The following is a 43,884-nucleotide window of genomic DNA, read 5'->3' as shown; positions in this document are numbered from 1 at the left end:
TCGTCGCCACCGTCGCAACCATGCGCAAGCTGCTCACCATCCTCAACGCCATCATAAGGGACGGACGACCATGGCAAAACGCTTGACAAACAAGACAGTCGCTCTCCCCGAGGGGAGAAGAGGACATGCCGCGACCTCTCCGTGCCCCGCCTCGTCAAGCAGCCTTGAAGACCTTCCTGCCTTCGCCGTCGAGGGCAGAGAATTCCTCGTTCGAGAGGGTGATGTCGACGGCTGCGACATTTTCCTCGAGATGCTTGACCTTGGAGGTGCCGGGGATCGGCAGCATGACCGGGCTGCGCTTCAGCACCCAGGCGAGCGCGATCTGGCTGGGTGCGGCATTGTGCTTTTTGGCGATCGTATCGAGCAGCGAGCCGGGCTTGGCGAGATCGCCGGCGGCGAGCGGGTACCAGGGGATGAAGCCGATATTGTGCTTGGTGCAATAATCGAGCACGTCCTCGCTGGTGCGATCGACGAGATTGTAGCGGTTCTGGACGGTCGCGACCTTGAAGTGCTTCGAGGCGGCCTCGATGTCGGCAACGGACACTTCGCTCAGACCCGCATGGCGGATGAGGCCGGTATCGAGCAGCGATTTGATCGCATCGAACTGTTCCTTGGCCGGCACCTTCTGATCGATCCTGTGCAGCTGCCAGAGATCGATCTGCTCGACGCCGAGATTGCGCAGGCTCTTATGCGCCTGCTGGATCAGGTATTCCGGACGTCCCACAGGCAGCCAGATATCGGGTCCGTGGCGGGTCAGGCCGCCCTTGGTGGCGATGACCGACTTGCCGCCATAGGGATGCAGCGCTTCCTTGATCAGCCATTCAGAGACATCGGGGCCGTAGGAATCGGCCGTATCGATAAAGTTCACGCCGAGTTCCGGCAGGCGCTTCAGCGTACGGATGGATTCGGCATGATCGGAAGGCTCGCCCCAGATGCCCTTGCCGGTGACGCGCATGGCGCCGAAACCGAGACGATTGATCTCGATATTGCCGCCGATCTTGAAGGTGCCTGACTTCGCTGCGTTGTATTGGGCTGCGTTGTAACTGGACATGGTCTTTCCTCTCTTATCAATCAATCATTGAAATCGGTGAAGCGGTCGGAGGCGGTTGAACAGCGGCGGCACGGATGCCGAGGCTTTCGGAGATGCCTTCGAGCGCGAATGTCTGCCCTGATCGAAAGCGATGCCCGCCATGGTGATGATCCGCCCATCGTGGGGATCAGCAGAATGCGGCCGCTGCGACGCTTGCAGATATAGGACGGCCCAGTCCCGATGAAAGGGCCCTGATGACAGGGATGAGCGGAAACATCGACATCGAACCGACGCTTGGGGAGAGTGCACTGATCCTCAGGCGGCCTGCGTCACAGCCTGGTCTTTGCCTCGTCGCCGAATTCCGCCAGCATCTTCCAGAGGTCGGCGAAAATCTCCCGGGCGAAATCCTCAAGCGAGGCGCCCGGCGGGCGCTGCTGCCAGAGTTCGCCGCCGACGCGCAGCGCGCCGATGACGATCGCCGCAAGGAGGCGCATGCGCGAGCGCTGCTCTGGATCATTTCCCTTGCGCAGAAGCAGCGCCTCGGCGAGCTTCTGTTCGAGCCTGGCGTATTTCAGCTGATCGCGGGCCTTCAGCGCCGGCGTGCGATGGATGAGTTCACCAAGCGCCAGGCCAGGCTCCTCGACGGAGGCGATGGCGGTTGCGGTGATCGCCACCTCGACCGCCGCGACCGAGGATTCTGCCGCCGGCCTTGCCGCGACCGCCGCCATCAGGCGATCGGCGAAGGCATCCTGCCAGGCGAAAACCACCTCTTCCTTGGAGGGGAAATAATCGAAGAAACTGCGCTTGGAGACATCGGCCGCCTCGGTAATGTCCTCGATCGTCGTGGCATCGAAGCCGCGTTGCAGAAAGAGGGTCATGGCCGCCTGCTCGATGCGCTCGCGCGTCTGCCGCCGCTTGCGTTCCCGCCTGCCTTCGGTCGTCTCCGTCCGCTTGTTTTCAGCCATTCCGGCCCGGCATCATCGTTCAGCCGCCGGTTTCGTTGGAAAAGGCGGCGACGTCGTCGATGTCAGTCTCGCTCTCGCGATAGCCGATGCGCTCGCGCGACAGTTCCAGCGGTTTGCTGCGCGAAATCCGGTAGACAGACGCCGGCGGCAGGTTGCGCACCGTCCCGCCGATGCGCACCGCCTTCAGGTCGAGACGGTCGAGGATCGGCCGCGGCACCGGGCAGCGGGGACCATAGGTAAACTGATAGACGGCCCCGCCCGGCCGCATATAGGCGAAGGCGCCGGCCATGATCGAGGCGATCTTGCGGGGCGGCATGGAGAGCAGCGGCAGGCCGCTGACAACAGCGCCGACCGGCTCGCCTTCGAAAATATCGGCATGGGCGAGATGGGCGGCATCCATCTGCAATACACGCGCCGTGGGGAAACGCGCCTGCAGCGAGGTGATGAACTCCGGGCCATACTCGATCAGGGTCAGATCGGCTTCGCTCACCCCGCGCGCCAGCAGCGCCCGGGTAAAGACGCCGGTTCCCGGGCCGAGCTCGATGATCGGACCGTCGAGTGCGGCAATTTCACTGGTCATGATCCTGGCAAGCGAATCCCCCGACGGCGCGATGGCCGCCACCCGAAGCGGATTGCTGATCCAGGAGCGGAAAAAATGCAGGAAATCGGCGCGTGCGGACTTTGCAGTCATGATTATCCCACCTGTCTGAAATTCGATTGATTACGAAATGCGACCATCGCGGCGAGCATGGCAATTCCAAGGCAGAGGCGTCAATCGCTCTTGGCTGCGGCTTTTCGCAACACCACTGTCAACAATTTGCCTGATTCTGTACTTATTGCATTTTTGCATTCGATGCAACATCGTACGAACGACAGTTGGGAAAGGACATGTCGTATCCGGCTGGCAAGGCCGAGGATGGCGCCGAGGGAAGAGCGAGGTTTGCCAACACACTGAGGGCGGCTCGGAGGCCGCCCTTCAGCTCAGACGGGGTCGCTCGCGATGGGAACGGCCGAGCGCCTCGTCAGTAATTGCAGCTGGAGCTGCTGGTCGGGTTGAAGCCGAGCTTGCAATCCATGTTGAGCGGCTTCTTCGGGTTCATCATATAATGTGTCGAACCCGTGGTTTCCGAGGCGCGCTCGCCGATCGAACCGGTCGTGCGCCGGTCGTGCTGCACCGTGGTTTCTTGGCTCGCAACCGGACGCGTGGCTGCACCCTGCTCCGTTGCACTCGACTGGAGGGGAGCTGCCGTGGCCGAGAAGGCCGAGAGGCCGAGGATTGCGCCGAAGGCAGCGGCCACCAGGCCGTTCTTGAAAGTCGTGGTCATCATCGTCTCCTTGGGAAGATTCAGGGAATTTACGTCCCGGAGTTAGGAAGGCGATCTGTCACATACTACGGTGTCAAATAAGAGGTCACGGATATGTGAGCGGCGGCCCGATCGAGAAAAAGGCGGCTCCTCGCCGCCTCCTTCATTTGCCGGCTCAATAGCCGTTATCACACGGCATGCTGCCAGGACCGATCGATCCGGAAAACGTAGGGTTGCACATTTCCGGAGCTGCCGGCCTGTTGACCGGCGGGCGGACGATGGAGCCCGTGGTGCCGGCCTCGACGCCGAAAGCGGCAAGCGGATACCAGTAGCCATCGGAGTGGCGGCGGGTGCCGGGGCGCTCGGTGCGGAAGCCCTGATAGCCATGCCGGGACCCGGCATGTGGTTTATATTGCACCATTTTCACGTCCGAGACAGTTGGCGGGGAAACCGTCTGGACGGGTGCGGCTCGCGCGGGGACAATCGACGCGAGGGCGAGAAGGGCGCCGAGGGCGGCGGTGGAAGGGGTGAGACTGAGCATCTTCATGATAAACCCTCCTTACTGGATTTATCTCCGGGGAATGCGCTTCCCAACTGCGGAGTTCCGCCGCAGCACGCAACTTCCAAAACTCGTGATTGCAGGCGATCCGGCGTGACCAAATAGCCAAAAAACGTGAAAAGTCGCGATCAGAAAGAGGGCTCAAACGGCGTTTGTGAGGAAACGCGAATTCTCTGTTCTCAATTCGCGTATAATGTCCGGTAGCCCTGGCCGGAGAGGCAGGCGACATATTGGCGATGGGCGGCCGCGCGCGCTATCGTTTCGGCCTCAAGCTCATCGGCTTGAGCATATCCGGTCAGTTGGGCGCGCAGCTGATACTGCTTCCTCGCCTCGTCATACATGGCGTTGCCGTCGGTCATGCAAAGGCCGTGCGCGACAGCGGGCGGATTGACCGGAACACCCACCGCCAGGAGCACGGGATCATTGGCATGGTCGATGCAGCCGGCAAGGCCCGTCACCATCGCCAGGGCAGCCAGAGCCCGAAAAATTCCCACCGACATGCATTCCTCCGGCTGAAGCGCCTCAAAGATCATCAGACCTGCGGATACATCAGGAAGGTTGCGCGAAACTAGGCTGACGGTTTGCCTGCCAATTCCGACCGGACGGCGCCGCGCCCTGGTGGACCCACGCCTTGTTCTATCGCTACGTTCTCAGACAGAAAAACGCCGGAAAGCCGGGTTATGCCCCATTTCGCGTCGAGCACGCCGCAGAGGCATCCCATTCGGAGATTGCCGGGACATTGAAGGAACTCGGCATGGATGTCGTCTTCGTCGGCGAGTATGTGTCGACACAGGTGCACGCGCTCAAGGACCGAATTCCCCCACTTTATTGGCTCTATGAAGCTTTCGGCCTTCTGCTTCGCACGGTTTCGGCCGGAAAGATCGGGGGGCGGGAGACGGAGTTCCTGATCGTGGCAAAGTGCCTTCGTTAGGGACACCCCACCAAGATCTATATAGCACTTCGGAATCCCGAAATTGGTTGGGGCATTGAATTCATTCAACGTTTCTTCAGCTGCACAGCTCACGAAGCGCGGCGGATTTCGGAATCCCGAAGCGGGGGGATTTCGGGATTCCGAAGTGGGATTTTTTTCTTCCGGCCGACGCGCCCGCGTTTGTCGGCAGCAATCTTGCGGTCGGTCTCGGACCATTTCCGGCACCTTTCCGCCGTGCATCGCTTCCACTCGTCGGTGGGTGGCGTGCCTTCATGGTCACCGACAAAAGTCAGCGTGAACCGGTTGGGATGCGCGACACCGCTGCCTGCCCGGCCGCGGCGAACTTTTATCAGCCCCTTATATTCGAGCTCGTCGATCGCATCGGCCACATATTCGCCGGTCACGCCGTAGGACACGAACTGAGGATGGGTCACGATCAGCTTGCCGTTTTCCAGGGCGGCGTGCGACGTGTGCTCGATGACGATGCGGAAGAAGGCGCGGCAGGCGTTCGCACTCAATGTCGTGAAGGCCGCAGATTCCAGCAACTGAATGGTGAACCATTGCCAGCGAAGGCTACCGTCATCCGCCGCGCCCGGCGGAGCAGTATGCTTGCGCACCATCGCCCGCGTCTTTCCCTGACTGGTTCGGCTTTTGTCGCGAGGGTTGAATTCCGCCATCAGCCCCTCGCCCGTGTTGTCGATCGGTATCCGCCCGCCCTCCGGAGCCTGTTGCGGGAACTCCGTTCATGCAGCGCGTGACGGCCAAAGCTCGTCCACACCATCACCTCATCTCTGAGAAAAAATTTGCTCAACATCTAACAGTCCGTGGTTGCAATGGCGGCAAACCTAGCGCAAGAACGATCCATGAACTAGGAAAATATTCTTAGTTATGATCTTCTATTATCCAGTCCCTTCTGCTAGGATCGGTGCAATGAATCTCGGGGTAGAAGTCCGATGCGAATAAGCGGTATGGGGGAGAAGAGCGTGGTCGTTTGCATCCGGCGATTGCCGGCATTGGTTTCGATCTTGCTGGCAAGCGCCGTCCAAGCCTTTCCCTGCGATCAGCCGATCATGATATCCAATTGGTCGCTCTGTGCGATCGCCAATGAGGGCGGCGCCGCTGATTGGAAAGCTGTGCCTGCGTGGACTCGTCAGAAAGCCATAAGCACGTATTTCGGAAACGAGCCGCGGCTCTTAGCAAACCACGGACTTTGCAACGCCAAGTTCCAACGCGTCGTGCTCTGCCTGCCAGGATGGGAAATGGGCGACCCGGATGAGTGCTCATATCTGATTTGCAGTGGCTATTACTCATCTTCGTTCGGGAAGAAAGAAAGGGAAGACGATTTGAGAGACCACCCGACCGCTCAATAGTTTTTCGCTTCGCTGTCTTGGGGCAGAGATTGGAGCAGCCGACGAGAAGTGCTTATCCTTGATCTCCCGATCTCGATCTTGAAAACCTGAAGCAGTTTCGCGCAAAACGATTATCGCAGCGTCGGCACTACCCATGCTCGCGGCCGGCGGCCGGACGGCGCGCCACAACCTTCAATGTTCGGAGGCCCTGCCCGCATGACATCACCGCACTGGAAGAGATTTGCCTGGTTTTGCCTGTGCCTCACACTCTCCCATCCGGCATGGTCCGCCGGCGGCATCGATATCCCGGGCTACGCGCCGGCGCCGGGCGTCGAGCGCAGCTACCGCGTTCAAAAAGCGACCGAGACCGATATGTCGTTCTGGTTCGACAAGCCAGGCGCCTCGGCCATGACGATGCGCGGCGCGTTTCGCCAGCGTATGACGGTTCTGTCGCTGGATGAAGACGGCATGCGGGTCCGCTGGTCCCTCAGCGCCGACTTGCCGGAAGACATTGCGGGCCTTGCCGATAGCTATCAGATGAACCTGCTCTATCGGAATTCCCTCACGGCCTATGGCACCGCTGCGCTCGAACTCGAAACCGACCTGAACGGCAACCCGCGCGATCTCTCCGGTGTCGATCAGATCGTGGCACACATGTGGGAGGTGGCGGCCAATGGACCGGGTGGAGTTCCCGCGGCTGGCGCCTCCGCGGCGCGACAAAGCGGGGTCTATGACATCATCGCCAAGCTGGAGGCAAACCCTCTTCAAATCGTTGCCGCCTTGGTGCCGGAGGCGCAACTGCTCGCCACGGGACAATCCTACCAGGATGAGACCATGGACATCGGACCGGCCTCGACGACCTCCCGGGACGAAGATTACGGCGGCGTCAGTGTTCCGGTGACATCGACCTGGACTCTGAAATCCACCGACGCAACCGCACGCACGGCAACCCTTTCGCTGTCGGAGGAAGCCGACGCCGCAGCGTTCAGCCAGTCGCAGCAGCCGGCGATCGCAAATTTGATGACGGGCTTTGCCGAGCGGGCAAAGAGCCTCACCGCCGATCAGCTGGCCTCCGTCAAACGCGCCAGCAAGAGCCGAAGCGTCGAACTCGTGGTGTCCCTGAACGATGGTTCGACGCTCGAAGCGTCGGAGATCGTGACGGTCGCGGCAGGAGGGACGACGTTGCGCACATACACCCATATCCAACGTGAAGACATGCCGGCCAGCTTGCCGCTTCCCGCCGTGCTGACGGCAAAAGACTTGCAGACGCCCGTTTTGCATATCGAGCCGCTGCCATCGGCCAAGGCCGGGCCGGGCATCCTGGATGAGCTTTCGACACCGCCTGCCCCACCGAAGGCATCGCAGACCGTGGCTCCAGACAATGACGGACCGAAGGCGATCGCGCCTGTCTCGCTCGAAGTGAAGAGCGCGAAGGTGGTTTCGGCCCCCACTTCTTTTGGATCTGAGTTGGATATCATGCTCACACCCGCAAGCGCTGCAAAATTTCAGGATTTTACGCAGGCGGCGCTGGGAGAAATAACGCAGGTACTGATCAACGACAAGATTGTCATCGAACCCCGGATCCTGACGCCGATCACGGGCGGCCATATTGTGATAAGCGAACCGGACTCGAAGCTATTGCAAGACATGGCGGAACAGTTGACCTTCCCCGAAGCCAAGATTCTCGTCCGGTTACGCCCATGAGGGCGCCCCTCCCAGCTGCCGGCTCGATCGCAACCGCAAAGTGAAACGGCTAAGTCAACGCTAAGGAGGACTTCAATCTCTCACTTCGGAGATCAGACGTATCAGAGTTCCGTCACTCGCCGCAGCGCTGATTGCCGTTGCGATCTGCCGGAGCGGTCCACGCGCGACGAGCGTCTCTGGCGATGGGTGTTTTCCGGGACCTGGATCGATGAAGGCCGAACACAGGTGACCCGAGTCGAGCATCGCCATGAATGATGTCGCGACAATCGTTTCGCCGCAGGCGGCGCATCGAAGAATGTAGGAACCGCCATGGACGATCGATTCTGTTTTGTCCAATCGGCACGAGGGACAGGCCAACATATTGGTCATTGCTTCACTCGAGCATGAGCACGCACGCGGCTCTAGGAGGCAGCGGCCAGAACGATGGCGATCGCGAGCAGCAAGGGACCCATCCACTTGAAATGGCGAACCACCGGCGGCCGGCTGGCTGGCTTGCCGGGATATGGCAGATAACCAAAGCCGACGGATGTCATCCACAGGCCGGCGCAAAACATGATGATTTCATCGATATAGGCTGCGATCATTGGCTCTCCTGCCTGCAAAAGGCGCCGCGGCAATCTCTATCTTTGGTTTTGCGCATGTCATGGTCGCTAAACCGCTGCACAGTTTTGCGCGACATGCTTTAGCGAAGCCGCTCATCATATACATCGGCAAGGCCCAGACGGAACAGATCGGGATAGATACCCAACCATAGAAACAAACCCTGGCGTCGTGTCCCGAAGCGCTTGTGCCCTTTCATCATTCGAAAAGCCATATCGCGTTTCGCGAACAGGTGGCCGCTATCGGCTGCTGCCAACAGAATGTCGGCGGCTTCGTCGGCATGCCGCGCCAAATGGGGGTGCGCCTCGATCGTCCTGTATTGCCAATAGAGCGACGATATCGGGCGCTTGCGGTCTTTCCGGAAGCATTCCAGCGCGAGTTCGGCGCGTCCCGCGTCGAAATGGCTGAGCCCGAGAGGATGTGCAGCGGACTCGTCTCCGCCGTCATAGGCCAGCTGGTAGTGGTGAAGCGATCGATCTCTATCCTTTCGAACAGCGTGCCCATACCAATACATCCAACCAAGCACTCCATGAGCCCAGGCAGATCCGGCATTTGCGCCCTCCTCCAGCAGAGGCAAGGCTTCCTTATAACGCTTCTGTTTGTACAATTGCTGGGCCATCTCCTCATTGGACGCGGTCATGCCAGCATTGCTCCGATCAGTTGGACAGCCTCTCTGACGTCCGGGCCGTGACGCATGTCGAGCCGATCCACCAGCCTCCGCCCCAATTTCTGCCACCGGTCGACATGGGTGTCATAGCCAGTTCCCGAAACCAGCCACGATCCAGTTGCGCCCAAGCCGATGGATTTGCGGCGCTTGGCTGCCTCCTCAGTGACCATGATCCACTCGCAGAGCCCGAGAAGTGCTGCGTCGTTCCATTGGTTCGGGCGGCCGAGCGCGAACCACAGCATGGCCAGTCCGAAGAAGGGGATTTCTCCCGCTTCATGTTCGGGCAGGCGCGGAATAAGCCAGGATAACAGCGACAGAACCTCATCCTCGACGTCCAACCCGAGCGCTTCCAGGCTGCCGACCAAGCTTATGAGTGTCTGGTTGCTGCCATAAGAAGCACCCGCGTTGCGCGGATCGCCATAGGAGACGAGGAGAACCGTGCACGCAAACGCGCATTGCCTGGATAGTCTCGCCGCCATGCCCGGAGCCTGCTGCTGAGGTTCAGACCACCGGGTCAGTTCCAGAACGTCGCGGGGATGCCATTTCAATGGCGAGGGCAATTCGCACAGCCGGACGATGTCAACGAGCCGAGCGAGATGTTCATCGGTGTCGTTGCCGTAATCAGCACGCGCGATGCTCTGCAGATCGTCTTCATCCAGCAGGTTAGCCGTGGCCTTGAGAAGAGAGTGTCGATCGCTTGATGAAATCGATGGAGCGTAGCTTGCGATGCCCTGAAATTCGGCGATTTGCGCCTGGGTGAGTGACGTCATTTAAATTTCCGTCTCCACGAAAACTGTCCAGACTCTGATCCGGACGCGTCGGATTGGTCCCATTCGCCATCGACCGCCACCTTGAAGCTAAACATTTGGCAGCCCTCCCGAAAATGTCGAGAGGTAAACTTAAGGTAGCACAATTGCTTCGAATCCCCTAAGCATCCAGATGCATTGCAACGGATACCAACCCGCTACAGCATTCTCAGGACTATTCCATGCACAACCCTCAATTCATTCGCCACGCCGCCTTCTCCGCGTGCGTCGCTTTTGCGGCATTTCAGGCCGGACAGGTTCTGGCCGATTCGGCCAATGACAAGTTCTTTGACGCAGCCCTTTGCAAGCCACCCTATACGATGACATCGGCAATGAAGATCTATGATGTCGTGGAAGCTTTGGCCAAGCCGGACACGTCGTCCTTGGGTGCGGCGATCTACAAACTCCCGAACCAGATAGACCGCGACGGCTTTAAGTCGACCGAGGTTTTCTTTGCAAGCAACGCGGTTGGAATTTTGGTCGAAGGCGAACGCGCCGACGATCTGGCCGCAAAATACGGTTTGAAGCCGGAGACCTCGGACCTGCTCGGCACCTCCACCAAGGGCTATTCGCGCGCGCTGCCGGCAGATCTGCAGCCCGAACCCGGAATGGCCGGCCCCGGAAAGGTCTCCATCGTTGCCCGCCAAGGTAATGCCTTGCCCGGCAAGACATTGCTGGCATGCGAATTCGTTCAGGAGTTCTAAGAGGCGTCGCATAAGCGCGCAAAACGGCGGCACGAAACCCTTTTCGAAATGCACATCCCAGCAGTTCGCTGATCGAGAAAAGCATCTCGTTCATACCGCACTCGCCACACTGGATGAACCGCGTTATGTGAGCAGCCTACAGAAAGCACGCAGCGGAGATCCTGAGATCATGCAAACCATTTGGAAGAAGCCGGTAACGCTCGCTCTTGAAGGCCCGGATCAGTGGGTGGTGATCCAGACGACCCAGGCCGCAACATGGGCGCTGGTCGAGGACTGGCCGACCGAAGAGGGTCCCGCCTTGGATAGGGCTTGTGCGGTTTGCGCGGATGTCATGTCGGGAAAACGGAACCGGGAAGAAGCGCGACAGGCGTTCATCGACGCTGCGATCGAAGCCGGAATACCGATCAAGGAATGAGGCCGGGGGCTCTGGCACATGATGCCGCCCGTGCGCGCCCGGTCATACTGTGAGCCTGCGGCTCAGGGCTAAGTAATTGGGAAGAATGGCGCACCCGAAGAGATTCGAACTCCTGACCCCCAGATTCGTAGTCTGGTGCTCTATCCAGCTGAGCTACGGGTGCGTGCAAAATGCGGCGGTGCCGCTTGCGTGGCGATCCTCTAAAACGTCCTTCGGGACAATGCAAGAGCATTTCTGAAAAAATCGCGTCTTTGTCTGCCAGCAGCCGCGCCTTGCCAAACCCTGTCACTTTTCGATGTGCGTCCGGCTGCGGTAATCCTCCAGCGAAACCGGGCGATCGGGGATCTCGATGCGGAACTGCGTGCCGACCGTCGGTTTTTCCACCAGCGCGATCGTGCCGCCATGGGCGAGCACCAACTCGCGGGCGATGGTGAGGCCGAGGCCGGTGCCGCCGGAGCGGGCGGAGCCGCGGAAGGCGGCAAAAAGGTTTTGGCGGGCTTTCAGCGGCATGCCGGGGCCGGTATCATCGACCGTGATGCTGACGACGCTGCCGACGCGCTGGGCGGCGACGGTGATGCGCCTCAAGGCGCCAGGCGCGCCCTCGCCCGGCGCGGTCAGTGCCTGCAGCGCGTTGCGGCAGAGATTGTGAATGACCCGGAAAAGCTGTTCGCCATCGGCATCGACCTTGAGATCGGCGCCGATCTGCTCGACGAATTCGATGCCGCTCTGCGGCTCGATCGCCAGTATGTCCTTGACCTCCTGGGTGAGTTCCAGAAGGAGGATATGGCGGCGGCGCGGCGCGGATTCGCTCGCCTTGCCGTAGGACAGCACCTCGGTGGTATAACCGACGGCGCGGTCGATGGTGCGCAGCAGCTTCGGCGCGAAGCTCTTGACCATCGGATCATCGACGTCGACCAGCCGGTCCGACAGCAGCTGCGCGGACGCCAGGATATTGCGCATGTCGTGATTGATCTTGGAAACGGCGAGGCCGAGAGCAGCAAGGTTCTTCTGCTGCTTCAGCGTCTTTTGCAGCTCCATCTGCATCGAGGTGAGGTTGCGGCCGGCGACCGCCAGTTCGTCGCGGCCGCCATCACCGATATAGATATGGGCCGGGTTGTCGGGATCGGAGGAGAATTGCTGCATGCTGCCGGTCAGCCGGCGGATCGGGCCGATGAGGATGCGGTTGATCGCAAAGAAGATCAGCGTCGCCGTGAACAGCGAGATCAGCACCGACAGCAAGAGGACATTGCGGGAATAGACGAACATCGCCCTGCGCAACTGCCGGTCCTTCATCACCACCTCGACGCCGGTGTTGGTGTCGCCGACGGGACCATAGACGCGGATCATCCTGCCGCCGCCGAAGACCAGCGTGTCGAGCGCATCGCGGATCGCCGTTACCGGCGGCACGTCGGTCAGATCGTAGGATTCGTCGACGGAGGTCGGCATATCGGTCGTCGCCAGCAGCCGCGAGGTGCCGTCCTTGCGCAGCACGATCGCCTTGGTGCCGGTCGCCTCCAGCGTCTCCTTCTGCAGCGCGCGCGGCAGCTCGACCGGCTGCAGCCCATCGATAACGATGGCGGCGGCGGCGGCCGTATTCAGCCGATCCTCCAGCCACCGTATGCGCATGCTGGCGACCGAGGGAAAGAAGATCAGGATTTCGGCGAGCATGATAAAGAAGACGGTGAGCCAGAGCAGCTTGCCGGAAATGCCGCCGAACAGGCCGGCAGACGGGCACGGCGCCCTTGCGGCCTCGCCGGCCGCCGGGTCTTCCGCCGAAGGATTATCGCCCTGGTCTCTTGTCGGCATTGTCGTCTCGCCCGATCGGCAGCACGTCAGCCGCCCTTACCGTTGAGCTCTATATTAGACCAATACGCTCCGCTTTCAAATCTTTGCGAGCAGCGTCATGTCGCCACAAGAAAACGCCGCCCGGAGGCGGCGTTAAAATGGCGCGTGGTCAGTAAAGCTTAGAACTCTTCCCAGCTCTGCTCGGCTGCGGCCGCATTACCGCCGAAGGCGCGGGCGACCTTGGCGATCGCACGGCGGGCGGGCGAGGCAACCGGTCTTTGCGGCTCGTTGCGGACGAGCGCCACGGGTGCCGGCGCATCATCCGACAATTTGAAGCGGGCGATGAGGCGCACCAGTCCACCGGCTTCGGCCGAGAGCCTGTGCGTGGCGGCAGAGGTCTCTTCCACCATCGCAGCGTTCTGCTGTGTCACCTGGTCCATCTGGTTGACGGCGGTATTGACTTCCTTGAGGCCGGTCGACTGTTCGGTCGCAGCCGTCGCGATCGAATGGATATGGTCGTTGATGGCAATGACGCGGGTGCCGATTTCGGCCAGTGCCTCGCCGGTCGCCTGGACGAGCTTGACACCAACCTGCACCTCGTTGCCCGACTTGGTGATCAGCGCCTTGATGTCCTTGGCAGCCGTTGCCGAACGCTGGGCGAGTTCGCGCACCTCCTGCGCCACCACCGCGAAGCCCTTTCCGGCATCGCCGGCGCGTGCCGCCTCGACGCCGGCATTCAGCGCCAGCAGGTTGGTCTGGAAGGCGATCTCGTCGATGACGTTGATGATCTGGCTGATTTCGCGCGACGCCTGCTCGATGCGGCCCATGGCCTCGACGGCATTGCGCACGACGACGCCGGAGCGGCCGGCATTCTCCTTGGCTTCGGACACCATGATGGTGGCTTCATGCGCCCGCTCGGTGGAATTCTGAACGACGGCGGTGATCTCGTCGAGCGCTGCCGAGGTCTGTTCGAGGGCGGCTGCCTGCTGCTCGGTGCGCTTCGACAGGTCGTCGCTGGCATTGCGCAGTTCGGCGGTGTTGCCGTTCATCGCTTCCGTCGTTTCGCGCACTTCGCGCATCGTCGCCTGCAGGGTGACGAAGGTATTGTTGACGTTCTGCTGCAGCTCGGCGAAGGCGCCCTGGAAGTTGCCGCTCATCGTCTGAGTGAGGTCGCCTTCGGCAAGGCTTGCGACGACGCGGCGGGTCTCGCCGATGCCGGCATCGACGCTCGACAGCAGCGTGTTGATGTTGCCGGCGAACTGGTTGAGGTTGTCGTCCTCGTAGTCCTTGCTGATGCGGTGGCCGAAATCGCCGGCCGCAGCCGCAGCCACGACGACGGACATGCTCGACTGCAGGTCGTCGCTCTTGGCACGCATCGCCGCTTCCTGGGCGTTCAGGCGCTTGACGGCCAGGCCGTTCGCCTTGAACACCGCAACCGCTGCGGCCATCTCGCCGATTTCGTCCGGACGGCCGGCGAAAGGAACCTCGGCATCGAAATTGCCGTCGGCGACTTCCTTGATCGCATGGGTGACGCGCTTGATCGGGCGGCTGAGATGGCTGGTGCCGATATAGAAGCCCATGCCGATGCCGACGGCGATGCCGATGCCGGTGATGCTGAGCACGAGCATCAGCACCCAGGAGCGGAAGCTCTCGATCTCGGCATTGACGGTTTCCAGTGCTGCCTTGTCGGTGGCGACGACGGCATCGATTTCCGCCTGGAACGCCTTGCGGTTGGCGCGGTTGGCGTCATTGTTGCCTTGTTGGCCGGCGGCTTCGGGGCCGACTTCCGTGCCGAGGCGGGCCGTTTCCGTGCGGAAGGTGCGGAATTCCGCGGCGCGGGCGACAAGCTTGGCAAAATCGGCCTTCTCGCTCTCGGGAACGAGCGGCGCCCAACCCGAGATGACCTTGTCGATCTCGTCGAGGTCGGCCATCAGGCCCTTGGCGAAGTTCGGCGTGTCCTTGATCGTTTTGGCGGCATAGATGCCGCGCGCCTCCATGACCACAGCCGTGACGAAACGGTTGAGGCGTTCGCCGGCATAGGCGCGGGCGGCGGCCTGCTCGTAAGCCGTCAGGTTGCGACTGTATTCGTGCATCGCCGACAATGCCGTTGCGCCGATCAGAAGTGCGACCGCGCCCATCACGCAAACCAGCAGATTAATTTTGCCCCGGATCTTCAATGCAATGCTCCTAGCTACGCCACTGCCTGGAAAGCAAATTCCCAGTCGATACGTTGAATATCGGCGAAATTTATTAAAGTTAGATTTCTAATATTTACGATTATGGCTTCGGAATTGATCCATGCCGAATGCGGCCGGAAGGCGTAAACGCCTGAAAACCTGGGCGATCGATCTGCCACGACGCAAAACTACAACCACTCAGGGCAGGCCTCATTTCTTAACACCAGAGTGCGAAATTACTTTCGAGGCCGGCAGTGCAGAGTGAAATGATCCGGCATAATTGACTTTTACGGGCTTCATCCTTATAAGCCCGCGCACGTTCGGTCACTCAAGCCTTTCATGGCCCGCCCGTTCGAAAAACAACGCTCCTTGCATTATGCAAATTCAAGAAGGGCCGCACTCCGCGGTGTTTAAAATAAATGAAGCGTACCTACCAACCATCCAAGCTTGTTCGCAAGCGTCGCCACGGTTTCCGTGCGCGCATGTCCACGAAGGGTGGCCGCAAGGTCATCGCAGCCCGCCGCGCGCAGGGCCGCAATCGTCTGTCGGCGTAAGGCCGGGTTGCCCGGTAAGAGATGGCGGGCGAATTGACGACCAGTGAGAAGAAACACACTGTCGGGCGGCTGAAGAGCCGCCCGCAGTTTCTTGCCGCGCGCGAGGGCGAAAAACGCCGGGGCGGCCTCTTCCTTCTCGAAGTCCTCGACCGGAAGGAACCCGACAGCCAGGCACGCGTCGGTTTTACAGTCACCAAAAAACATGGCAACGCGGTCGAACGGAACCGCATGCGCCGCCGCCTGAAAGAGGCGGTGCGGCTTCATGCGGGGTTTGCAATGCAGCCCGGACACGACTATGTGGTTGTCGCGCGCAGGGACGTGCTTGACGCGTCCTTCCAGGAATTGGCCGCGGAACTGAAATCCCGCGTGGAAACCAGGCCGAAACACCGGCGCTCCGGAGACGGACGCCCCAGGAACGTATGATGGAAAACAACCGCAATTACTTCATTGCGATCGCTCTCTCGGTGCTGATCGTCCTCGGCTGGCAGTTTCTCTATATGAATCCGCGCATCGAGGCCCAGCGCAAGACGCAGGAAGCCCAGAAGGCGCAGCAGCAGACCGAGCAGGTTCAGCAGCCGGCAGCCGGCGGCGAGACGCCGGCCCAGCCGAGCGGTACGGCACCTTCCGGTCAGGCGGTCGCGACGGCGACGCTCGAGCAGGCGCTGGCAAAGACCCCGCGCGTCGTCATCGACACACCGGCACTTTCCGGCTCGATCAACCTTGCCGGCGCCCGCCTCGACGATCTGAAGCTCAAGGGCTATCACGAGACCGTCGACGACTCGAGCCCGACCATCACGCTGTTCAGCCCGGCCGAGACCAAGGACGGCTATTTCACCGAGCTCGGCTATATCGGCAGCGACGCGACTGGCAACGTTCCCGGCGCCTCGACGCTCTGGACCGCGCCTGAAGGCGCCAAGCTCACCGAAAAGACGCCGGTGACGCTGACCTATACCAACGACAAGGGCCTGACGTTCACCCGCACGATTTCCGTCGACGAACGCTACATGTTCACCGTCGCCGACAAGATCAGCAATGCCGGCCAGGCGCCCGCTTCGCTGTCTTCCTACGGCCGCGTGACGCGCTACAACAAGCCGACGACGCCCTCCGTCTACGTGCTGCATGAAGGCTTCATCGGCGTCATCGGCGATGACGGCCTGATCGAAACCAAATATAGCGCCGCCGAAAAGGAAGCCGTGATGCCGGCGAAATCCACCGGCGGTTGGCTTGGCATTACCGACAAATACTGGGCGGCGACGATCGTTCCGCCGCAAAGTGCCGCCTATGAGGCGCGCTTCTCCCACTTTGCCGATGGCCAGCCGCGCTATCAGGCCGATTACAAGGACGATGCCTTCACCGTGGCGCCGGGCCAATCGATCGAGCTGAAGAACCTCGTCTTCGCCGGCGCCAAGGAAGTGCCTGTTATCGACGGCTATGAGGCCAGCTACTCGATCCCGAAGTTCGACCGGCTGATCGACTGGGGCTGGTTCTATTTCATCACCAAGCCGATGTTCAAGCTGATGGACTTCTTCTATCGCTTCTTCGGCAATTTCGGCGTGGCGATCCTGTGCACCACCATCGTCGTCAAGCTCCTGTTCTTCCCGCTCGCCAGCAAGCAGTACGCTTCGATGGCGAACATGAAGCGCATGCAGCCGAAGATGGAGGAGCTGAAGGCGAAATTCGCCGATGACCGCATGGGGCTGCAGCAGGCAACGATGCAGCTCTACAAGGAAGAAAAGATCAATCCGATCGCCGGCTGCTGGCCGGTGGCGCTGCAGATCCCGATCTTCTTCTCGCTCTACAAGGTGATCTACATCACCATCGAAATGCGTCACGCGCCGTTCTTCGGCTGGATCAAGGACCTTTCGGCGCCCGATCCGACGACAATCGTCAATCTGTTCGGCCTTTTGCCCTTCGAGGCGCCGACCATTCTGCATCTCGGCGTCTGGCCGCTGATCATGGGCGTCACCATGTTCCTGCAGATGCGCATGAACCCGACGCCGCCCGATCCGACGCAGGCGATGATCTTCACCTGGATGCCGCTGGTGTTCATGTTCATGCTGGCAAGCTTCCCGGCCGGCCTGGTCATCTACTGGGCCTGGAACAACACGCTTTCGGTAGCACAGCAGTCGGTGATCATGAAGCGCCACGGCGTCAAGGTCGAACTCTTCGACAATCTGAAGGGTCTGTTCCGACGAAAAACGGCCCCGTCGAAATGATGCCAAGCCCCGCTCCGGCGGGGCTTTTTCATTTCCAGGCGGCGGACGAAGACGCCTGCAAACGGCGTCGAAGCTTGACATCCGCCCGTAAAACCATGAAGCCCGGTAAAAGACCGAACCCAGAGATTGCCGAGCCCGCATGTCCGACATCGAAAAGCCGCTCTTCGGCCACCCGTGGATCTTCATCCGCGGCGTACCGTCCCTGAATTTCCTGCCGCCGGAAGGGCCGTTGGAAGTGGCCTTTGCCGGTCGCTCGAATGTCGGCAAATCCTCGCTGATCAATGCGCTGGTCGGCCAGAAGGGTCTGGCGCGCACCTCGAACACGCCGGGACGCACGCAGGAACTCAATTATTTCGTTCCGGACGGCTATTCCGGCGAAGGCAGCGACCTGCCACCAACGGCGATCGTCGACATGCCGGGCTATGGTTATGCGCAGGCACCGAAGGAGCAGGTCGACAAGTGGACCAAGCTCGTCTTCGATTATCTGCGTGGCCGCGCAACGCTGAAGCGCGTCTATGTGTTGATCGACAGCCGCCACGGCATCAAGAAGAACGACGATGACGTGCTTGATCTGCTCGACAAGGCAGCGGTCTCCTACCAGATCGTGCTGACCAAGACCGACAAGATCAAGGCGGCTGGTGTGCCGAAACTGCTTGCCGAAACGGCGGAAAAGATCCGCAAGCGCCCGGCCGCCTATCCCGGCGTGCTGTCCACCTCGTCCGAAAAGGGCGACGGGCTGGACGAGCTGCGCCAGGCGATCGCCGAAACCGTCGGCATCGCCCGCTGGAAGTAGAGGGCGTGCGCGCCCCCGGGCGCGGCGCCCGGTTTGGTGTAAACGCGTCATAGACATCCAAAAGTTGAACAATGCACCACCAGAAAACCAATGGTTGACAACGCGGGGGCGTTGAGCTAGATAGCGACCATCGAATTTTGCTTGCTGGCTTGGTTATCGCGCGATTGGCACCGCGCTCTGAACGAACTTCCTTTCAAAAATCGCTATCACCATCCGCATCGCCTTGGCGTTGCGGTTCTTCAATATTGCTATGAAAGGGTTCATCATCATGGCCACTGGCACAGTTAAATGGTTCAATTCCACCAAAGGCTTCGGCTTCATTCAGCCTGACAATGGCGGCGACGACGCCTTCGTTCACATCTCCGCCGTCGAGCGCGCCGGAATGCGCGAACTTGTCGAAGGCCAGAAGATCGGCTTCGACCTGGAGCGTGACAACAAGTCGGGCAAGATGTCCGCTTGCAATCTCCAGAACGCTTAAATCGGTATCTGCTTTCCTTTGACCACGGATGTACTGGCACTGCCGGAAGCACGTTATCCATTCAAGGCCAGGCGATTTGCCTGGCCTTTTTGTTTTCGCTCGCGCGTCGAGCCCACGAGTATCGGAGCCAACATGACAGAAACATACAGCAAATCTCGCCAGCGGGCGGAGATCGCCTTCGGCAACGTCCAGACCCAGTTCTTCGCGAAGAACCAGGCGGCCGAGGAGCTCGAATCCGACGCCCAGTCGCAACAGGCAAAGACGTTGCGGCTTCGGGAGGCCCGGCTTGCGAGGGAACAGAGTAACCGGGTGTCGGCCACCTCTGCCCTCATTGCGAAACGCGCCAGGGCCCGCTGAGATAACAACCCGATCGAAGGCTCGAAGTTTAAACCGCACCTGAAATGACGGGCTTGCAGATCGCGCGCTGCAGCATGGCCGAAGGCGTCCCGCGCATTCACCCGCACCAAGGAAGCGTCAATGGCAGAGACTGCGAACGCATGAACTGGCCGGTGCTGATTGCGCTTGCGTCCCCGCAGCTTTTAAAGCAACGCTAGTTCTCCTGCTGTGCGGGAGCAGCCGCGTCCACGAGTAATATTTGATGACCGATAGCAAAGACCAGCCGATTTCGCCGGAAGGCGTCGGCAACTTGCCCCATCTTGCCGAAGCCCTTGATGATGACCGGTTTCGACACTTTCTCGATCATGTGCCATTCGCGGTGGCTGTCTCCGAACTCGGTGGGAACGAGCCGCTGATTTACGTCAACCTCGAATTCGAACGGCTGACGGCGCTTGGGGCAACCGAGGTCCAGGGGAAACCCTGGCCGGACATTGAATTGAATTCCACCGCCGTCTCCGGAGAGGTGCCGCTCACGGCAGCTGTGACCTCTGCTGAGGAATATATTGGTGCCTTCTCGCTGGTGGCCGAGGCCGAGAGCAGCGTCATCATCGATGTCTGGTCGAATACGATCGTCGACGATGATGACACGCCGCTTTTCCGATTGGTGGCCTTTGCTGCCCGCAATGAGGCGACGGCCGCCGAGAGCTTCAGCGAACTGCTGACGGAGAAAGATGTCCTTCTGCGGGAACTACAGCATCGCGTGAAGAACAATCTCCAGATGATCACGGCGCTCATCCGAATGGAGGCGCGCAATGCTCAACAGAATGAGGAAAGCGAAAGATTTGCACGGCTTGCGGGGCGGATCGAAGCCTTGGCCCTGCTCTATCGCTCGCTGTCGGACGAAGAGAAAGGCGCCACTGTCGATCTTGGCACCTATGTGAGCCAGATTGCCGCTTCTGTGATGGCGGCCCATGCCGTGGAAGGGATCCGGCTGGACATGAAGGTCGATACCTGGCCGGTTTCCGTCGATGTCGCCATGCCGGCCGGCCTCGTCATCAACGAACTCCTCACCAATACGCTGAAGCATGCTTTCGTGGGGCGCGATGGCGGCGAAATCACGTTTCGCTGTGTCGTCAGCGATACCGGGTGCAGAATTACCGTTGCTGATAACGGGGTCGGTCTTCCCCAAGACGTGACCTGGCCGCAGCCCGGGAAGCTCAGCGCGATGATCGTACAGTCGCTGAAACAGAACGCCCGCGCCGAGGTTGAAGTCACCTCGTCCCCCGATACCGGCATGAGTGTCACCCTCGTCTTCCCGAGAGCTGAAGCGGCCCGATAGAGCGCCGCGCGTCTTTTCAGACGCGCTAAGGACGCTCTATCACTTTGAATCTGCGCATAATCCTTTCCGAAAATCGATTCCGATTTTCGGGGTTATGCGCTAGCCACCTCATCAATCTGTGTTTGGGGCGCCCCAAAGAGCGCCCCAATGCGTCTGCCGATACGAGCGGGCTTACATCTTCGGCAGCAGCACCTTGTCGACAACGTGGATGACGCCGTTCGATTGTTTGACGTCGGCGATCGTCACATGGGAGACACCGCCGTTTTCATCGGTCAGCGTGATCTTACCCATGCTTTCCTTGGCTTTCAGCACACAGCCGCCGACGGTCTTGATGTCGTGCTCGCCGCCGTCATCCTTGATCATCTTGGCAACGGTCTTGGCCATGGCATCGGCGGCGACGACGTGGCAGGTCAGAACCTTGGTCAGCGTCGCCTTGTTTTCCGGCTTCAGCAGCGTATCGACGGTGCCTTTCGGCAGCGCGGCGAAAGCTTCGTTGGTCGGCGCGAAGACGGTGAAAGGACCCTTGCCCTCGAGCGTGCCGACCAGGCCGGCGGCCTTGACGGCTGCGACCAACGTCGTGTGATCCTTTGAATTCACGGCGTTCTCGATGATGTTCTTGCTATCGAACATCGCAGCACCGCCAACCACCGGGTTTTTCGCGGCGGCAAAGGCGACAGCGGACATGAGAGCGGCGAGCGCGAAGCCGCGCAATACGGACTTGATCATGATTTTCTCCTCACCGGACACCATCCGCGGGCTTTATGCCTGAGCGTCGTCCGGACATTTCGAACTACGGAGGGCCGCGCGGAAGAGTTTCAGGCAGGAGAAAATGATTTATGGCCGACCCAGATTATGGTCGGCGCAGGGGGCCGCTTGCGATCACCGGGCCGGTCGCCTGGCCGGTCGGCGAGCCGCCGAAGGGTTCGAGGCTGACGGCAAGTGTTGCGCCATCGGCGACCTGGCTGCGCAGATCGGCGGGAATGACGAGTTCGCCGCTTTCGCCCGGCTGGAAGACGCCGAGCGATTTCGGCAGGCCGCTGCCCGGCACCAGCCAGAGTTCCAGCGATTTCTCCTCCGGCTTGCCGGCCGCGACCGGCACGATCTTCAGCCGGCCGCTCTGCAGCTCGTAGGAGGCGAGAAGATTGATGGTGCTGTTCTGGCCTGAAAGCGAAGCCACCAGCGGTGCCGGCCCCTGCGGCTGCGGCACCACGCCGGAGGCGAAGATGACGGCGCTGACGGCGACGACGACGCAGGCGAAGCTCAGCGAGCGCCAGAAAACGGCGGAATTCCAAAGCCCTTGCGAAAAGGATGCAGGCTTTTGGCCATCGCCGAAAAGCCGCGCCTCGATCTGCTTGAAGGTTTCCCGGTTCGGAGCGACACCTTCATACTCGTCGTTGAAGGCGGAGAGGTTGGTTTCCCAGCGGCTGACGATCGCAGCGAAGGGCCGGTCGTGGCGCATCCGCTCTTCGACCACCCGACGGTCCTGCATCGATAGGACGCCAAGCACATATTCGCCGGCGAGAACCTCGTCGCGGGAGCGGTCTCCCTTGCTTTTGTCGGGCGATGTCATCGTTCCATGCACTCTCTCAGTTTCAAGAGGCTGCGCCTGAGCCAGGTCCGCATCGTGTTCAGCGGGACACCAAACTGATCGGCCAGCTCCTGATAGCTCAGCCCTTCGACATAAGCCCGTTTCACCGCGACCGCGCGATCAGCTTCCAACTCTTCCATGCAGGTGTCAATCCGCCTTCCTTCATCCTTTGTCATCGTCTGTCTTTCCGGGTCTGGTCCGGCATCGGCAAGATCATAGACCGTATCCAATTCGTCGGCGACGGGCTTGCGCGCCCGCAGCGCGTCGATCGACCGGTTGCGGGCAATCGACGCGAGCCAGGCCGCGGACGAACCCGAAGCGACGGAGAAGCTGCGAGCGCGCTGCCAGATGCTGATATAGACTTCCTGCAGGACCTCTTCGGCTTCCGAGCGATCCTTCAAGATACGCAGGCAGATCGCAAAAAGTTTCGGCCCAGTCTGGTTGTAAAGGGCAACGAAGGCCCTGCGATCGCTCAATGCGACGCGGCCGATCAGGTCTGCAATCTCATCGCCTTGCATGCCGTTCCTCATCTCAAGCTTGCGTGCGCCGGACGGTAGCGGCCGCCGGCTTCGCGCCAGATACGAAAAACTATTGCCCTCTGGATTATTCCCTCTGTCAGAAACTTACGATAAAAGGCCGCGAACAATTCTGCGGGGTTCCCATGAACGAAACCGAAAGCGAAATGCAGGCACGGCTTCTGGCCAAGGCACTGCCCTTCATGCAGCGTTACGAGAACAAGACGATTGTCGTGAAATATGGTGGCCACGCCATGGGCAATCCCGAGCTCGGCAAGGCCTTCGCCAGCGACATCGCACTCTTGAAGCAATCCGGCGTCAACCCGATCGTCGTTCACGGCGGCGGCCCGCAGATCGGCGCCATGCTGAGCAAGATGGGCATCGAATCGAAATTCGAGGGCGGGCTTCGCGTCACCGACCAGAAGACGGTCGAGATCGTCGAAATGGTGCTCGCCGGCTCGATCAACAAGGAAATCGTCGCCCTCATCAACCAGACCGGCGAATGGGCGATCGGCCTTTGCGGCAAGGACGGCAACATGGTCTTCGCCGAAAAGGCGCGCAAGACCGTGAAGGATCCGGATTCGAACATCGAGCGCGTGCTCGATCTCGGTTTCGTCGGCGAAGTGGTCGAGGTCGACCGCACGCTGCTCGATCTGCTCGCCCGCTCCGAGATGATCCCGGTCATCGCGCCCGTGGCGCCTGGCCGCGACGGCGCCACCTACAATATCAACGCCGATACCTTCGCCGGCGCCATTGCCGGCGCGCTGAACGCCACCCGGCTGCTGTTCCTCACCGATGTGCCGGGCGTGCTCGACAAGAACGGCCAGCTCCTCAAGGAGCTTTCCGTCGCCGAAGCGCATGCGCTGATCGCCAACGGTACGATTTCGGGCGGCATGATCCCGAAGGTCGAGACCTGCATCGATGCGATCAAGGCCGGCGTGCAGGGTGTCGTCATCCTGAACGGCAAGACCGCCCATTCCGTCCTGCTCGAGATCTTCACCGAGCACGGCGTCGGAACGCTGATCGTCCCCTGAGCGAGGCTGCGCCCTTCACCACGAAGGGCGGATCTTCCTCACACGGGAACAGGGTATCGAGGAAACAAATGCGCCTGACAGACTGCTATAATTTTCACGATTTCCGGCGCATGGCCAAACGGCGTCTTCCCGGGCCGATATTCGACTATATCGACGGCGGTGCCGATGACGAGGTGACGTACCGGCGCAATACAGCGGCCTTCGAGGCTTGCGATCTGGTGCCTGACGTTTTGCGCGGTGTGGCCGAGGTCGACATGTCGGTGACCGTCATGGGGCAGAAGCTCGCAATGCCGGTCTATTGCTCACCGACGGCGTTGCAGCGCCTTTTTCACCACCAGGGGGAGCGGGCGGTCGCGGCGGCGGCAGCAAAACACGGCACGATGTTCGGCGTCTCCTCGCTCGGCACGATCAGCCTGGAGGAAGCGAGACAGATCAGCAACGGGCCGCAGGTCTATCAGTTCTATTTCCACAAGGACCGCGGCCTCAACCGCGAGATGATGGCGCGAGCGAAAAATGCCGGCGTGCAGGCGATGATGCTGACGGTCGACAGCATCACCGGCGGCAACCGCGAGCGCGACAAGCGCACCGGCTTTGCCATTCCCTTCAAGCTCAATCTTGCCGGCATGACCCAGTTCGCGATCAAGCCTTCCTGGGCAATCGACTGGCTAACGCATGAGCGCTTCCGACTGCCGCAGCTCGAAAACCACGTCAAGATGGACGGCGGCGCGCTGTCGATCAGCCGATACTTCACCGAGATGCTGGACCCCTCGATGTCGTGGGACGACGTGGCGGAGATGGTGCGCGAATGGGGCGGGCCATTCTGCCTGAAGGGCATCATGTCGGTCGAAGACGCTAAGCGCGCGGCCGAGATCGGCTGCAGCGGTATCGTGCTTTCCAATCATGGCGGGCGCCAGCTCGACGGCTCGCGCAGCGCATTCGACCAGCTGGCCGAGATCGTCGACGCCGTGGGCGACCGGATCGACGTGATGATGGATGGCGGTGTGCAGCGGGGAACGCATGTTCTCAAGGCATTGTCGCTGGGGGCGAAGGCCGTCGGGCTCGGGCGCTACTATCTCTTCCCGCTTGCCGCTGCCGGACAGCCCGGCGTCGAACGGGCGCTGGAGACGATGCGCACCGAGATCGAGCGCGGCATGAAGCTGATGGGCTGCACCTCGGTCAGCCAGCTGACGCGACGGAATCTGCGCTTCCGTTCCTGAGCGGAACGGGATTTCATTCCGGGGCCGCAGCCTTTCGCACGAGATCTGCGGCCCTCGGACTTTCGACGTCAGAGCAGGCTATAAATCGCCGCCGCCTCCTGTTTCAGCTTTTCCATCATCGACCGGTAAGGCCCCGGACCATAACTGACGCGGCCGACGCCGAGCTTTGCCAGAGTTTTCACATCCGGGGCGCCTGTCCGCATCATGATGTTGACCGGCAGCGGCGATGCGGCGCAGATCTTCTCGATCAAGGCGGGATCGATCAAGCCAGGCACGAAGAAGCCGCTGCCGCCGGCCGCCGCATAGGCCCGGCCGCGCTCGATCGCCTCGTCCACCAGACCGGCATGTTTGGAAAGATCGCTCTCGGCCAGGAAGAGATCGGTGCGGGCATTGATGAAGAAGGGGATATTCTTGCCTTCGGCCATGGCGCGAATGGCGCGTATGCGGGCCGCCTGCCTCTCGGCCGGATAAAGCCCGCCGCCGCCGACCACCTGATCCTCGAAATTGATGCCGACGGCGCCAACCTCCACCAGCTTGGCGACGTTGGCCGCCGCACCCTCAGGCTCAGCCGAATAGGCGCCTTCGAAATCGACCGAAAGCGGCAGGTCGATGACAGCGGTGATGGATTTCGCCGTCTCGACCAGCACCGACATCGACAGCTTCTCGCCGTCGGCATAACCATGGGCAGCGGCGACCGACCAGCTTCCCGTGGCAAGCGCCTTGGCGCCGGCATCGGCGACCGCCCTCGCCGTGCCGGCATCCCAGATATTGTAGAGAACAACGGGGTTGCCCTTCTGGTGCAGCGTGCCGAACAGCTCGGCCTTTTCAGTCTGGTTCATGCCGTCTCCTCCATGTTAGGTGCTTGGTTAGGTGCTTGTGCTCTGATCTTCTCTTCATGCCGCAGCAGCCATTGCTTGCGCCAGAGCCCGCCGCCATAGCCGGTCAGCGAACCATCCACGCCGAGGATGCGATGGCAGGGCACGATGATGGCGAGCTGGTTGGCGCCGTTGGCGCGGCCGACGGCACGCACGACCTCCGGCCTTTCCATTTCCCTGGCGAGATCGCCATAGGCGCGCGTCTGGCCGGCAGGAATCTCCATGAGTTTTGCCCAGACATGTTTTTCGAAGGGTGTGCCACCAAGGGCCAACGGCGTCCTGAAGACGGTCAGCCGCCCTTCGAAATAATCCCGGATTTCTGCCTCGATCTGGTCGATCGCCGGCGTGCGGCCGATCGCGACCGAGGAGCGGACGCGCTTCTGCAGCGCCTCGAGCTCGGTCGGCAGTGCCTTACGGTCGTGGAATTCGAGAAGGTGGAGATGCGTCTTGTCGGCAACCGCTACCATCGGCCCGAGCGGGGTGTCGAACCAGTCGGCAGAGAGCAGTTCGCGGTTCTGCGACAGCGCCGGCGCTTTGCCGACGAGCCGCTGAAAAGCCGTCCGGAAACCACTTGGGGAGTCATATCCCGCCTCGAGCTGCGCATCGATGACGCGCGCGCCATCGGCCAGTTGCCGGGCCGCCTCGCCCAGCCGGCGATAACGGACGATATCGTGGAAGGTCACGCCGAGCCCGCGTTTGAAGGCGCGGCGCACGGTCGAGGGGTCATGGCCCCTGCGCATGAGCTCATCCTCGGTCCAGCGCAGCTGCGGCTCGCGGTCCAGTGCGGCAAGCAGTTCGTCGACGATCGACTCCCTGCCCGGCTGCTCCAGCGGCCTGCAGCGCTGGCAGGGGCGGAAACCGGAATGCATGCAGGCGGCGATCGTGTCGAAAAAGATGGTATTTTCCCGCCTCGGCTTGCGCGCCGGGCAGGTCAGACGGCAGAAGATACCTGTCGTCTTGACGCAGACATAGGCCTGACCCTCATAATCGGCACTGCGCGCGATCAGGGCGTCATAGAGCGTATCATCATCGGGGCGTTCGAAAAGCATGACCGCTTTCTAGCATTCCGTGCCTGCGCCGTCCGCCGAAAATCGGGCGTCTATTTTATTCCGCCGCGTCGAGGCTTTTCACATGCCGTTGCGGGCGCAGCATCGATTCCTCCTCTGCATCCTGCGGCGCGCCCCAGAAATTCTCGAGCGTCGGGCCATCCTTGAGATGGCGGCGGCGGAAGAGAAATTCGAGGATCTCGTGAAACCAGACGCGGCGACCCATCTGGGTATACCAGCGCATGGAGTGGCGCTGCTGGCGATCGCGATGGAAGAGTATGCGCAGCAGTGCCTTCGGCCGCGCCTGGACCGCCACCTCGATGAGCTTAACGCAGGCGACCAGCACGATCGGGTTGAGGTGCCGCATCTTCAGTACCTGATGCTTGTAGTCCCATTTACGGACGTCGGTTTCGATGACCTGTCGATCGCGGGCGATACGGAAGAAGGGCGTCCAGCGATGTGGCGTCACATAGAGCGCCTGGATCTGGTCGGGATCATAGGAAAGCAATTGCCGGAAGCCGCGCCAGAGATGGCTCAGCTTCTCCTCCTCGAAACCGACGACCCAGGTCGCCATGGAGAGGATGTCGTGTTGGCGCAGAAGGCGGATCGCCTCCCTGTCGGTTGTCTTGGCTCCGCCCTTCTTGATCAGCGTCAAGGTTGCCTCGTCGGTGTTTTCCATACCGATCAACCAGCGCACGACACCCGCTTTGCGGTAGAGATGCAGGATATCGGCATCGCGGACGATATCATCGGCCCGTGTCGATCCGACGATCTGCACCGGCACGTTCTCGGTGATCATCGCTTCGAGAAAAGCGAGCCACGCCTTTCGCGAGGAGGTCGGATTCTCGTCGGCGAGATTGATAAGTTCCACACCCTCTTCGCGATAAAGCCTGGCGATCTCGCGGGCAAACAGTTCCGGCGAGCGGTGACGCCAGCGGGTCCAGAAACCGCGCTGGCCACAGTAGTTGCAAAGATGCGGACAGCCGCGCGAAAACTGCATGACGACAGCGCGCTTGCCGCCCCAATAACTGTAGTGGCGATGATCGATCAGCTCCCAGCCGACGCGATAGGCATCGAGATCGGCGATCGCCTGCGCCGGCTGTGTTGCCAGGATTTCGCCATCGCCATCGCGAAAGGCGATGCCGGGAACGGTTGCGAGCGGGCGGCCCGTCGCCAGGGTGCAGGCAAGCCGCCGCATCGTTTCCTCGCCTTCGCCGCGCACGAGGATATCGAATGCCTCGGTCTCGGCCATCGCCTCCCGCCAGTGATAGGTTGGGAAGACACCGCCATACACAATGCGGATAGCAGCATCGCTGTGCTTGACCGCCTCTGCGATCGCGCGGGCGGTGGGATGGGCCGAGGTCGAGCCGGAATGGCCGATCAGCACCAAATCGGGGCCACTGGCCACCACACGGCTGACAATCTCCGCTATCGTCATCGGTCCGAACTCGGCATCGATGAGACTGACGATATGACCGTCGTCGATCAGCGGGCCGCCGACCGAAAGAAGGCCGAGCGGTGGAAGGTGATCATCGGGAATGCGACTGCCGATCGCCGTATGCGGCGGATTGATCAGAACGATCTTCATGCGACTTTACCCATTGCGGGTCCCCCTGTCTGACGCAGGCAGAAAGTCACCAGCGATCAATGGCAATATTCAGACAAAATCCTCTTAAAGTTGTGAAAATCTGACGGCATTTTTGCGGAAGCCGATGTCAGGCTGAGCTGGGAGCCAAAAGCCTTTGGTTTCCCACAGCAGCCATGCCATAAGACCGCCATGACCAAGATCGACCGCACGCCTGATAAAACCGATTTCGAGCACGTCACCGACTGGGTCTTCGACCTCGACAACACGCTCTATCCGCATCATGTCAATCTCTTCGCGCAGATCGACAAGAACATGACCGCCTATGTCGCGGCGCTCTTGCAGATGGAGCGGGAAGAGGCGCGCAAGCTGCAGAAGCAATATTACCTCGACCATGGCACGACGCTGCAGGGCCTGATGATCCATCATGGCATCGACCCGAACGATTTCCTCGAAAAGGCGCATGCAATCGACTACACGGCGCTGACGCCGCAGCCGGAACTTGGCGAGGCGATCAAGGCGCTGCCGGGGCGCAAATTCATCTTCACCAATGGCAGCGTCAAGCATGCCGAAATGACGGCGGAGGCGCTCGGCATCCTCGAGCATTTCGACGACATCTTCGATATCGTCGCCGCCGACTACGTGCCGAAGCCGGCGCAGGCGACCTACGACAAGTTCACGGCGTTGAAGCGGGTCGAAACCACCAAGGCGGCCATGTTCGAGGATCTGCCGCGCAACCTGACGGTACCGAAGGCGCTCGGCATGCAGACCGTACTGCTCGTGCCGCGCAATCTGGAAGAGACGGTCGTCGAATGGTGGGAAAAGACCAGCGGCGAGGAGGATCATATCGATTTCGTCACCGACGATCTCGCCGCTTTTCTCCGCAAGATTATCGGCTGAAGCATTACGAAGTTTTCATTCAGCTTACCGATGTTTAACTGGGTCTTTCGGGCCTGCTGCCATAGCTTCTTTCGTGAGGGGACACCTTACGAAAGGCAAACACGATGTACCGCAACAAGCTGATACTGGCAGCGCTTTCCTCCACCCTCATCTTCGGCGCAGCCGCCGGGGCAGTTTTTGCCGCACCCGGTGACGGCCCGCGTCAGCACCCCGGCATGCACGGTCCGGGGCCTGCTGCCTTCCGCGAAATCACCTATGTCCGCATGCTGAAGCAGTTCGACACGAACAAGGACGGACAGATCTCCAAGGACGAGGCGACCGCCGGTATCGACAAGATCTTCGCTGCGATCGACACCAACAAGGACGGTTCGCTGACACCGGGCGAAATCCGTGAGTACCGGAAAACGCAGATGCAGGCGATGAGAGATCAGCGCAAGCAGGAAGCCGGCGAAAACAAGGATGCGAACGCCGCACCCACGGCGCCTGAAACCGCCGACAACAATGACCAGGAACGGCCGCCGCGCGACGGCCACGACGGTCGTGACGGACATCGCTGGATGCGCCATGGCGGCAACTTCATGCGCGCCTCGCTGATGATGCAACGGATCGACACAGACCAGAACGGCCAGATCTCCAAACAGGAAGCCGAAGCCGCCTTCGACAAGCTGTTTGCGCGAATGGACCGCAACAAGGACGGCGTCATCTCGATCGACGACATGCCGGACCGGCCGCTTCTGTAAGGCCGGACGAACCGTTCCTCCCGCTCCATTCCTGCTCCGCGGGAAGGAGCGGGGGAATTATGAATGCGCGTCGTTCGGCCGAAGCGCGCGCTTGAGCCCTTACTCGCGGTGTTCGTAGAAATCCTGCACGATCTTCCATGCCGCTTCTGCCGTATCGACGAAGCTGATCAGCTTGACGTCGTCAGGCGCGATCGTGCCGAATTCGGCCAATGCCTCGAAATTGATGATCCTCCTCCAGAACGACTCCCCGAAGAGGATCAGCGGCAGGCGCTCCATGCGGCCGGTCTGGATCAGCGTCAGGCATTCGAAGAATTCGTCAAGCGTGCCGAAGCCACCGGGAAAGACCGCGATCGCCTTGGCGCGCACCATGAAGTGCATCTTGCGGATGGCGAAATAGTGGAAGTTGAAGCTGAGTTCCGGCGTCACATAGGCGTTCGGCGCCTGCTCGTGCGGCAGTACGATGTTGAGGCCGATCGAAGGTGCGCCCTCGTCGGCCGCGCCGCGATTGCCCGCCTCCATCACCCCGGGGCCGCCGCCGGTGACGATGACATATTCGTGGAAATTCAAGGTGGCCGAATATTTCGAGCAGAGCCGGGCGAATTTGCGCGCCTCGTCATAGTAGACGGAGGCCGCCTCCAGGTTGACGCGCTGGATATCGTTGCGGGCTGCCCAGGCGCTCTGGCCGGGGGCGGGAATGCGGGCGCCGCCGAACATGACGACGGTCGACTTGATGCCGCGTTCGGTCAGCATCATCTCCGTCTTCAACAACTCCAGCTGCAGGCGGATCGGCCGCAATTCCTCGCGGCAGAGGAAATCCTCGTCGACATAGGCAAGGCGGTAGGCAGGCGATAGCGTCTGCGGCGTCTTCGGCACGGCTTCGGCGCGCTGCCTGTCGGTCGAGCTGCTCTTCAGCGGGTCCCATACGCCATCCTTGCGCCGCGAACCGCCGTTTCGTCCCTTCGCCATGTCGAAATGCCTTTCAGTATTGCCGGCTTCGAAACCGGATATGTCGCTATAACGCCTTGAATCCAGATATGATCTTGTCGGAAAAATCATTCCGTTCTACGGGTTCATACTGTAGAGCAGGATTGACCCCCGCCAACCGCAATTCCGGAGACCCCGCCGTCTCCACGATAAAGATCGAAGTTTAAGGAATTCTCATGAGCGCCACCGACCTCGCATCCCTCGAAAAGATCATCGAAGCCGCCTTCGACAATCGCGACAATGTGAACACGTCGACGAAGGGCGAGGTTCGCGATGCGGTCGAATCAGCGCTCGATTTGCTCGATGCCGGCAAGGTCCGCGTCGCCGAACGCAGCTCCGACGGCGCCTGGACGGTCAATCAGTGGCTGAAGAAGGCTGTGCTCTTGTCCTTCCGCCTCAACGACATGGACGTGGTCAAGGGCGGTTCGGGCAACTCGACCTGGTGGGACAAGGTTCCTTCGAAATTCGAAAACTGGGGCGAGAACCACTTCCGCGCCGCCGGCTTCCGCGCCGTGCCGAACTGCGTCGTGCGCCGCTCGGCTTACATCGCCCCGAACGCCATCCTGATGCCTTCCTTCGTCAATCTCGGCGCCTATGTCGGCGAAGGCACGATGGTCGATACCTGGGCAACGGTCGGCTCCTGCGCGCAGATCGGCAAGCATGTGCATCTCTCCGGCGGCGTCGGCATTGGCGGCGTCTTGGAGCCGATGCAGGCCGGCCCGACGATCATTGAGGACAATTGCTTCATCGGCGCCCGTTCCGAGGTGGTCGAAGGCTGCATCATCCGCGAAGGCTCGGTGCTCGGCATGGGCGTCTTTATCGGCAAGTCGACCAAGATCGTCGACCGCGCCACCGGCGAGGTGACCTACGGCGAAGTGCCGCCCTATTCCGTCGTCGTCGCCGGCTCGATGCCGTCGGGCAATGCGACGATGGGCAACGGCCAACCGGCGCCGCATCTCTACTGCGCCGTCATCGTCAAGCGCGTCGATGAAAAGACCCGCTCGAAGACCGGCATCAACGAGCTGCTTAGAGATTGATGACACCGGGACGTTGATCCGGTAAACAGACGGCGTCTTTTACGCGAGGCGGCCCCGCCTTGCCATGTCTTTGCCATTCCCGCCGGATAGTTCGACCACCATGACCGCTACCGACCCCGTCGCCAATCTTCAGACGCTGATTCGCTGCCCGTCCGTGACGCCCGCCGAAGGCGGCGCGCTGTCGGCGCTGGAGGCGATGCTTGCGCCGCTCGGCTTTACGGTCGACAGAGTGAAGGCGAGCGAAGAGGGAACACCTGACATCGAAAACCTCTATGCCCGTCTGGGCAAGGACGGCCCGCACCTGATGTTTGCCGGCCATACCGATGTCGTGCCGGTCGGCGACGAAGCCGCCTGGACGCATCCGCCCTTTGAGGCCCAGATTTCGAAGGGCGAACTTTTCGGCCGCGGTGCCGTCGACATGAAGGGCGGCATCGCCTCTTTCGTCGCCGCGGTCGCTCGCCATATCGAGAAAAACGGGCAGCCCAAGGGCTCGATTTCCTTCCTGATTACCGGCGACGAAGAAGGTCCGGCGATCAACGGCACGATCAAGCTGCTGCAATGGGCAGCCGAACGCGGCGAGCGCTGGGATGCCTGCCTGGTCGGGGAGCCGACCAATCCGGACAGGCTCGGCGACATGATCAAGATCGGCCGGCGCGGCTCGCTGTCGGGCAGGATCACCGTTCACGGCGTGCAGGGCCATGCCGCCTATCCGCACCTTGCCGACAATCCGGTGCGCGGCATGCTGCAACTGACTCAGGCGCTGATGAACCCGCCGTTTGACGGCGGCACCGACGATTTCCAGCCATCGAACCTCGAAGTGACCACGGTCGATGTCGGCAACCCGGCGACCAATGTCATTCCGGCCAAGGCGTCGGCGAGTTTCAACATCCGCTTCAACGACAGTTGGACCGTCGAAACACTGCGTGCCGAAATCCTGCGCCGTCTTGACGCCGCTGCCCGGGACGGCGCGCTGCGGCCGGGCCGCGACCCGGTGAAATACGATATCGTCTGGGCCGACCGGCCGAGCCATGTTTTCCTGACGCGCAACAATGCGCTGATCGCCTCGCTGTCTTCAGCCGTCGAAAGCATTTCCGGCCAATCGCCGCGGCTTTCGACCACCGGCGGCACATCGGATGCGCGCTTCATCAAGGATTATTGCCCGGTCGTCGAGTTCGGCCTCGTCGGCCAGACGATGCACATGGTCGACGAGCGCGTCGCTGTCGCCGATCTGGAGACGCTGACGGCGATCTATGAAACCTTCATCGCCCGCTGGTTCGCCAATGCCGGGCTTTAGGGAGGTTCAATATTACCTGGCCGGCCTCTGGCTGCTGATCCGGCTGGATGCGCGCGGCTTCCGCTACCTCGACATGTCCGAGCGCGGCGTCAACCGCTCGTTCTGGGCGATGGCCTGGTGCCTGCCGCCGATGGGCATTTCCTGGCTCTGGTGGCGGCAGGCCTTCCTGCGCTCTATGCCGCCGGAAGCCGATGTCGACTTTGCCTTCTATTTCAGGCTCGGCCTCGTCGAACTCGCCAACTGGTTTGTGCCGCTGGTCTTTGCCGGGCTGCTGCTGCTTGCTTTTCGCATGGGCGAGCGTTTCGCCCCCGTCGTCGTCAGCATCAACTGGCTCGGCGTGCCGCTCTCCTATATCAACGGGCTGTTGCTGGCGCTGGTGTTCTTCCTGCCCGGCTCCGTCGGCCTCGTCTCGCTGCTGCTGCTCGCCTTCATGCTGGCGCAGGTCTTCGTGCTGGCGCGCATTCTCCGGATGATCTGCCACGGTCACGCGCTGATGGTCGGAGCGCTCACACTGGTGCTGCTCGTGCCATCGATGATCCTTTCGGAATATCTGCAGCACTTCCTCGGCATCTATCCTGCCTGATCAAGCCTACGATAGATCGTCACTTTCATCGGCGCCGTCATCGTTATCGGTGACCGGTCTGCGACGGTCGACGATGACGTCGGGATAATCCACTTGCATGAAATAGAGCCCGTCCGGCGGCGCCACCGGGCCGCAGGCCTTGCGGTCGCGCGCCTGAAGCGCTGCCTCGACATCATCAGGCGTCCACTTGCCTTCGCCGGCGAGCTTCAGCGTGCCGGCGAAGGAACGGATCTGGTTGTGGAGAAAACTCTGCGCCGTGGCGCGGATCTCGATTAACTCGCCATTGCGCGTCACATCCAGCCGGTCGAGCGTGCGCACCGGGCTGTTTGCCTGGCAATGGGCGGCGCGAAAGGTGGAAAAATCGTGCCTGCCGACCAGCCTCTGGGCGGCAGCGTGCATGACCTCGTGGTCGAGCACCTTCGGCACCCACCAGGCCTTGCCGGCTTGAAGCGCCAGCGGCGCCCGGCGGCTGACGATGCGATAGAGGTAATGGCGCCGCAGCGCCGAAAAGCGCGCATCGAAGAAATCGGGAGCCGCCTCGACGTCGAGAATGGAGACGCGCTCGCCGGCGAGCCTCAGATGCGCATTCAAGGCATTCTGCAGCTGGTAGGGCGACCACGCCTTCGAAAGGTCGGCATGGATCACCTGCCCCATGGCGTGGACGCCGGAATCGGTGCGTCCGGCGCCGCGGACCGACACCGTCTCGCCGGTCAGGGAAAACACTGCGGCTTCGATCGCGCTCTGGACCGAGGGGCCGTTCTCCTGCCGCTGCCAGCCGACATAGGGGCCGCCGTCATATTCGACGGTCATGCGGAAACGCGGCATCAGGAAAGCCTCGTGCCAGCCGCAAGCGGCGTGCCCCTGAGGAAATCCGACGCCGCCAGCGGCTTGCCGCCGGCCTTCTGCAGCCTGGTGAGCCGCACCGCGCCCGAGCCGCAGGCGACCACGAGATCATCCGTCAGCAATTGCCCGGCAGCACCCTGCCCCTCAGCCCGTTCGGACGCCAGCACCTTCACCCGCTCCGGCTTGCCGCCAATTTCGAGCTCGAACCAGGCCCCCGGAAACGGCGCCAGGCCGCGGATGTGATTGTGCACGTCCTTGGCATCCCTGGAAAAATCGATGCGCGTCTCGGCCTTGTCGATCTTGGCGGCATAAAGCACGCCGTCTTCCGGCTGCGGCGTCAGCGGCAGATCGTTCATCTCGAGTTTCACCATGGCCTCCGCCATCGCCTTAGCGCCGACCAGCATCAGCCGGTCGTGCAGCTCGCCAGCGGTCATGTCCGGGCCGATTTCGACCTCGCGGGTCAGTGCGACGGCGCCGGTATCCAGACCCTTGTCCATCTTCATCACCATCATGCCGGTCTTTGCGTCGCCAGCCATGATCGCCCGCTGGATGGGGGCCGCGCCACGCCAGCGCGGCAACAGCGAGGCATGACCGTTATAACAGCCATCGCGGGTGCCGTTCAAAATTGCTTCCGGCAGCAGCAGTCCGTAGGCAACGACGACGCCGACATCGGCATTCAGGCCACGAAACCTCTCGCGTTCCCCGGGGTCCTTGAAATTAACCGGGGTGAAGACCGGCAGGCCGAGCAGTTCGGCCGCCTGATGCACCGGCGATTTCTGCAGATCCAGGCCGCGCCGCCCACCCGGCCGCGGCGGCTGCGTATAGACCGCAACGATCCTGTGGCCGGCATCGACGAGCAGGCGCAGGGTCGGGACCGAGAACTCCGGGGTTCCCATGAAGATGATGCGAAGAGACATTTTATCTCGCCAATTGAGGATCAACCGTCTTCAAACGGGTTTACGAGCTTGAGATCAAGCCCCTCGAAATCTCGAGTGTTGCGGGTCGCAAGCGTCGCGCCGTTTGCAAGGCAGATCGCGGCAATCATGGCATCCTGGACAGAAATCGGCCGCCCTATGCTTTCGCGTTTCGCCCGCAAGCGACCGGTTGCCATGGCCGTTTCCAAATCCCAGCCGGCGATACGATCGCGAAACTGGCCTTTCACCAAATTCTCGATCGCGCGAAAGAAGCGGTCTGATCCTGTCTTCAAGAAAACCCTTTCGGCCCCGTAAATCTGCTCCATCAGACCGACCGTGCAAAGCCAGATTCTCGAGCCATCCTGCCGCAATATCCAAGCCTTCACCTTTTCACTCGGCAATGGCTTGGCGAACTCGGAAATCACATTCGTATCGAGAACGATCATTCGAAATCCTCGAACGGCCGGCCGAAATCCTTTTTCCGCGCGGCCTCGATTTCGTCCATGATTGCAGCGAATTCATCGTCAACTGCGTTTTCGCTGACGAAAGCGGCGCGTATTGCTTCATACGCCGACAAAGTCTCGGGCTTTGCTTCGGTTTTTCTTTTCAGCGCGTCCCGCAAAAGCTCCTTGGCCTCGTCGGAAAGGCTGTTTCCACTCCGCTGCGCCGATTCCGCAATGTCTCGCTTCATTGCTTCGGAAATGTTTCTGATCAGAAAGTCACCCATATGGCGCCTCCACTATGATATCAGTGATATCATAGTGCCTCGCCGGTGAATTTTCAACGCAGCGTCAGAGCGCCTTGGACTTCGCCGCCTTGGTGAATTTCTTGATCACCATCTCCCGCTTCAGCCGCGAGATGTAGTCGATGAACAGCACGCCGTTCAGGTGGTCGATCTCGTGCTGCAGGCAGGTGGCAAGCAGCCCGTCGGCTTCCACGGTCTGTTCCTTGCCGTTGCGGTCGAGATATTTGACCGAGACAACGGCCGGGCGCTCGACCTCGGCATAATAATCCGGAATCGAAAGGCAGCCTTCCTCATAGACGGAGCGCTCGTCGGAGGATTTGACGATCTCCGGGTTTATGAAGACCTGCGGCTGTTTTTCCTCGCCTTCGCGCGAGATGTCGATGACGAGCATGCGGCGCGGCACGCCGATCTGGATCGCGGCAAGGCCGATGCCCGGCGCGTCGTACATGGTTTCCAGCATATCGTCGGCAAGACGCTGCAGGTCGGAGTCCACCCGCTCGATCGGCTTGGACAGTTGGCGGAGAACGGGATCGGGAAGAATGATGAGTGGCTTGATGGTCATGGCGTTCCCATAACCCATCTTTTCCGACTATGGAATTATCCGGCAGGCGGGGAATACGCTTTTTTGCATCCCCGCCTGGAATTTCGCCATATTCGCCTCAGGCCGCCCGGCGGGCAGCACTGGCGGAATGGCCCTCCGGCCGGGCGCGGAAGCGCCGCAGCAGCTCGATCAGGCTCTCCACCTCGTCCTTGAGCCGGCGGGTTTCTGCCGAGGAGTGCTCGACCATGTCCGAATTCTGCTGGGTGATCGCACCCATGTTGCGGACGGCGAGGCTGACCTCGTTGACGCCGGTCGCCTGATCGCGCGCGGCGGCGGCGATATCGGCGACGAAACGGTTGATGATATCGATGCGGCTGATCATATCGTTCAGCGCCTCACCGGTGCTGGAGACGATGCCGACGCCCTGATTGACCTGGGTCGAACTCTGAGAGATCAGGTTCTTGATCTCCTTGGCCGCTTCCGCGGTGCGCTGGGCGAGCTGGCGGACTTCCTGGGCGACAACGGCAAAACCCTTGCCGGCATCACCGGCGCGTGCCGCCTCGACACCGGCGTTCAGCGCCAGCAGGTTGGTCTGGAAGGCGATCTCGTCGATAACGCCGATGATCTTGGAGATCCCGGTCGAGGATTTCTCGATGCCGGCCATCGCCGAAACGGCGCTGGTGACGAGTTCGCCGGAGTTCTTCGCCTTCTCTTGCGTCTCGCGCACGGCGGCCGAAGCCTTCTCGGCATTGGCGGCCGTCTGGCCGACGCTGACGGACAGCTGCTGCAGGGCGGCCGAGCTCTCCTCGACGCCTGCCGCCTGCTGGGCGGTGCGCAGCGCCAGATCGTTGGTCGCATTGGATATAACGTCGGCGCCGCTCATGATATGGCCCGAGGTCTCGCGTACGGAGGCGAAGGACTGGCTTAGCGCCCTGACGGCGCGGTTGTAATCCTCGGCCATGTGCCTAAAATTGCCCGGTAGGTCGGACGGCAGGGTGGCTTCGAGATCGCCTTTCGACAGCGCTTCCAGACCGCGGCGCAGCTGCTCCAGCGCGATCGCCTGGTCGGATTCGGCCTGGGCGCGCTCTTCTTCCAGGGCGCGACGCTTGGCTTCGAGCGTCTCCAGATAGACCGAGATGGAATAATCCATGTCGAGCATGCCGGCCTTGATGACGGCCGACAGCTTCTCGGCCAATGCCTTGCCCTGCTGGCGCGCAAAGATCGACGGCCACTGCTTCTCCATGATGCCCTTGACGAGCTCGGACATGACGATGGCGTAACCGCCAATATACCAGCGCGGCTCCAGCCCGATGCGGGCGTGGGTGCGGCCGACTGCGGTCACGCCGTTGACATAGCTCTCGTCGAATGCGCCGCCGGCGAGATTGGCCCAATGATCCTGCTGGCGCTTCTTGGCATGGCCGACATGGTTCTTATCGGCGAAGAAGCCGGCGACAGCGGGGGTCTTGGCGATCTTGGCGTAGAATTTATCAAGGGCGCCGCCGATCAGCTCTGATATGACAGGGCGCAGATCCCGCATCGACTTGCGCGCCGCCTCATCCAGTTCGATGAAGTCGAGGCGCTGCCTGAGGGCATTGTCGGTCTGCTGGGCGGTCATGGAGATCTCTGTACTTGGCGCGCGGCGCGGGAAGGAATTTCTGCGCCGCAGGTTTTGGCCAATATGGTTGAGCAATCGTTAAATCGGACGGCGATTTCTTCTCCCCGAGCGCGGAAGAGCGATAGCGTGCGAGGATATTGCGGGTCGTCCATTCCGTTCACGTTTTGATCTATATATCGCCGTTTCTTCTGTTATGCTTGCCGCATGACCATCCATTCCGAATCGCTCGCCCTTTCCCTTGCCTCGATCAGCCCGGCCATGCTGGCGCTTGTCGGCGGCGTTCTCGCCGCCCTCGCCCTGCTGGTGATCGTGCTTCTGCTGCGCGGCGCCGGCCTTCGCCGCGAGCAGGCGGAGGAGGCGAGCTTTCGTGCTGAGGAAAACGAAGCGCGTATGGCCGAGCTTTTGAAGATCCAGGCGGAGATGCAGGGCCGCATCGCGGCGATGACCGAGGTCTTCGGCGCGCGGCAGAGCGAACTCAACCAGACGATCAGCCAACGCCTCGACGGCATGTCGCAGCGCGTCAGCTCGACGATCACCGAGCAGACCAAATCGACGCATGAGAACCTGCAGCGGCTGCAGGAGCGGCTGGCGGTCATCGATGCCGCGCAGAACAATATCCAGACGCTCGCCAAGGATGTCGTCGGGTTGCAGGCCATTCTGTCCAACAAGCAGACGCGCGGCGCCTTCGGCCAGTCCAGGATGGAAACGATCGTTGCCGACGGTCTGCCGATGGGCGCCTACACCTTCCAGCAGACGCTCTCCAACGGTTCGCGGCCGGACTGCACGATTCGCATGCCGAACGGCGCGCCGCCGCTGGTGATCGACGCGAAATTTCCGCTCGAAGCCTGGAACGCGATCCGCGACGCCGGCAGCCCCGAGGCCGGCAAGATTGCCGGCCAGCAATTCCGCCGCGATATGGAGGTCCATATAAGGGACATTTCCGAGAAATATCTGATCCAGGGGGAAACCCAGGATACAGCCTTTCTCTTCGTGCCATCCGAATCGATCTTCGCCGAGATCCACGAGCACTTCGAGCCGGTGGTGCAGAAGGCGCATCGCGCGCGTATCGTCATCGTCTCGCCGTCGCTGCTGATGCTGTCGATCCAGGTCATCCAGGCCGTGCTCAAGGATCAGCGCATGCGGGCCCAGGCGCATCTGATCCAGGGTGAAGTGGCGATCCTGATGGACGACCTTAGCCGCCTCGACGAGCGGGTGCGCAAACTGCAGGGCCATTTCGCCATGGCGCAGAAGGATATCGACATGGTGGTCACGTCAGCCGACAAGCTCACCAGGCGCGGCGCCAGGATCGAAGCGCTTGAATTCGAGGCGGGCAGCGGCGATGCACCCCCCGCCCGCGACGACGTGGCCCCGGCCAAATCGGTGGAAAGCCGCACCGGTCTTCTGAAGCTCCGGGTGGTTGACGAGGAGTGATCGCTTCGGGCAGTGTCTCGCCCGCATGAAACACTAGGAGCATGATGTCATCCGAAAACCGATCACACTTTTCGGCATCATGCTCCAGAAGACGGGACACATTCATGATCACAGTTTTCGGGTCCATCAACATGGATCTCATCGCCACGACCGAGCGTCTGCCGAAGCCCGGCGAGACGGTGGCCGGCAACGGCTTTGCCACGGCCGCCGGCGGCAAGGGCGCCAACCAGGCGCTGGCAGCGCGCCGCGCCGGCCGCTACGTGCATATGGCCGGCGCCGTCGGCAAGGATGCCTTTGCTGCGGAGGCGCTGGCTCTGCTCGATGATGCAGGCACCGACCTTTCCCTCATCAACCATGTCGACGGTCCCACCGGCACGGCGCTGATCCTTGTCGGCGGCGATGGCGAGAACATGATTGCCGTCGTTCCCGGCGCCAATGGCCAGGTCACGCCTGCCGATGCCGAGACGGCGATCGGCCGCATGAACGAAGGCGATATCCTGATGCTGCAGCTCGAAGTACCGGCTGCTGCCGTCGAACGCGCGCTGTCGGCCGCCCGCGCCAAGGGCGTCACCAGCATTCTCAACCTCGCGCCGCTGATCCCCGATGCGCCGCGTCTCGGCCGGCTTGCCGATATCGTCATCGCCAACGAGACCGAGTTCGAGCGGCTCGCCGGACAGGAGGGCATGGACGCCCAAGCGCGCGAGGCAGCCCTTGCGCGCCTGCATGCGGAAACCGGCCAGACGCTGATCGTGACGCTCGGCGCCGACGGGGTCATCGCCATCCGCGACGGGGCGATTTCACGAGCGCAGGGTCTCAAGATCGAACCTGTCGATACGGTCGGCGCCGGAGACACATTCTGCGGCTATTTCGCTGCCAGCCTCGACGACGGCCTCGATTTTGTCTCGGCGCTGCGCCGTGCAGCGGTTGCCGGTTCGCTCGCCTGCCTCAAGGCTGGGGCGCAACCATCGATCCCCTTGAGCGAGGAAGTCGCAGACAGGATATAGGGGCGTCTCTTTGCGAAACCGCCGGCAAAACTCCCTGTAATTCAGGGCGTTCCGGCGATTTTCCTGGCCTCGATCGATAGAGTTTCATTCAAATTTAAGAGATTTCCGGCGATGTTCCTCGTGGTCGCCGGCGCCTCCCGCCTTTCGGATTCCGGACGTCCAAGCGGCTGCCTCATGATGGGGCGAGCCTTTGCTCCTGTGCCGGAGAATGCCCGTTCGGCGCATCCTTGCCCGAGGACCCCATGTTCATTTTTCGTATGAAATCGCTTGCGGCGAAACTCATCGTCATCACCGGCATCGCCATTGCGCTTGTTCTCATCGTTTCGAACTTTTTCCTCATCGGCCAGACCCGGGATCGCGTCCAGACGCTGACAATGGATCAGGCCAACCTCGAGGCAAAATCGATCGCCAATGAAATCGCCGCCAATGTCGGCGAACTCGCCAGTGCCGCGCGCACCATGTCGGGCGTCATCGGCCGCGGCCATGAAGGCAAGTCGCTCGATCGCAAGGGCATGATCAATGTGCTCAAGGCCAATCTCGAGCAGAATGCCTTCGCCTTCGGCAGCTGGTTCTGCGAGCAGCTCGGCGCGCTTGACGGCAAAACCACCGAGATCGCCAACAATAATGACGAAGGCACGAACAAGAACGGCGCTTTCACGCCCTACTGGTCGAAGACCAAGGACGGCGGCATCCAATATTCGACCTTCGACAATGATTATACCGCCGCATGGTGGAAGCTCGCCGCCGACAGTGGCAAGGGCGCGATCACCACGCCCTATATGGCTGAGGGAACAGACGTGCCGACGCTGCTGACCTCGATTGCCTATCCGGTCATGTCGGGCGGCAAGATGATTGGCGTCGGTGGCGTCGACATTTCGCTGAAGTCGCTGACCGACAAGCTGCAGGCGCTGCATCCTTTCGGTTCGGGCCGCGTCACGCTGCTGTCGCAGGCCGGCAACTGGATCGTCGCGCCGATCCCCGACCTGATGACCAAGGAATATGATGGTGAGGGCACCGACATCGTCAAGACGGCGCTGTCGAGCAAGCAGCCCGGTCTGGTCAGGAACCTCACCTATGACGGCCTCGATCCCTTCGATCGCGTCGTCTATCCGTTCGCGGTCCCTGGCGTCAACGCCACCTGGGTCGTGCTCGTCGACGTGCCGCACACGGCGATCAACGCGCCGGTGCGAGACCAGACCTACATGATGATCATCAACGGGCTGATCGTGCTTGGCGCCGTCATGCTGGCGCTCTATTTCGCGGTCCGCTCTTTCGTGCAGCGGCCGCTCGGCGGGCTCGTCGCCAGCGTCAAGGCGCTGAGCGACGGCCAATATGGCGAACCGGTCGCAGCACAGGACCGCAGCGACGAAGTCGGTTCGGTCGCCAAGGCGCTGGAAGGCTTCCGCTTCACGCTCGCCGACAGCCGCCGCCTCGAACACGAGGCCGCCGACCAGCGGCAGGCCGCCGAGACCGAGCGCAGCCGCTCGGAATCGGAACGCCAGGAATCGGTGTCGCTGCAGCGCCATATCGTCTCGATCGTCGGCGCCGGCCTTTCCGCGCTGTCGCAGGGCAATCTCGGCCACCGCATCACCGACGAATTCCCCGGTGAATACGGCAAGCTGAAACAGGATTTCAACGCTGCCCTGGCGAGCCTCGAAGAGACCATCAACACGATGAACCTCAGCGTCGCCAACATCGGTTCCGGCACCGGCGAAATCAGCAACAGCGCTTCCGACCTCGCCAAGCGCACCGAGCAGCAGGCCGCAAGCCTGGAAGAGACGGCGGCCGCGCTCAACGAGCTCACCGCGCAGGTCGATTCCAGCGCCGAGAATGCGCGCACGGCAGCCGACAACGTCCACCTCGCCTGCCAGGATGCGGAAAAGTCCGGCGAAGTGGTGCAGAAGGCGATTGCCTCGATGCAAGGGATCGAACAATCTTCGACGGAGGTTTCGCGGATCATCGGCGTCATCGACGAGATCGCCTTCCAGACCAACCTGCTCGCCCTGAACGCCGGTGTCGAGGCGGCGCGTGCCGGGGAAGCCGGCAAGGGTTTTGCCGTCGTCGCCCAGGAGGTGCGTGAACTCGCGCAGCGTTCGGCCAATGCCGCCAAGGAAATCAAGACGCTGATCAACACCTCGGCCGTCCAGGTCAAGGAAGGCGTCGATCTCGTCGGGCGCGCCGGCGGCACGCTGCACAAGATCGCCGAACAGGTGATGGGCATCAACGAGCTCATCCGGCAGATCTCGGCATCGGCCAGCGAACAGGCTGTCGGCTTGAAGGAAATCAACCAGGCCATGAACCAGATGGACCAGGTAACGCAGCAGAATGCGGCGATGGTGGAGGAAGCGACCGCCGCCAGCGTCGCACTCAACGACGAGGCACAGACGCTGAAGGCGCTCGCCACCCGCTTCAATGTCTCGGGTTCGGGGAACGCCGCAGCGCTTGCCTCGGTCGCGCAAAAGATGCGGGCGCCGGCAGCCGCAGCCCCTTCGCGCGTGAGCGCCCCGGCGATCCGTCGCACCGTTGCCCCGTCGCGTGGATCCGCGGCCGTGGCGCAGGACAGCTGGGAAGAGTTCTGATCGTTCAGTGCATCATAATGCGAAAGGCGCCTGAGAGATCAGGCGCCTCAGACCGCTGACAAACCCGTCGATTTTTCGGCGGGTTTTGTTTTTGCGGATTGG

At 61.4% G+C, this 43,884-nt stretch carries 47 protein-coding genes, 1 tRNA gene and 1 pseudogene; 22 read left to right on the top strand and 27 right to left on the bottom strand.

Features of this window, described 5'->3' with window-relative positions:
* Positions 1-154 precede the first annotated feature (154 nt).
* From C3Y91_RS29280 to C3Y91_RS29255, 6 genes are all read right to left on the bottom strand, one after another.
* Positions 155-1,051, bottom strand: coding sequence for an aldo/keto reductase (locus C3Y91_RS29280; protein WP_130687506.1), 897 nt, complete (start codon positions 1,049-1,051; stop codon positions 155-157).
* 308 nt (positions 1,052-1,359) lie between these two features.
* Positions 1,360-1,995 (bottom strand): TetR family transcriptional regulator, encoded by a 636-nt coding sequence (locus tag C3Y91_RS29275; protein WP_130660803.1) that lies wholly within the window; start codon positions 1,993-1,995, stop codon positions 1,360-1,362.
* Between the two features lie 19 nt (positions 1,996-2,014).
* Positions 2,015-2,686: a class I SAM-dependent methyltransferase gene (locus tag C3Y91_RS29270; RefSeq protein ID WP_018495639.1), complete on the bottom strand. Its 672-nt coding sequence runs from the start codon at positions 2,684-2,686 to the stop codon at positions 2,015-2,017.
* Positions 2,687-3,017: 331 nt separating this feature from the next.
* A complete protein-coding gene (locus tag C3Y91_RS29265) occupies positions 3,018-3,320 on the bottom strand; it encodes a hypothetical protein (protein WP_130656296.1) in 303 nt (100 codons plus the stop codon).
* A 154-nt stretch (positions 3,321-3,474) separates the two neighbouring features.
* On the bottom strand, positions 3,475-3,846 hold the full coding sequence (locus tag C3Y91_RS29260; protein WP_168576108.1) for a cell surface protein: 372 nt from the start codon (positions 3,844-3,846) through the stop codon (positions 3,475-3,477).
* Between the two features lie 191 nt (positions 3,847-4,037).
* The gene (locus C3Y91_RS29255; protein ID WP_024324019.1) at positions 4,038-4,358 is read right to left on the bottom strand and encodes a hypothetical protein; all 321 of its coding nucleotides are present in this window, start codon (positions 4,356-4,358) and stop codon (positions 4,038-4,040) included.
* Between the two features lie 113 nt (positions 4,359-4,471).
* Here C3Y91_RS29255 and C3Y91_RS29250 point away from each other — a divergent pair.
* Positions 4,472-4,789 (top strand): annotated as a pseudogene (locus tag C3Y91_RS29250) (class I SAM-dependent methyltransferase); the annotation flags it as partial.
* A gap of 89 nt (positions 4,790-4,878) precedes the next feature.
* Here the strand turns inward: C3Y91_RS29250 and C3Y91_RS29245 are convergent.
* Positions 4,879-5,466 carry a hypothetical protein gene (locus C3Y91_RS29245; RefSeq protein ID WP_130663979.1) on the bottom strand — a complete coding sequence of 196 codons (588 nt, stop codon included), beginning with the start codon at positions 5,464-5,466 and terminating at the stop codon, positions 4,879-4,881.
* Positions 5,467-5,742: 276 nt separating this feature from the next.
* Between C3Y91_RS29245 and C3Y91_RS38195 the strand changes: the two genes are divergently transcribed.
* Together C3Y91_RS38195 and C3Y91_RS29235 are read left to right on the top strand one after the other, a co-directional pair.
* A complete protein-coding gene (locus C3Y91_RS38195; protein ID WP_130687502.1) occupies positions 5,743-6,159 on the top strand; it encodes a hypothetical protein in 417 nt (138 codons plus the stop codon).
* A gap of 195 nt (positions 6,160-6,354) precedes the next feature.
* The gene (locus C3Y91_RS29235) at positions 6,355-7,842 is read left to right on the top strand and encodes a preprotein translocase subunit SecD family protein (protein WP_130687500.1); all 1,488 of its coding nucleotides are present in this window, start codon (positions 6,355-6,357) and stop codon (positions 7,840-7,842) included.
* A 72-nt stretch (positions 7,843-7,914) separates the two neighbouring features.
* Here the strand turns inward: C3Y91_RS29235 and C3Y91_RS38190 are convergent, their stop codons facing one another.
* From C3Y91_RS38190 to C3Y91_RS29215, 4 genes are all read right to left on the bottom strand, one after another.
* Complete coding sequence (locus tag C3Y91_RS38190; protein WP_130687498.1) at positions 7,915-8,211, bottom strand: eukaryotic translation initiation factor eIF-2-beta/eIF-5 family protein; 297 nt, start codon at positions 8,209-8,211, stop codon at positions 7,915-7,917.
* Positions 8,212-8,243: 32 nt separating this feature from the next.
* On the bottom strand, positions 8,244-8,426 hold the full coding sequence (locus C3Y91_RS29225) for a hypothetical protein (RefSeq protein ID WP_130660798.1): 183 nt from the start codon (positions 8,424-8,426) through the stop codon (positions 8,244-8,246).
* A 98-nt stretch (positions 8,427-8,524) separates the two neighbouring features.
* Positions 8,525-9,082 (bottom strand): SEL1-like repeat protein, encoded by a 558-nt coding sequence (locus tag C3Y91_RS29220; protein WP_130687496.1) that lies wholly within the window; start codon positions 9,080-9,082, stop codon positions 8,525-8,527.
* The gene (locus tag C3Y91_RS29215; protein ID WP_130687494.1) at positions 9,079-9,879 is read right to left on the bottom strand and encodes a hypothetical protein; all 801 of its coding nucleotides are present in this window, start codon (positions 9,877-9,879) and stop codon (positions 9,079-9,081) included. Before C3Y91_RS29215 ends, C3Y91_RS29220 begins: the two co-directional genes overlap by 4 nt.
* 218 nt (positions 9,880-10,097) lie before the next feature.
* On the opposite strand from C3Y91_RS29215, the gene C3Y91_RS29210 reads away from it, so the two are divergent.
* The gene (locus C3Y91_RS29210; protein WP_130687492.1) at positions 10,098-10,619 is read left to right on the top strand and encodes a hypothetical protein; all 522 of its coding nucleotides are present in this window, start codon (positions 10,098-10,100) and stop codon (positions 10,617-10,619) included.
* Positions 10,620-10,788: 169 nt separating this feature from the next.
* Positions 10,789-11,034 carry a DUF982 domain-containing protein gene (locus tag C3Y91_RS29205; RefSeq protein ID WP_012755837.1) on the top strand — a complete coding sequence of 82 codons (246 nt, stop codon included), beginning with the start codon at positions 10,789-10,791 and terminating at the stop codon, positions 11,032-11,034.
* An 86-nt stretch (positions 11,035-11,120) separates the two neighbouring features.
* Here C3Y91_RS29205 and C3Y91_RS29200 read toward each other — a convergent pair.
* The 3 genes from C3Y91_RS29200 to C3Y91_RS29190 form a co-directional block, all read right to left on the bottom strand.
* Positions 11,121-11,197 (bottom strand) — tRNA-Arg (locus C3Y91_RS29200).
* A 122-nt stretch (positions 11,198-11,319) separates the two neighbouring features.
* Positions 11,320-12,840 (bottom strand): ATP-binding protein, encoded by a 1,521-nt coding sequence (locus tag C3Y91_RS29195; RefSeq protein WP_130687490.1) that lies wholly within the window; start codon positions 12,838-12,840, stop codon positions 11,320-11,322.
* A gap of 158 nt (positions 12,841-12,998) precedes the next feature.
* Complete coding sequence (locus tag C3Y91_RS29190) at positions 12,999-14,996, bottom strand: methyl-accepting chemotaxis protein (protein WP_130660792.1); 1,998 nt, start codon at positions 14,994-14,996, stop codon at positions 12,999-13,001.
* A 419-nt stretch (positions 14,997-15,415) separates the two neighbouring features.
* Between C3Y91_RS29190 and rpmH the strand changes: the two genes are divergently transcribed.
* The 7 genes from rpmH (at position 15,416) to C3Y91_RS29155 (ending at position 20,712) form a co-directional block, all read left to right on the top strand.
* Positions 15,416-15,550, top strand: a complete 135-nt coding sequence (gene rpmH, locus C3Y91_RS29185) for a 50S ribosomal protein L34 (protein ID WP_003545006.1) — start codon at positions 15,416-15,418, stop codon at positions 15,548-15,550.
* Between the two features lie 21 nt (positions 15,551-15,571).
* Complete coding sequence (rnpA, locus tag C3Y91_RS29180) at positions 15,572-15,973, top strand: ribonuclease P protein component (protein WP_064245136.1); 402 nt, start codon at positions 15,572-15,574, stop codon at positions 15,971-15,973.
* Positions 15,973-17,766, top strand: a complete 1,794-nt coding sequence (gene yidC / locus C3Y91_RS29175; protein ID WP_024323877.1) for a membrane protein insertase YidC — start codon at positions 15,973-15,975, stop codon at positions 17,764-17,766. Before rnpA ends, yidC begins: the two co-directional genes overlap by 1 nt.
* A gap of 139 nt (positions 17,767-17,905) precedes the next feature.
* Positions 17,906-18,559, top strand: coding sequence for a ribosome biogenesis GTP-binding protein YihA/YsxC (yihA, locus tag C3Y91_RS29170; RefSeq protein WP_130663971.1), 654 nt, complete (start codon positions 17,906-17,908; stop codon positions 18,557-18,559).
* Between the two features lie 268 nt (positions 18,560-18,827).
* A complete protein-coding gene (locus C3Y91_RS29165; RefSeq protein WP_003545000.1) occupies positions 18,828-19,037 on the top strand; it encodes a cold-shock protein in 210 nt (69 codons plus the stop codon).
* A gap of 132 nt (positions 19,038-19,169) precedes the next feature.
* The gene (locus C3Y91_RS29160) at positions 19,170-19,394 is read left to right on the top strand and encodes a hypothetical protein (protein WP_018485371.1); all 225 of its coding nucleotides are present in this window, start codon (positions 19,170-19,172) and stop codon (positions 19,392-19,394) included.
* Between the two features lie 241 nt (positions 19,395-19,635).
* A complete protein-coding gene (locus C3Y91_RS29155) occupies positions 19,636-20,712 on the top strand; it encodes a sensor histidine kinase (RefSeq protein ID WP_168576107.1) in 1,077 nt (358 codons plus the stop codon).
* A gap of 171 nt (positions 20,713-20,883) precedes the next feature.
* On the opposite strand, the gene C3Y91_RS29150 is transcribed toward C3Y91_RS29155, so the two are convergent.
* From C3Y91_RS29150 to C3Y91_RS29140, 3 genes are all read right to left on the bottom strand, one after another.
* Positions 20,884-21,438: a fasciclin domain-containing protein gene (locus C3Y91_RS29150; RefSeq protein WP_018068729.1), complete on the bottom strand. Its 555-nt coding sequence runs from the start codon at positions 21,436-21,438 to the stop codon at positions 20,884-20,886.
* Between the two features lie 124 nt (positions 21,439-21,562).
* Positions 21,563-22,282 (bottom strand): anti-sigma factor, encoded by a 720-nt coding sequence (locus tag C3Y91_RS29145; protein ID WP_130656310.1) that lies wholly within the window; start codon positions 22,280-22,282, stop codon positions 21,563-21,565.
* Positions 22,279-22,818 (bottom strand): sigma-70 family RNA polymerase sigma factor, encoded by a 540-nt coding sequence (locus C3Y91_RS29140; protein WP_130656311.1) that lies wholly within the window; start codon positions 22,816-22,818, stop codon positions 22,279-22,281. The genes C3Y91_RS29145 and C3Y91_RS29140 overlap by 4 nt, the downstream gene beginning before the upstream one ends.
* Before the next feature lie 143 nt (positions 22,819-22,961).
* On the opposite strand from C3Y91_RS29140, the gene argB reads away from it, so the two are divergent.
* Both argB and C3Y91_RS29130 read left to right on the top strand, forming a co-directional pair.
* Positions 22,962-23,849: an acetylglutamate kinase gene (gene argB, locus C3Y91_RS29135; protein WP_168576106.1), complete on the top strand. Its 888-nt coding sequence runs from the start codon at positions 22,962-22,964 to the stop codon at positions 23,847-23,849.
* Positions 23,850-23,917: 68 nt separating this feature from the next.
* A complete protein-coding gene (locus C3Y91_RS29130; protein ID WP_018068725.1) occupies positions 23,918-25,066 on the top strand; it encodes an alpha-hydroxy acid oxidase in 1,149 nt (382 codons plus the stop codon).
* Between the two features lie 68 nt (positions 25,067-25,134).
* On the opposite strand, the gene C3Y91_RS29125 is transcribed toward C3Y91_RS29130, so the two are convergent.
* From C3Y91_RS29125 to bchE, 3 genes are read right to left on the bottom strand one after another with little or no spacing between them, the layout of a single operon-like run.
* On the bottom strand, positions 25,135-25,905 hold the full coding sequence (locus C3Y91_RS29125) for an isocitrate lyase/PEP mutase family protein (protein ID WP_130663968.1): 771 nt from the start codon (positions 25,903-25,905) through the stop codon (positions 25,135-25,137).
* Positions 25,902-26,990: a bifunctional transcriptional activator/DNA repair enzyme AdaA gene (locus C3Y91_RS29120; RefSeq protein ID WP_168576105.1), complete on the bottom strand. Its 1,089-nt coding sequence runs from the start codon at positions 26,988-26,990 to the stop codon at positions 25,902-25,904. Before C3Y91_RS29120 ends, C3Y91_RS29125 begins: the two co-directional genes overlap by 4 nt.
* Before the next feature lie 55 nt (positions 26,991-27,045).
* Positions 27,046-28,575 (bottom strand): magnesium-protoporphyrin IX monomethyl ester anaerobic oxidative cyclase, encoded by a 1,530-nt coding sequence (gene bchE, locus C3Y91_RS29115; protein ID WP_018068722.1) that lies wholly within the window; start codon positions 28,573-28,575, stop codon positions 27,046-27,048.
* Between the two features lie 189 nt (positions 28,576-28,764).
* Here bchE and C3Y91_RS29110 point away from each other — a divergent pair, with 189 nt between their 5' ends.
* Positions 28,765-29,472: a pyrimidine 5'-nucleotidase gene (locus tag C3Y91_RS29110; RefSeq protein ID WP_018068721.1), complete on the top strand. Its 708-nt coding sequence runs from the start codon at positions 28,765-28,767 to the stop codon at positions 29,470-29,472.
* A 104-nt stretch (positions 29,473-29,576) separates the two neighbouring features.
* Positions 29,577-30,212, top strand: coding sequence for an EF-hand domain-containing protein (locus C3Y91_RS29105; RefSeq protein ID WP_168576104.1), 636 nt, complete (start codon positions 29,577-29,579; stop codon positions 30,210-30,212).
* Between the two features lie 99 nt (positions 30,213-30,311).
* Here the strand turns inward: C3Y91_RS29105 and C3Y91_RS29100 are convergent, their stop codons facing one another.
* A complete protein-coding gene (locus C3Y91_RS29100) occupies positions 30,312-31,178 on the bottom strand; it encodes an LOG family protein (RefSeq protein WP_024323867.1) in 867 nt (288 codons plus the stop codon).
* Between the two features lie 194 nt (positions 31,179-31,372).
* Here C3Y91_RS29100 and dapD point away from each other — a divergent pair, with 194 nt between their 5' ends.
* The 3 genes from dapD (at position 31,373) to C3Y91_RS29085 (ending at position 34,110) form a co-directional block, all read left to right on the top strand.
* Positions 31,373-32,233, top strand: a complete 861-nt coding sequence (dapD, locus tag C3Y91_RS29095) for a 2,3,4,5-tetrahydropyridine-2,6-dicarboxylate N-succinyltransferase (protein WP_018068718.1) — start codon at positions 31,373-31,375, stop codon at positions 32,231-32,233.
* Positions 32,234-32,333: 100 nt separating this feature from the next.
* Positions 32,334-33,527 (top strand): succinyl-diaminopimelate desuccinylase, encoded by a 1,194-nt coding sequence (dapE, locus tag C3Y91_RS29090; RefSeq protein ID WP_168576103.1) that lies wholly within the window; start codon positions 32,334-32,336, stop codon positions 33,525-33,527.
* A complete protein-coding gene (locus C3Y91_RS29085) occupies positions 33,514-34,110 on the top strand; it encodes a hypothetical protein (RefSeq protein WP_130663962.1) in 597 nt (198 codons plus the stop codon). Before dapE ends, C3Y91_RS29085 begins: the two co-directional genes overlap by 14 nt.
* A 6-nt stretch (positions 34,111-34,116) precedes the next feature.
* On the opposite strand, the gene truA is transcribed toward C3Y91_RS29085, so the two are convergent.
* The 6 genes from truA to C3Y91_RS29055 form a co-directional block, all read right to left on the bottom strand.
* The gene (gene truA / locus C3Y91_RS29080) at positions 34,117-34,935 is read right to left on the bottom strand and encodes a tRNA pseudouridine(38-40) synthase TruA (RefSeq protein WP_130685820.1); all 819 of its coding nucleotides are present in this window, start codon (positions 34,933-34,935) and stop codon (positions 34,117-34,119) included.
* The gene (gene fmt / locus C3Y91_RS29075) at positions 34,935-35,870 is read right to left on the bottom strand and encodes a methionyl-tRNA formyltransferase (RefSeq protein ID WP_130763166.1); all 936 of its coding nucleotides are present in this window, start codon (positions 35,868-35,870) and stop codon (positions 34,935-34,937) included. The genes truA and fmt overlap by 1 nt, the downstream gene beginning before the upstream one ends.
* A 20-nt stretch (positions 35,871-35,890) precedes the next feature.
* Positions 35,891-36,313, bottom strand: a complete 423-nt coding sequence (locus C3Y91_RS29070; RefSeq protein WP_033179430.1) for a type II toxin-antitoxin system VapC family toxin — start codon at positions 36,311-36,313, stop codon at positions 35,891-35,893.
* A complete protein-coding gene (locus C3Y91_RS29065; protein WP_018070090.1) occupies positions 36,310-36,594 on the bottom strand; it encodes a plasmid stabilization protein in 285 nt (94 codons plus the stop codon). The genes C3Y91_RS29070 and C3Y91_RS29065 overlap by 4 nt, the downstream gene beginning before the upstream one ends.
* 64 nt (positions 36,595-36,658) lie before the next feature.
* Complete coding sequence (gene def, locus C3Y91_RS29060; RefSeq protein WP_020397424.1) at positions 36,659-37,174, bottom strand: peptide deformylase; 516 nt, start codon at positions 37,172-37,174, stop codon at positions 36,659-36,661.
* A 97-nt stretch (positions 37,175-37,271) separates the two neighbouring features.
* On the bottom strand, positions 37,272-38,768 hold the full coding sequence (locus C3Y91_RS29055) for a globin-coupled sensor protein (RefSeq protein WP_024323861.1): 1,497 nt from the start codon (positions 38,766-38,768) through the stop codon (positions 37,272-37,274).
* Positions 38,769-38,972: 204 nt separating this feature from the next.
* Between C3Y91_RS29055 and C3Y91_RS29050 the strand changes: the two genes are divergently transcribed.
* The 3 genes from C3Y91_RS29050 to C3Y91_RS29040 all read left to right on the top strand — a co-directional run bounded on the left by C3Y91_RS29050 (position 38,973) and on the right by C3Y91_RS29040 (position 43,782).
* Positions 38,973-40,199 (top strand): DNA recombination protein RmuC, encoded by a 1,227-nt coding sequence (locus C3Y91_RS29050; protein WP_168576102.1) that lies wholly within the window; start codon positions 38,973-38,975, stop codon positions 40,197-40,199.
* A gap of 104 nt (positions 40,200-40,303) precedes the next feature.
* Positions 40,304-41,203, top strand: coding sequence for a ribokinase (locus C3Y91_RS29045; protein WP_018485352.1), 900 nt, complete (start codon positions 40,304-40,306; stop codon positions 41,201-41,203).
* Between the two features lie 242 nt (positions 41,204-41,445).
* On the top strand, positions 41,446-43,782 hold the full coding sequence (locus C3Y91_RS29040) for a methyl-accepting chemotaxis protein (RefSeq protein WP_024323859.1): 2,337 nt from the start codon (positions 41,446-41,448) through the stop codon (positions 43,780-43,782).
* The last annotated feature ends 102 nt before the right edge of the window (positions 43,783-43,884 follow it).

The sequence above is a fragment of the Rhizobium ruizarguesonis genome, from assembly GCF_012349115.1.
Classification (GTDB): Bacteria; Pseudomonadota; Alphaproteobacteria; order Rhizobiales; family Rhizobiaceae; genus Rhizobium; species Rhizobium ruizarguesonis.
Note: the sequence above shows the minus strand (reverse complement) of the source record. Positions and strands in the feature narration are given on the sequence as shown.

Excerpts from the sequence above, each read along its gene's own strand:
- C3Y91_RS29210 (WP_130687492.1), top strand. The coding sequence starts at position 10,098 with ATGCACAACCCTCAATTCATTCGCCACGCCGCCTTCTCCGCGTGCGTC.
- C3Y91_RS29070 (WP_033179430.1), bottom strand. The coding sequence starts at position 36,313 with ATGATCGTTCTCGATACGAATGTGATTTCCGAGTTCGCCAAGCCATTG.
- C3Y91_RS29275 (WP_130660803.1), bottom strand. The coding sequence starts at position 1,995 with ATGGCTGAAAACAAGCGGACGGAGACGACCGAAGGCAGGCGGGAACGC.
- dapE (WP_168576103.1), top strand. The coding sequence starts at position 32,334 with ATGACCGCTACCGACCCCGTCGCCAATCTTCAGACGCTGATTCGCTGC.
- def (WP_020397424.1), bottom strand. The coding sequence starts at position 37,174 with ATGACCATCAAGCCACTCATCATTCTTCCCGATCCCGTTCTCCGCCAA.
- truA (WP_130685820.1), bottom strand. The coding sequence starts at position 34,935 with ATGCCGCGTTTCCGCATGACCGTCGAATATGACGGCGGCCCCTATGTC.
- C3Y91_RS29195 (WP_130687490.1), bottom strand. The coding sequence starts at position 12,840 with ATGCCGACAAGAGACCAGGGCGATAATCCTTCGGCGGAAGACCCGGCG.
- C3Y91_RS29270 (WP_018495639.1), bottom strand. The coding sequence starts at position 2,686 with ATGACTGCAAAGTCCGCACGCGCCGATTTCCTGCATTTTTTCCGCTCC.
- C3Y91_RS29265 (WP_130656296.1), bottom strand. The coding sequence starts at position 3,320 with ATGACCACGACTTTCAAGAACGGCCTGGTGGCCGCTGCCTTCGGCGCA.
- C3Y91_RS29220 (WP_130687496.1), bottom strand. The coding sequence starts at position 9,082 with ATGACCGCGTCCAATGAGGAGATGGCCCAGCAATTGTACAAACAGAAG.
- fmt (WP_130763166.1), bottom strand. The coding sequence starts at position 35,870 with ATGTCTCTTCGCATCATCTTCATGGGAACCCCGGAGTTCTCGGTCCCG.
- C3Y91_RS29045 (WP_018485352.1), top strand. The coding sequence starts at position 40,304 with ATGATCACAGTTTTCGGGTCCATCAACATGGATCTCATCGCCACGACC.
- C3Y91_RS29225 (WP_130660798.1), bottom strand. The coding sequence starts at position 8,426 with ATGATCGCAGCCTATATCGATGAAATCATCATGTTTTGCGCCGGCCTG.
- rnpA (WP_064245136.1), top strand. The coding sequence starts at position 15,572 with ATGGCGGGCGAATTGACGACCAGTGAGAAGAAACACACTGTCGGGCGG.
- yihA (WP_130663971.1), top strand. The coding sequence starts at position 17,906 with ATGTCCGACATCGAAAAGCCGCTCTTCGGCCACCCGTGGATCTTCATC.
- C3Y91_RS29165 (WP_003545000.1), top strand. The coding sequence starts at position 18,828 with ATGGCCACTGGCACAGTTAAATGGTTCAATTCCACCAAAGGCTTCGGC.
- C3Y91_RS29040 (WP_024323859.1), top strand. The coding sequence starts at position 41,446 with ATGTTCATTTTTCGTATGAAATCGCTTGCGGCGAAACTCATCGTCATC.
- C3Y91_RS29120 (WP_168576105.1), bottom strand. The coding sequence starts at position 26,990 with ATGCTTTTCGAACGCCCCGATGATGATACGCTCTATGACGCCCTGATC.
- C3Y91_RS29160 (WP_018485371.1), top strand. The coding sequence starts at position 19,170 with ATGACAGAAACATACAGCAAATCTCGCCAGCGGGCGGAGATCGCCTTC.
- C3Y91_RS29130 (WP_018068725.1), top strand. The coding sequence starts at position 23,918 with ATGCGCCTGACAGACTGCTATAATTTTCACGATTTCCGGCGCATGGCC.
- C3Y91_RS29245 (WP_130663979.1), bottom strand. The coding sequence starts at position 5,466 with ATGGCGGAATTCAACCCTCGCGACAAAAGCCGAACCAGTCAGGGAAAG.
- bchE (WP_018068722.1), bottom strand. The coding sequence starts at position 28,575 with ATGAAGATCGTTCTGATCAATCCGCCGCATACGGCGATCGGCAGTCGC.
- C3Y91_RS29215 (WP_130687494.1), bottom strand. The coding sequence starts at position 9,879 with ATGACGTCACTCACCCAGGCGCAAATCGCCGAATTTCAGGGCATCGCA.
- C3Y91_RS29255 (WP_024324019.1), bottom strand. The coding sequence starts at position 4,358 with ATGTCGGTGGGAATTTTTCGGGCTCTGGCTGCCCTGGCGATGGTGACG.
- C3Y91_RS29110 (WP_018068721.1), top strand. The coding sequence starts at position 28,765 with ATGACCAAGATCGACCGCACGCCTGATAAAACCGATTTCGAGCACGTC.
- C3Y91_RS29050 (WP_168576102.1), top strand. The coding sequence starts at position 38,973 with ATGACCATCCATTCCGAATCGCTCGCCCTTTCCCTTGCCTCGATCAGC.
- yidC (WP_024323877.1), top strand. The coding sequence starts at position 15,973 with ATGGAAAACAACCGCAATTACTTCATTGCGATCGCTCTCTCGGTGCTG.
- C3Y91_RS29235 (WP_130687500.1), top strand. The coding sequence starts at position 6,355 with ATGACATCACCGCACTGGAAGAGATTTGCCTGGTTTTGCCTGTGCCTC.
- C3Y91_RS29145 (WP_130656310.1), bottom strand. The coding sequence starts at position 22,282 with ATGACATCGCCCGACAAAAGCAAGGGAGACCGCTCCCGCGACGAGGTT.
- C3Y91_RS29140 (WP_130656311.1), bottom strand. The coding sequence starts at position 22,818 with ATGCAAGGCGATGAGATTGCAGACCTGATCGGCCGCGTCGCATTGAGC.
- C3Y91_RS38190 (WP_130687498.1), bottom strand. The coding sequence starts at position 8,211 with ATGACCAATATGTTGGCCTGTCCCTCGTGCCGATTGGACAAAACAGAA.
- C3Y91_RS29105 (WP_168576104.1), top strand. The coding sequence starts at position 29,577 with ATGTACCGCAACAAGCTGATACTGGCAGCGCTTTCCTCCACCCTCATC.
- C3Y91_RS38195 (WP_130687502.1), top strand. The coding sequence starts at position 5,743 with ATGCGAATAAGCGGTATGGGGGAGAAGAGCGTGGTCGTTTGCATCCGG.
- C3Y91_RS29150 (WP_018068729.1), bottom strand. The coding sequence starts at position 21,438 with ATGATCAAGTCCGTATTGCGCGGCTTCGCGCTCGCCGCTCTCATGTCC.
- C3Y91_RS29055 (WP_024323861.1), bottom strand. The coding sequence starts at position 38,768 with ATGACCGCCCAGCAGACCGACAATGCCCTCAGGCAGCGCCTCGACTTC.
- C3Y91_RS29065 (WP_018070090.1), bottom strand. The coding sequence starts at position 36,594 with ATGGGTGACTTTCTGATCAGAAACATTTCCGAAGCAATGAAGCGAGAC.
- C3Y91_RS29155 (WP_168576107.1), top strand. The coding sequence starts at position 19,636 with ATGACCGATAGCAAAGACCAGCCGATTTCGCCGGAAGGCGTCGGCAAC.
- C3Y91_RS29205 (WP_012755837.1), top strand. The coding sequence starts at position 10,789 with ATGCAAACCATTTGGAAGAAGCCGGTAACGCTCGCTCTTGAAGGCCCG.
- C3Y91_RS29085 (WP_130663962.1), top strand. The coding sequence starts at position 33,514 with ATGCCGGGCTTTAGGGAGGTTCAATATTACCTGGCCGGCCTCTGGCTG.
- rpmH (WP_003545006.1), top strand. The coding sequence starts at position 15,416 with ATGAAGCGTACCTACCAACCATCCAAGCTTGTTCGCAAGCGTCGCCAC.
- dapD (WP_018068718.1), top strand. The coding sequence starts at position 31,373 with ATGAGCGCCACCGACCTCGCATCCCTCGAAAAGATCATCGAAGCCGCC.
- C3Y91_RS29280 (WP_130687506.1), bottom strand. The coding sequence starts at position 1,051 with ATGTCCAGTTACAACGCAGCCCAATACAACGCAGCGAAGTCAGGCACC.
- C3Y91_RS29100 (WP_024323867.1), bottom strand. The coding sequence starts at position 31,178 with ATGGCGAAGGGACGAAACGGCGGTTCGCGGCGCAAGGATGGCGTATGG.
- C3Y91_RS29260 (WP_168576108.1), bottom strand. The coding sequence starts at position 3,846 with ATGAAGATGCTCAGTCTCACCCCTTCCACCGCCGCCCTCGGCGCCCTT.
- argB (WP_168576106.1), top strand. The coding sequence starts at position 22,962 with ATGAACGAAACCGAAAGCGAAATGCAGGCACGGCTTCTGGCCAAGGCA.
- C3Y91_RS29125 (WP_130663968.1), bottom strand. The coding sequence starts at position 25,905 with ATGAACCAGACTGAAAAGGCCGAGCTGTTCGGCACGCTGCACCAGAAG.